Genomic DNA, 56,505 nt, shown 5'->3' with positions numbered 1-56,505 from the left:
TATTCAGATGCATCGGTCGTGTCCGGCCGCGGCGACTTCCGGCGGCGGATCGTCAGTGATCGCCGCAAACGACCAGAGATCGTCCGAGCCGGGGATCTCGGTGCGCGTCCACAAACAAGCGACCTGCATGTGCTGCCGGGGCGTCGGATCAAAGCGCAGCACGACGTTCCGCTCGTCGCGCTTCACGTTCTCGAAAAATGCGTCGACCAGTATCAGCCCGTGCGAGAACCCGTATACCTTGCGCCACGCCGTCGACAACGAATCGACGCGCGCATTGTAGGTGCCGGGCTTTTGCCTCTCATCGCGCTCCGTCCATCCAGGCAGCCGGCACCGATAGCGCATCGGAACGATCACGCGCTTCCCATCGAGCTCAATCAACACGGGCGCATACCAGCCAGGGAAAATTCGCGAATCGCGCTCCTGTAGGTCGGCCCGGCGAAGATCCTCAAGGCCGCGCATCGCCGCTTCGATCTTGTCGGTGGCGATTCGAACGTCCTCGCTGGCGGCCTTGGTGACCTTCGCGGCCAGCTTTTTCTCCGCGGCCGCGAGGCGCGCCCGCTGCTTAAAGAGCTCGGATTCAAGCTCGCTGGCACGGTGAGTGCGATACGCGAAGATCGCCGCCGAAATCTCGTCGTCTCCAGCTGCTGCAATCGCCGCGTCGACTGCTTTCGGGATCTTGATGTCGCCGGACGCTGCGCGCGCGAAATACAGGCGCCTGAAGGTTTCGATGTCCATGTCGGCGCCGTAGCGGCGCACGTATTCGCGGTAGTTGGCTTCGACCTTAGCGGAATAGCACATCGACGTCTCCAGTCAGCTGCGGCATCAAGGCAGGTTACAGCAAGTCCCAGATCGCGATAAACACCGGACGATGAGCATCCCGTCGCGCGAGAGAATCGATCTGGACTGTGTGACGTTTGACGTGGCGCCGCGTCTTACGACTCGCCGGGCCACCACGGCTTAGGGGCGCGATCTATCCGATAGTCGTCGAGGTTCTTCCCGACCAACCATTTTGGACGGGGGCCGAATCCGGACCATTCCTTACCCGTCGACGGGTCGTAGTATTTTGCCGCAGTGCGGCGTTTACGCGGCTTGCGAAATCCTGCAGCCAGCAAAAGCTCCTCCTCGGAGATGCCGTATAGCGCGACCTGCTCGCGAATGGCGTCCAGTGCGGCACGCTTCTCGTCGCGCTTCACCTCCGCGAGTCGGGCGTTCACTTCACGCAATTGGGCCTGAAGTGCCTCGATATCCGTCAACATGTCGTTCATCGTCTGGTGGAAAACCGCAGGATGGTAGCCGAGAACAGCGGGCACTGAAACGGCGGCGAATATCGCGTTGCTCGGCCGACAGTGCGATTAGAGTGCGGTATGATCGGTGGAACATCTACGTTCCATTTGACTGTGAACCATGCGAGAAATAGACGTGCTCTACGGCGAAGATGCGCAGGCGCTGCGCAAAAAGGCTGGATTGACCCAAATGCAGCTTGCCGCGCGATGGGGCTTGACGCGCCAACAAATCGGTCGGTACGAAAAGACAGGCCAGGCGGTGCCCATGAAAGAGGCCGACGCATATCGTGGGCTGGTGCTGACGCTAAAGTCAAATGCAACATAGATGTTTCATTTGCGGCTAATCGGTTGTACGATTGGCCTCATGATTCCGGCACACGAGCCGATAATCAAAACGACTACTGGGGAAATACGACCCAACGGAAAACACGATTCAGGATGAACAATTTCATACTCGGCATCGCTTTTGCGAACGCTCTGCCAGTTCCTTTCGCTTTGATGCTATTCGCGGCGCTCAGCGCTGCATTTAACGTGATTCTTGGACGGCACAAGGTGATTTCCGGTGTGGCTTTACTGCTCCTGCTAGTGACCGTGCATACGGCCAGCCTTGCGCTCGGTGCCGCTGGCTTGGTCCTGTCTTTGCTCGCTCAGTGCATGAACATGTCGGAGCCCGACAAAGCAGTGCCCGCAGCCGGGCATCCAACTGAATCGGAAAACGCCGGCACGCCGGCATCGAAAAAAAGAGGGGAATTTTGATGGTACTGCAAGCGCTTGGGGTAGCCGTAATGCTGATCGTCACTTTCCAGATGACGATGCTCATCTGGTCGTCGGAGACGTCGCTGAGTGCGGCCTATGTGGCCAGTTGGCGGAAAACCGGAACTGTCTTGACCCACCTTTTCCAGATTCAGGCCGGTCCCGGCCGGCGGTTCGGGATCGTTGCATTCGGCTTGGTCGGCTTCTACGTCGCGATCGCAGCTGCAATTGAAATCGTCGCGCCGCTCGGCCACTGACCTAGTGCAAAACATCAACGTGAACCGGAAACACCGAATCCTGAAGGCGTTTGCCATGACGTTCATCGCCGTGGAAATGTTGTCACTGTTTCTTGCGCCGATTCTCACGGCCGTTCGACCGGAGCTTTCGCTAGGCTCGCTAGTTTTAAACCTGATCGTCGGCGGCGCCTGCGGTGCGGTGCTTGGGCTGCTGTTTGGTATCCAGCAAGCGATTACAGCGTCCACACCAAACGGCAAAGTCTGGTACGACTACATCTAAGACCCAGGAAAACGGAGGCGCTTAAATGACGCAGACATACGATGAGAAACAGGTGCGCGAATGGACGGCGGAACTGACCCGCTTGGCGGGTCAGATCGCCGCGGCAAAGGGCGTTCCGAGCGCAATCGTGATGATCACCCCGCGTGACGAGGGCTATGAAGATGTTGTGCCCGAGCTGATCGCCGAGGACGCCTTGAACGTCCATACGTACGGATGGCCGGAAGGTTTCGAAATCGAAATTCTCAACCAAGCAGGCTAGGAAAAGGCGCGATGATGGACGTCAAGCGAAGTGATTTTGACGGTGCAGTTCGGAAGCTGCTCGGCGCCGAGGCCTACGAGAGCACGGTCGTGCTCCCCCAAGCGTCAATCCCGGCGCAATGCGATGCTGTTGCGCGGGCCATGCTTCTTGGCGAACTCGTGTCCGACGACGGAGAGGCGATCGGGATCGTCCGCCTTATTGCGCAACGGCTGATGCGCGGCGTGGGCGCTCACGGCCTCATCAGCGACTAGGAAAAAAAATACATGCCCTCGACACTTGGTTCCAATCACATCCTGCCATCCTCGGATCTCTTAGACCGCTTGGCGCCTGCATATGAGCCGTGTGCGGGACTGGCGGGTGGATGCCGAAACAAGGTCTCTTGGGCGCCGGAGCGGGGGCATGTGCCGCGTGGATATTGTGGAGCAATCGGCGAGTTGGCTGAGGTCCGTCTCGTGCTCGTGATGGCAGAACCGGGTGATCCTCACCGCTCCGAGTCGCATATGGATGACGGCTCTGCTCGTGGGCGCCAAGAATCGGCTGCTCGGTATGCCTGGCAGGCTTTTGAGACGGGTAAGGACCTGTTTCATCGGCGCGTGCGCGAGCTGCTCGACGCGTGTTGGCCAAGTGTGGATTTTAATACCCAGATGCGGTGGACTTGGATCACTGACTCGGTGTTATGTTCCGCAAGCAAGGAAGGCGGATCAGTGCCGATCAGTGTTGTACGCGAGTGTGGAGGGCGTTTTCTGCACGCGCAGTTGGCTATGTTTCCGAATGCCATAGTTGCCGCCTTGGGCAATAAGGCAAAGGAGCGGCTGCGATCGTGTGGAGTGCGTGAGTTTTTCGCTGCAGGGGCGATCGCCCCTCCTGGCTGCAATTTTCCGGCTAATAGGGCTTCGCATGAACGCCTCGCGGCTTATGTTCGAGCAAGATTCCCCGTATAGGAAAAGATGATGTCCTTCGATTGCCAGTCCTGCGGTGGCTGGTGCGCATACTCCCGCACTAGGCTCAAGTTTCTCGAAGAGGACACATGCGATGGCAATCCTGGGGGATGTGCGATTGTGAGACCGGCCGGATGAAGTGCGATGGCGATCGTTGTGTCGCTCTGGCTGGAAAAATCGGTCAGCGGGTCTCACGAAGCGATGTGCGGGAGGGTATTTTCTGCTCTGTATCAGGTCGCCGGCGACTATGGCAATGCCGTTTGTGCTAAGTTGCTCGATGTGAGAGAGATCGGCAACAGCACAAACAAGTCGTAGAACTTCGGAAAACAACGTGACCTTCGTCAATATCTTGATCGGTATTCTGGCTTTCCTGATCGGTCTGCTGAGCCGCCGAACCTGTCCGCATTTTTGTGGGCGAGGCGATTGAACAACGCGTTATCCACGTGCCTGCGTAAATCGCTCGCCGAACAGGATAGCAAACTGGTTCATTGCTGATTTCCAGTCGAACGCGGACCGTACGGTCTTGGCCAGTACGTTGCGTAGCGCCAGCCAGAGCAGCTTGATGGCCGCCTCGTCGTTCGGGAAGTGACCGCGCGTCTTGATGATCTTGCGCAACTGCATGTTCAAACTTTCTATGGCGTTCGTAACCGGCATGATATAGCCGGTGCCTCGCGTTCCCGCGCCGAGCGGTTTGAGCGTATGGTGTGACCATCCGGGACATGGGGCACTGGGGAGCACTTCGGGTGGGCAGGCCGTTCCTATACGATGAGCCGCGAGCTCGTGTTAGTAGTTGGCCGCCCCTGCGACCCGCCCGGTTGCGCTGCGAGCGCGAATCCGTAGTTGTCGTGCTGTCCCACCGGCTCCCAACAGTGATCTGAAACGGGAGACGGTTATGCGAATCGTAGGGTTAGATGTGTCGCGCTCCGTGGCCGAGATCGCGTACCTGGAGGATGGCACGCTGCATGCAGGCGGCCGCACCGGGTTGCGGCGCGATGAACTGGAGCGCTTTGCGGCCAAGCTGCGTGCCACCGATCATGTGGTACTCGAAGCGACCGGCAATACCACTGCCATCGTCAACGTCTTGCGCGCGCATGTCGCACGTGTGGCGATTGCCAATCCATTGCAGGTTCGGCTAATTGCCGAAGCGCGTGTCAAGACGGACAAGATCGATGCGGCCGTGCTGGCGCAGCTGTATGCGAGTGGCTTTCTGCCGGAAGTATGGATGCCGGACGAGCGCACGCTGGCATTGCGTCGGCAGATCGCGCGCCGTTCACAGCTGGTGCGGCAACGTACACGGCTGAAGAACGAAATTCACGCAGTCCTGATTGCACACCTGATCGAGCGATGTCCCGCGACCGATCTGTTTGGCAAGAAGGGGCGTGCGTGGCTCGGTGTTCAACCGCTGCCACTGGATGAACGACTGGGTGTTGAGCAGCGACTGCGCGAACTGGACCGCCTCGGCGACGATCTGCGCGAGGTGGAGCAAGCGCTCGCGCAAGTGACCATCGACGATGCGCGATTGCGCGTGATGCTAACGATCACTGGCGTGAACACCACAGTGGCGATCGGACTGCTATCGGCCATCGGCGACATCGCACGGTTTCCGAGTCCGGAGAAGTTGGTGAGCTACTTCGGTCTCAATCCATCAGTCTATCAATCCGGTCCGGCACCGGCCAGGCATGGCCACATCACCAAGCGCGGGCGCTCTTATGCACGGGCGATGCTGGTCGAAGCCGCTTGGGGTGCCACGCAAGCGCCCGGCCCGCTGCGCGCCTTCTTCCTGCGCGTGCGCGATCGCCGCGGCCAGCAAATTGCCGCCGTCGCGACTGCTCGCAAACTCGCAGTAATCGTATGGTATGTGCTGACACGCGGTGAACCGTTCGCGTGGGATCGCCCGGCGTTGACTGCGCACAAACTGCGCGCGCTGGAACTGCAGGCCGGAATGCCGGCGCAGCATGGCTCGCGCAAAGGTTCGGCTGCGGCCTACAGTCTGAAGAGTGTCCGTCAGCAAGAGCGAGCCGTGGCTGAGCAGTCCGAGCGAACCTATCAAAGACTGTTTAACCGGTGGAAGCAGTCGCGCCCCAAATCAGACAGCGCGCCGATACGGTGGCCGGAGGCGCGAACATAGCGAATGAGCGAAGCGCGGTGCGGGACTTGTGCATTTCATCCGTCGTATATACAATTTTCCGGATGTCAGGCGCGAAGGCGTAGAACGGAATCACCTGATCCCAGGCTCGGCGCCAGAGGGCGGCAATCGGGGGGTATTTCGTACCCCACGGGCTCGTATCGAACGCATCCAGCGCCACGGCAGCGGCTTCGGCCGACGGCGCCCGGTAGACCTCCTTGAGCGCCGCTGCAACCGATTTCCTGTCTTTCCAGCTGGCAAAGTCCAGCGAGTTCCGGATCAGATGCACGATGCAGGTCTGGACCGTCGTTTCCGGGAACACCGTGTTGATCCCTTCCGGGAAGCCCTTCAAGCCGTCGACCACGGCGATCAGAATGTCCTGCACGCCGCGCAGCTTCAGGTCGTTCACCACCCGCAGCCAGAACTTGGCCCCCTCGGTCTGCTCGATCCAAAGGCCCAGCACGTCACGTGTGCCGTCGCGCCGCACGCCCAGCGCCAGGTAGATCGCCTTGTTGCGCACGACGCCTTCGTCGCGGATCTTGACGCGCAATGCGTCGAAGAACACGACCGGGTACATCGGCTCGAGCGGCCGCTGCTGCCATTCGCGCACCTCATCGATCACGGCATCGGTCACAGTGCTGATGAAGTCCGGCGATACTTCGATGCCGTACATCTCCAGCAGGAAACCCTGAATCTCCCGCACGCTCATGCCGCGTGCGTACATCGCGATGATCTTGTCGTCGAAGCCGGTGAAGCGTCGCTCGCCCTTGGCGATCAGCACCGGATCGAAGGTGCCTTCGCGGTCGCGCGGAATCTCGACGTCGAGCAGGTCATCGTCGGTCGCAATGCGCTTACGGCTGGTGCCGTTGCGATGGTTCGTGCGGCCAACCGGCTTGGCTTCGCCCTTCTCGTAGCCCAAGTGGTGGGTCAGTTCGCCGCCCAGCGCGCGCTCGAAGATTGCCTTCTTGAGCGCCGCGAGCCGCTCGTTGATCGTCGCCCGATCCAGCGTGCCGGGTACCAGTTGCTTGATGAGTTCCGGGTCTAGGTTCAAGCCCTTGCCCGGCTCAATCGTCACTTCTTCCTTGCGTTTGCGTGGCATAAAGTGGCTCCTTGGCCGTCAGTTTATGCCTCACACACAAAGATTCGGATAGGCTCCACCAATCGCCACAATCAGGTAGGGGCTGCTGTCCGCCGGTGCATCGGTCGCCTCTCTGCATTATGGGTGTGCCGAGCCCGACACATTCATTTCCCATCCTAAAAAGGCGAGCCCTTTTTGGCAAGAGCCCGCGCGAGCGTGCCCGTGGCGCAGCTCGCCTTATCCCATCGAGAGCGCCACGGCCAGTAGGGCGCGTACCAAACATGACCTTAGCCCGCAAAACTGTCCAATTTGCAAGTGGAAAAATTCCGACCGGGACGAATACTGGTCCAGTGGTCAGTCGGGAACCACGAGCATGCGCTACATCTTCTCCTTTACCCCCGTTCGGACAAGCCACCAATTGATTGGATAGCTAGTCGCAAATCCGGCCAGCATCGCGAGCTGCATCGCGAACCAGAATTCGGGGCTATCCACCGGTGCGATCCCGCCGTACATGCGACCTAGCCAAAGAAACTGGATTACCGCCATAAGTCCATACATGCCGATCTGCCACGCCATTATCGACATAATGTCGGCTTTGAGCGCTGCCCGGAGTCCTTGGCGCATCGAAAGATGTCGCATCGGCTTGATGGTGAAATACTGGAAAAGGATGCCGAGCAGGAAGGCTAGGATGAAGTCGGGGATCCAGACCGCGAACGTTTTCTCTGCAAAGAGAGAATGCCATCCGAACCACACCGCCAGACTGGGAAATAGAAACGCCAGCCATTCAGCGAGAATGTCGCCGAGGGCGCAGCCGGCGCCGCAATGACTCGTTCCCTTCATCACGATCACCGGGAAAGAACCGGCGGAGTTGCCATTCCCGTCTCTCGGGATATTCCTTCCCCAGGCGTAGTAGCTGGTGAGCCAAAGGATGGTTCCAAAGAGCGTGGTCAATGGCCATACGAGATTCATAATCCATGCTTTTTGTGGATGCTTCACTTCATCTGCCGCCACCACGCCCGCACATGCCATGCCAAGACCAATCCAAGCAATGGATACAGCATGTAACCAGAATGGAAATTTGCCTGCATTCATCACTTACCCCGAAAAGTAGACGAGTACGCTCCGCCGGAGGACCTTGGCGAGTTGGATGCTAGGGGCAGCAACGCGTATTCCTTGTCGAGCGGTATTGCGGCGGAGGTCGATCGTCGCTGTAGGCGTGGTTTCGGCCGAGCACGTTCCGACGAATATTTTTCACGCGGCAAGACATTGAATGAGCGGATCGACGCATTCCATGGGCGCGTCGTGCCTGCGGAATGGCGCGAATTCGGTCCACCACGCACCCGTGCCGGTTGATAGCCGGGGTACTAGCGAGTTACGCGGAACGATGCACGAGGAAGCCGCGCGCCGCAGTTGCATGACAGTGCGTACTGAACGATCACCACCTGAAGCGATCACCGACCAACCTAGATCCTACGTCCCAACCGTTCGGGTGATAGGTGATGCTGGGGATGTAGACCGGGACGGACGTCAAATCGCTTGCCGCCGGATGCTGGACGTCCGGGATGATCGCCGGCGATGCCCGCGGGTTGCCCACATGCAGTATATTTCGCGCCGGAGCCGTGATGCGGCCGGGGCTTCCCGCATGCAAGCCGGTTGAACGAGCGGGCTGTACGACGACCATGGCGATCAGCAGCGTTATTGAAATACCGTCCACTTCTCCTCACCAATTCACGTTGATAGGGTCGGTCCACGCAGCAACAGGAGTAGAGATTGATGAAAGCACTTTGCACTACCCGCTATGCGCGCCTATATTTTAGGTCACGTGATGACATGATTCCAGAAAACTACCCGTGTTTCTGGAGTTCGTAATGGCAGCAGGTACTCGAAAAGCGACCACAAGCGTCACGAAACATGACCTTGAGCAGCTGTCCGAATTCCGCTACCGGCTGCGGCGTTTCCTGCGTTTTTCGGAGGAGATTCTCCATGCCGAGGGGCTCACGCCGTTGCAGTACATGCTGATGTTGCACACCTGCGCGTTTCCGGACAGATCATGGGCGACCGTGGGCGAGATTGCCGAGCGGCTGCAGGCGTCGTCGCATGGTACGGTGGCGCTCATCACGCGCTGCGAGGCAGCGGGGCTCGTCCGGCGCCAGACGAGCGAGCAGGATAGACGGCAAGTGGAGATCCATCTGACGGAAAAAGGGGCGGAATGCTTGCGCAAGGTGGCAGCTTTGCACAAGTCGGAAATTCAGTCGTTCGGCTGGGCATTCCAAGACGTCACCGATACCAACTGAGCGCGCGGCAGGGAAACGCGCGGATTCGCCGGGACGGCCGAGATGCATCGGTCGTCGCGACAACAAGCAGGGACGAACGAACACACACGAACACACACGCAGCAGGGGGAGGTCGTTTGCAAGGAGTCGCTTATGAGCACGACCTCGAGCCTCAATCTGGAAGGCAAGCTCCGGCGTGACGCCGGAATCATCGGGCTGTTGTTCGCCAGCACGACCAGCATGGTCGGTTCCGGCTGGTTGTTCGGCGCCTATCACGCATCGCGCATCGCCGGCCCGCTGAGCATCGGCAGTTGGGTGCTGGGCGCGATCATCATCATGCTGATTGCGTTGTGCTTCGCCGAGCTGGCCGCGATGTTTCCGCGCAGCGGCGCGCTGGTGCACATGAGCCATGCGAGCCACGGCGTTGGTTTGGGCCGCATCTGGTGCGGTCTCCTGTTTCTTGCCTACGTGCCGGTCCCGGCAGTCGAGGCGGAGGCGATCGTCACCTACGCGAACAACTATCTCCCCTGGTTCATCCAGCCCGGAAGCGCGGGCTTGCTGACGGCGATCGGTTTCATGGCCTGTGCGGGCCTGCTCGGGATCATGGCCCTGCTGAATCTGATGGTGATCCGCTGGCTGTTGAGCGTGAACTCGACCATCACGTGGTGGAAGATCCTCGTACCGCTTCTGACCATCGCCGGCTTGCTGACCACCAGCACGCACTGGGGCGTGCTGCAGGCGGCGCCCGACAGCTATCACCTCTCCGGGATGTTCACCGCGTTGCCGGCTGCAGGCATCGTCTTCAGCTATCTCGGCTTTCGCACGGCCATCGACCTGGGTGGCGAAAGCGCCAATCCGCATAGAAACATTCCGCTCGCGGTGATCGGTGCGGTGCTTCTCGCAGCCGTCATCTACATCCTGCTTCAGATCGCGTTCATCCATGCGCTCGCGCCGGCCGACCTGACCGCGGGATGGAACCATCTCAGCTTCAAGGGCGAGATGGGGCCGTTCGCAGGGCTCGCCGCGACGCTCGGCATGGGGTGGATGGCAACGCTGCTTTACATCGACGCATATGTGTCTCCTGGCGGAACCGGCCTGATGTATGTCACGGGCGGCTCGCGCATCCTGTTCGCAGCAGGTGAACTGGATGCGGGCCCGCGCATGCTGACGCGACTCAATGCCAACAAGATCCCGTGGGTCGCCGTACTGATTATGTGGGCAGTTGGCGTGCTGTTCCTGCTGCCGTTTCCGGCTTGGCAGCAGATGGTGAGCTACATCACGTCGATTACCGTTCTCACGTACGGACTGGGACCCGTCGCGCTGCTGGTCCTGCGACGCAACATGCCGGATCTGCAGCGACCGTTCCGCATGAGCGGAGCCGGGTTGATTGCGCCGATCGCCTTCGTCTGCAGCAACCTCGTCATCTACTGGACCGGCTTCAAGACCAACAACTTCCTGTTCTCGCTGGTCGCAATCGGCTTCGTCCTTTACGCGCTACACCATCACGTCGTCTTGCGTCGCAGCGCGCGAGATTTTGGCTGGAATCATATCGCGTGGTTGCTCCCATGGTTCGGCGGGCTTTGGTTGTTGTCCTGGATGGGCGGGATCGGTGGCGGCCTTGGCGTCATCGGATTCGGCTGGGACATTCTGCTGGTCGCCGTGTGGAGCCTGGTGGTACTTGCGCTGGCCATGCGCAGTGCGCTCGATGCCGGCGAAACGTCGGAGATGATGGGGCGGATGAACGAGACCAGTTGAAGGATCCACCTACTCGACAGGAACGGAAGCCATGACATCGGGATCGACAGGAGGAGAAGAAAAACCGGTCGGTGAACTCGCAGCAATGCGAGTGGAAACCGGGCGAGTCCAGCGGTTGCCGCAAATCGAGGACGACACGTCACCGATCGACATGTATCGCCTGAGCTGCCTGGGTATCCTGGTCGGTGTCGTCACTGGAATCGGGGCCGTGGCATTCCGCGGCTTGATCGGCTTCGTCCACAACGCGTTTTTCCTCGGCCGGTGGTCGGTCTCATATAACGCGAGCGCCTTTACGCCGCCTTCCGCATGGGGAGCGTTCGTCATACTGGTGCCGGTCGTCGGCGGCCTGATCGTCACCTGGCTGGTCGGAACCTTCGCGCCGGAAGCGAAAGGGCACGGCGTGCCCGAGGTGATGGACGCGATCTATTTCAAGCGCGGCGTGATACGCCCGGTCGTCGCGATCGTGAAATCGCTCGCGTCCGCGTTCGCGATCGGCACCGGTGCAGCGGTTGGCAGGGAAGGGCCCATTATCCAGATCGGTTCGGCACTCGGCTCGACGCTGGGGCAGGCAGTCAGGATGACCGCGGGCCAGCGAATCACGCTGGTGGCAGCCGGCGCGGGCGCCGGGATCGCCGCGACATTCAATACACCGATCGGGGGCGTCCTGTTCGCGACCGAACTGATGATGCCGGAGATCAGCGTGAATACCTTCCTTCCCGTCGCGCTGGCAACCGGCACGGCGACCTTCGTCGGACGCCTGTTCTTCGGCAGTGCGCCGGCGTTTTTGGTGCCGGCCCAGTTGGGCGCGATTCCCGATCGTCCGGGCAGCGTGCTGACGCTTCTGCTGTACGCTGCACTTGGTATTCTCACGGGTGCCGGCGCCGCGCTTCTGACTCACGGGCTTCATTTTTCCGAGGGCTTGTTCGAGCGCATCCACGGACGCTACGCACGCCACGCGCTTGGCATGTTGATCGTCGGGTTGATGATCTATTTTCTGATGCGGGTCGCAGGGCATTACTACGTCGAAGGCGTGGGCTATGCAACGATTCAGGCACTGCTTTATGGTCAGCTTGGCGGTAGTCTGTTTCTGATCGCGCTTGCGCTCTGCAAGACCCTTGCTACGTCAGTTAGTCTTGGCTCCGGCTCCTCCGGCGGCGTCTTTTCTCCGTCGCTGTTCATCGGGGCGGCATTGGGTGCGGCGTTCGCCGCATTCGTGCAGGCCGTGCTGCCCGCCGCGCCCGTGAGTGCACCCGCGTTCGCAATGGTCGGAATGGGGGCGATGGTCGGCGGTGGAACCGGCGCGGCGATGACCGCGGTCGCGATGATCTTCGAGATGACCCGCGACTACGACATCGTGCTGCCGATGATCATCGCGGTTGCGGTCAGTCTTGCGACGCGGCGCCTGCTTTGCCGCGAAAGCATCTATACGCTCAAGCTGGTGCGTCGCGGTCACGTCATTCCGAACGCTTTGCACGCCAACATGTTCCTCGTCCAGAACGCGGCGCAAGTGATGGAGACGGATGTACTCGTGCAGGACGCGGACGTGCTCTTCCGCGATATTCTCGGCAATCTCGACGGGCCGCCGTTCCGCCACGTAGTCGTGACGCGATCGGGCCGGATCGAAGGCGTGCTGCGCATCAATACCGGCTTGCGCCGGGCCATCTCGCACGATCATCCATCGGTGACGCTCGGTACGCTCGCTCAGCACAATTTCATCGTGGTCGCGCCGACTGACGCGGCGTCCGACGTGATCAGCCAGTTGCGCCAGAAGCACGCAACCATGGCGGTCGTGGTGAAGGGCCCCGAACTGGAAGGCTCAGTGGAAGTGGTCGGGGTGATCGCCAAGGAACACATCGCGGACGCAGTGGCGAGCAGCATCAGGATCTTTCCCGAGAACCGGCACGGAACCGGGCGCGGCCTGCGGCCTAGACCGCGGCATCGCGACAGCCACACACCAACACGGGGCGAAGCGCACGCCGGCAAGGAGGTTCGCCATGAAACTGGGTGTTGAACTGGCTGTGCTGCGTCGGCGGCTTGCGGTCGCCCTGCATCTCGATGAATGGAGAGAGGTGTTGGCAGGCAATCTGGAAGACGGGACGAATGACGATCGCGAGTGGGTCATCGTCTACAGAACGGCCAACGGATACTGTTGTTTTTATCGCGGGAGGCCGGTCGAGTTCGGCGAGTTCTCCGATGTCCAGTCGTGGTCCGCCGAGATGGATGTTCGACCGTACTTCATGGGCTTGTGATCACGATATCGATGACGAACAGGCCCTGTCTGGAAATGCGTGGCGGGGCGGATCCCCACCACGGAGGCGCTCATCGATAGACGATATCCGCGCGCCGATTCTGCGACCATGACGCTTCGTCGTGACCCAAAGCGACCGGCTTCTCCTTGCCAAAGCTGACCGCCTCAACCTGTGAGTCAGGTACGCCGAGCGCTTCCAGCGTGCGAAGCACGGCCTGCGACCGGCGTTCGCCCAGCGCGAGGTTGTACTCGCTGGTGCCACGCTCGTCGGTATTGCCCTGGATCAAAACGTGTCGGCTTGGATGAAGGCGCAGATAGTCGGCATGCGCCTGCAGCAGCGACTGGTATTCGGGCTTTACTTCATAGCTGTCGAAATCGAAATAGATGCTGCGTTTCGCCAGCGGACTGTTGGGGTTGTTCAATTCGTCGGCCATGGTCGACGGTGTTCCGATCGCCTGACCGTCTGCCGTGTTTTGATTCATCATGCCGGCGGTGCCGGGTGTCTTCGTTGCGGAGTGACATCCGCCGAACAGCACGAGCACCAACACTACTGCATATCGCATCAAGCCTTTCATCACTGGTCTCTCGAAAGGGGCGTCCGATCGAACGGAATGGGTCGCAGATCAACGAAACGGGCGCGAGCTCAACCTCCCGGGGTGCAGTGCATCGCGCGCGTATCTGTTGGTGAGTGACGGTCTTTTGTAAATGAATTGAACGGTGATTTGAAAGATTTCGGCATCGTATTGCCACTGCGGCAGCCCATATCAACTAGAGTAGGAGAAATGTCACATCATGACTAGTCGGCATGTTACGATGCGGAAATTCTGCGGAAACGTGAGTTCCGATGTGCTCCCTCAGCTCGCTGAACTCGACGTCCGGTCGTCCTGATACGAGAGGCCGGGTCGAACTTCTTGAACCCGGCTGCCTAGCTGGGTTTTTTTCTCCGTTGTTCGGTCTGTTCGGTAAATTGCGTCAACGATGTCCCAGTCGTCCACCGTATCTTCCCGCATGACTGCGCCCGAATTGCGCGCGACCACGTCGCTCGCGGCGATCTTCGCGCTGCGCATGCTCGGCCTGTTCATGATCATGCCGGTGTTCTCGGTCTACGCGAAAACCATCCCGGGCGGCGACAACGTGCTGCTCGTCGGTATCGCGCTCGGGGCCTACGGCGTCACGCAGTCGCTGTTCTATATCTTCTACGGCTGGGCGTCCGACAAGTTCGGCCGCAAGCCGGTGATCGCCACGGGCCTGGTGATCTTCGCGATCGGCAGCTTCGTCGCCGCATTCGCGCACGACATCACGTGGATCATCGTCGGCCGCGTGATCCAGGGGATGGGCGCCGTGTCGTCCGCGGTGCTCGCGTTCATTGCCGACCTGACCTCCGAGCAGAACCGCACGAAGGCGATGGCGATGGTCGGCGGGTCGATCGGCGTGTCGTTCGCGGTCGCGATCGTCGGCGCGCCGATCGTGTTCCACTGGGTCGGGATGAGCGGGCTGTTCGCGATCGTCGGCGTGCTGTCGCTCCTCGCGATCGGTGTCGTGCTGTGGATCGTGCCCGACGCCGCGAAGCCCGTGCACGTGCCCGCGCCGTTCGCCGAGGTGCTGCACAACGTCGAGCTGCTGCGCCTGAACTTCGGCGTGCTGGTGCTGCATGCGACGCAGACAGCGCTGTTCCTGGTCGTGCCGCGCCTTTTGGTCGACGGCGGGCTGCCGGTCGCCGCGCACTGGAAGGTCTACCTGCCGGTGATGGGGCTCGCGTTCGTGATGATGGTACCGGCGATCATCGTCGCGGAAAAACGGGGCAAGATGAAGCCGGTGCTGCTCGGCGGCATTCTGGCTATCCTGCTCGGCCAATTGTTGCTCGGCAGCGCACCGCATACCATTCTGATTGTGGCGGCGATCCTCTTCGTCTACTTCCTCGGGTTCAACATCCTGGAAGCGTCGCAGCCGTCGCTCGTGTCGAAGCTCGCGCCGGGTTCGCGCAAGGGCGCGGCCACGGGCGTCTACAACACCACGCAGTCGATCGGGCTCGCGCTCGGCGGCATCGTGGGCGGCTGGCTGCTGAAGCACGGCGGCGCAAACGAGGTGTTTCTGACATGTGCAGGTGGAGCGGCGGTGTGGCTTGCGATCGCGATCGGCATGAAGCCGCCGCCGGCGCGAAGCTGAGCGATCGGGATATCGTCCAATATTGAAGAAGCTGACAAGTGGGTAGGGGGAGACCGATGATTCGCATTTCCGCGCTCGCGGACCGCCGCGCATTGCTGCACGCACGGCGTCTGTGGCTTCACTATGGAGTGTTCTGGCTGGGTGCGGTCGCCGTAGGCCTCGTCGCGGTGCTTTATGCGAAGCTAATCGATTTTGGTTATGCGGTGTTCCTGGGCTACGCGGTTCGGCACGCGTGGCTGCCGCTGATTGTCACGCCGATCATCGGCGCGTTGACGGTCTGGTTGACGCGGCGCTTCTTCGATGGTGCGGAGGGAAGCGGGATTCCGCAGGTTATTGCAATGCTGCACGCGCCGGGCAACACGGGTGCCCGGTTGCTCAAACTCAGGATCCTAGTCGGCAAGATCCTCGTTTCCTTCGGGGCCATTCTTGGCGGCTTCACGATCGGTCGGGAAGGGCCGACGATCCACGTGGGCGCCGCGCTCATGTTCAACCTGCGGAAATTCTATCCGCAGCGGTTTCGCGCGATCCGACCGGGCGTGCTTGAGCACCGGCTGGCTCTTGCCGGTGCGGCAGCGGGGCTTTCCGCCGCATTCAATGCGCCTCTCGCAGGGGTCGTGTTCGCGATCGAGGAACTCATGCGAAGCTTCGAGCAACGCACGAGCGGCGTCCTAATCACGGCGATCATCTTTGCCGGTATTGTGTCGCTCGGCATTCAGGGCAACTACGTTTATTTCGGCACGATCGACGTAGGGGCGCACCTTCCCCAGTCGTTGGCGCTCGCGGTCGTCCTCATTGGGATAATTGCGGGCGTTATGGGCGGAATCTTCTGCTGGTTGTTGCTCAATACACGACGCTGGATGCCGCGAAGGCTTCAGGATTTCCGTGTTGGCCAACCGGTACTGTTTGGTGCAGCGTGCGGGCTGGTCATCGCGGTCGTCGGCGTTGCGACCCACGGCCATACGTTCGGCAGCGGATATGCGGAGGCCCGCGGCATGCTCGAGAGCCACACTGACGTCAGCGTCCTGTACCCGGTGTTCAAGATGGTTTCGATGATCGGCTCCTATCTGCCTGGTGCGCCGGGTGGCCTGTTCGCACCGTCTCTTGCAATCGGCGCGGGGATCGGCAATACGTTGCACATCCTGTTCTCAGGAATGCAGCTACAGATGCTGATTGCGCTCGGGATGGTCGGCTATCTCGCCGCGGTCACGCAGAGCCCGATCACGGCATTCGTCATCGTCATCGAGATGATCAACGGCCATGCGCTGGTCATTTCGCTGATGGCCACCGCGCTGATTGCCAGCCGCGTGTCGCGATTCTTCGCTCCGCCGCTGTATGAAGCACTTTCGACCCGCTACTTCCCAGGGTCCCCCCAATGACTTGGAGACGCCATCGGTCCACGGAAAGAATTATGATCCACCTCGTTTACCTCCACTTATGAAAGGCCTGCTTATCCTCGTCTCAGCGTCCGTGTTTCTGTTTGCGTATGCGGCAGGATCCAGGGCTGATCAAACGATTCCCGAGTACTATCGCTACCTTGCGCGCATCAACGTTCGCCCGGCCGTCATCAAGTGTGTCGCGGAAATCAACCGATGGATCAGGACATCGGTGCAGTACGACATGTTTATCGCGCCCGATGGGCGGTTGCTGAAGGCTAAGGTTCGCGCCTTTCGCGCGATCGAGGGAAGAACGGCTCGCGGACCGTTCGTGGACTCGATGGTGACCATTCGTGCCTCAGCGCGCCTTCGACCCAGCGGTGCATGGATTCCCGTGTCGGCCAAGTGCAGTGCCTGGCGTTCGCACATCGTAGGTATGACAATAAAGCCATTGGAAACGCAATGACCGGCTTACTCGTACTGCGTGCTTCATCAGCTTTGCGCGGCGCGGAATGCGACGACTTATGATCCTGCATCGGGCAATCGGGATGATTGCGCACGCACCGGTGAGAAACTTTGTGTGCCGGGCATTGCCAAACTCGATAAAGGCCGAGTGTTAGGGTGAGGAGCTGTTCGCTGAAACAGCCCGCTTTCAACTACAAGCGAGGGTACAACAGCATCGGGGACGCGAGGATGATCGACAAAGCAGAGCCAGCATCAGAGGGACCGTCTGGTATCAAAAGTGGTGTGACTAGCCCAGAACCGAACCTTGCGGAATTTCAGTTCCTATCGGTGGTCGAGTCCGTCCCGGACTACGCAATTTGTCTCCTCGATCTCAGCGGGACGATCAGGACATCGAATCTGGGTGTCGAATTGATTTGCGGCTACACGGCGCAGGAAGTAATCGGACGAAACTTCGCGTGCCTATTTCCAGCCGATGAAATTGAGGCGGGACTGCCCGAGCGTTGTCTAAGAGTCGCGGCGAGCGACCATCGATTCGAGACGGAAGGCTGGCGCATGCGCAAGGACTGTTCCCGATTTTGGGCGCATGTCACCATTACTCCACTCCACGGCGACAATGCTCAGTTGTGTGGATTCGTCCAAATAATACGAGACATTTCTCTTCGCACGCATCTTGAGAAAGGGGATGCATTTGCGGATGGCTTCAATCGGTTCATCGCAAAGCTGGGCCATGAATTGCGGAACCATCTTGCTCCGCTGCGCTATTCAGCCGCTGTTTTCCAGAGTATTTCTGGACTCGGTCATGAGTTGTCGCTATGCCGAGATTCGATTGACCGTCAGGTCAGGTTGTTGACCCGCATGGTAGACGATCTTGTGGATGCCGCCAATGTTGCCGCCGGTGAGATCCTGCTGAACGTTGAGGTCGTGACGGCACGCGAAATCGTGACACTTGCAGTGGAACGCACCCGAGGGAAGGCAGGCGACCGGGGACTGCAGTTCAACCTCGACATACCAGCCGACGAAATCGTATTGAATGGCGATAGACTTCGGCTGACCCAGGCGCTTTGCAACCTGCTTGACAACGCTGTCAGATTCTCCCCTGTAGGCGAAAGAATCGATGTCGTCGTGCGAGCCGATGGCGGCAAAGTCGCTATTCGTGTGGTGGACTTCCGCCTCGGGATCTTGCCCGGTGCGGGCGATTCTATCTTTGATATGTTTGAGCAACAGGGCATGTCGGTGCCGGCCCAACCGGGTGAGCCAGGGTTCGGTTTGGGCCTCAGCGTTTCCCGCTCGCTGGTTAGGTTACACGACGGCTCTGTTCACGCTGAAACCGCCGGTCCTGGACGAGGCACCACGGTTACTGTTCTATTACCGACTACGCGTGCTGCGTGCGACCAAGTATCCGCTGCCGAGCATTCCATACCTCCATCCTCAGCGCCGCTTCGCATCGTTGTGGTCGACGACAATCGCGATTCGGCGGATTCACTTGGTGTCCTGCTGCAGATGAAGGGACACGCCGCACGCGTCGCCTACTGTGCAGTCGAAGCGCTAGCGTTGGCACGTGGATTTCGACCACATCTGATGTTGATGGATCTCTCGATGCCAGATGTCGATCGCTTTGGGCTCCTATGCCAAGTCCGTTCTTCGGACGAGCTTGCGGAGACTGTTTGCGTCGCTGTGTCGGGACAAACGGGCGCGTCAGACCGGGAGCGTACCCGACGCGCAGGCTTTGACGACCACCTCGGGAAACCGGTCGAAATGCAAGCGCTTGACGCTGTTCTTCTGCGCGTCGCCTCCGGCAGGACGCGTTCCGATGGAGAGCGTCAGTAGGCCGGAACCCGCTACGGCGAGCCAGCTACGGGAGGGACTCTCGGCTGCACACGTCGGACCGAATCCGCACTTACGCACAAAGGTGATGAACAAAGCCTCTCCGCGCCTCGAAGCTGGAGAGCGGTGTTCGATAAGCGCGCGTTATGCCATGTGCAACCAATGCCGTTTCTGCGCCTGCGCATTGTCTAGTCAAACGCCCTCAGCAATAGCGTATTTCAACGCATTCCAAGCGGAACAGGGCTCTGCGCCGTCGCCGCCGCGACATTTCCCTGAACGAGCGTCGTGTTTGGGGAACTATTCGACGGATGAGACGACACAAAATGCATCGACTTCCGGAAACTCTCGATCTATATCCACGGATTGCACTCAAGCGGGGAAGAGCAATGAGAAGCTGGTTGGACCTTAATGCATTTATGGGGATTGCGGCGATTGACTGGGTGTACGCGCTTGCAGCGGCTGCGGGAAGCTACGTCGCTCTGGCCTATATGCTGAAGTTCATTACGGATCGCCTTGCGGCTCTTTCGATACGTACCAGTACACAGTACGACGACATGCTTGTGGAGGTGCTGCGCCGCACACACAAAATCTTCCTACTGGCCGCCGCCATACTGATCGGCGCGAAATTCCTGCCGTTACCAGAGCGCTGGGGAAACCGACTCGATCACCTTTGGTTCCTCGTGGTCGGACTGCAGCTCGCGCTCTGGGCAAGTCGCGGGGTTGGCATCTGGACCACAAGACGACTGGATGCAACGGGTACCCTTGCTCACAATCCGGTGATGACCACGATGATCGCCTGGGTCCTAAGGGGGGTCTTATGGTCTGTGCTATTGCTCGCGATCCTGGCCAACATGGGCGTGAACATTACCGCGTTCGTTGCGAGTCTCGGTGTGGGCGGCGTCGCGGTTGCATTGGCAGTTCAAAGCATCTTGAGCGATTTGTTTGCATCGCTGGCGATCGGTCTGGACAAACCTTTCGAAATCGGCGATTTCATCGTATTCGGCGACGTGGCCGGCAGCATCGAGCACATCGGGTTAAAGACGACCCGCATTCGAAGTCTGAGCGGTGAGCAGGTTGTCTGTAGCAACACCGAACTGCTCAAGCACACGATTCACAACTACAAGAGGATGGCTGAACGCCGCATCCAATTTTCTTTTGGTGTGACCTATGACGCGACCCCGGACACATTGCGGAGGGTACCGGGAATCGTGAAAACTGCGGTCGAATCCGCTGGCAACACCCGCTTCGATCGCGCGCATTTCAAGGGGTTCGGGGACAGCGACCTAATCTTCGAAGTCGTGTATTACGTTACGGACCCAAGTTACAACGTCTATATGGATGTTCAGCAAGAGATCAATCTGGACCTGATGGACGGACTCACACGCGCTGGACTCGAATTTGCGTTCCCCACTCGAACAGTCCACGTCGTTGGCCTCGAACGCGACGAGAATCGGGCGACTGCATTGTAAAGGGCGCCGATGTGCCGCCACGTGCGCGGTCTGCGTTCATGGATGGTATGGCCGCAGCCTTCCCTCGCGGGTTCAAGATGTTCCACATTGGTCACAGGCAAATTGCGTACTTGGGTCGTCCGGCACGACGTTCAAAATCCTCATCACGTCGTACCCGATCCTCGAGAAAACGGGTCCGGACACTGCCCCGCCGAAATGTGACCCTTTGCGCGGCCGATCGATCGATACCGCAATAATGACGCGTGGCGCTTGTGCGGGAATCATGCCGACAAAAGAAGCACGGTATTCGTCGCGATTGTACCCGCGGGATGTCCAGCGGTAAGCGGTGCCCGTCTTGCCAGCTGCCGTATAGCCCGGGATTGCAGCAAGGGGGGCTGTGCCGTCGGCCGATATGACGGCCCGCAACATCTGTCTGACCTGCCGGGCGACCTTTGTCGAATAAACGCGGTGACCGCGTACAGCCGATCGGCTCCGAATATAAATCGTCGCGGGAACGAATACGCCGTCGTTCGCGAACACCGAATACGCCTGCGCGAGTTGGAGCAAAGAAGCTGACAGTCCGTACCCATAAGACATCGTGGCCTGCTCAATGCGTCGCCAGGTCCGGTATGGACGCAAGCTTCCCGATGTCGTGCCTGGAAGACCGGTGTGTGGCGGTTTCCCGAGTCCAACCGCTCGAAAGTTCTTCCACATTACCTGAGGCGACATCATGAGCGCGATCTTTGTCGTGCCAACGTTGCTCGACTTCTGTATGACTTGCGAGACAGTCAATGTACCGAAGTTCTTGTCGTCGTGAATGACAGCATGATCGAGGCGCAGGCGCCCGCCATCCGTCGGGACAATCGTACTAGGCGTGACGACGCCTCGTTGCAATGCCAACGCTATAGTCAATGGCTTGAGGACTGAGCCTGGCTCGAAGACGTCGGTGGCCGCACGATTGCGGACGTGCATGCCTTCGCGGGCAGAGCGCGAGTTGGGGTCATATCCCGGCCAGTTCGCCATGGCGAGAATTTCGCCGGTATGCGCGTCGATCACAATCGCGGAGCCTGCTTGTGCACCGGTCCGCTGCACTGCATTCTGAATGGCCTTGAAGGCCGCATATTGGATCGAGCGGTCGATCGACAGCCGAATATCACGCCCGGGCCTCGGAGGGGTGAAAGCCAGCGAGTCGATGACTTCGCCGCGTGCGTTGCGCAATACGCGACGTAGACCGTCCGTCCCCGTAAGAATTGCGTTCTCAGCGCGCTCGACGCCTTCTTGACCCTTGCCGTCGACATTCGCGAAGCCGGTCACGTGTGCCGCTATCGCGCCTTCCGGGTAAAAGCGGCGATAGTCGCTTTCGGCATGAAGCCCCGGAATATCGAGGCGGATGGCGGCTTGCGCGATTGCAAGTGGGACTTGCCGCTGAAGATAGGCGAATGAGCGATGGTGCCGATACGCCTGCTCGATGCGACTGCGCTTGATGCCGAGCAGAGCGGCCACTGCGGCAAGCTTGCGGTCGGAGAGTGGGGGCACGTCGCGCGCATCCACCCACAATGCACGGGTCGGAAGGCTCATTGCAAGAATCTTGCCATTGCGATCAAGAATGCGCCCACGCGCGGCATGCACCGTGAAATCACGGATTTGGCGAATGTTGCCCTGAACCTGGTAGAAGCCGTCATTGATGCATTGCACCCAGAAGGCCCGCGCGATTAATGCGAAGAAGGCAACGCCAAATGCGAGTCCCAGCACTGCCGATCTGGCCCGAAATCGGGAGTCGAGACTATGGTTCAATACTTCGGATCTCGTGCTGTGTGAACTGTGTCGCGCAATCATGACCGAGGGACGGGCCGCGTGCTGCCTTCGCTCGGAGGCGCTTGGAGATGAAGACACTCCCGCACCATCTGCGAGTAAAGTGGATCCGCGCGGCGTTGCCTGAAGTACTCGACGAGCGAATGACCTCCGTCCGGCATGATCCGCACCCCCACCGGCACGCCATTAAAGAACGACTTGGCGCGCAATGTAATTTCCCCAGCGGACTCGCTGCGACCCAACTGGCGCGTGCTCTGCTTCCAACGGCGCACAATGCAGTTCGCGACCTCGGGCGCCGACATGTTCGCCCTTGCCGCGAACACGGGGGATAGAGCCTGAACGCCGTCACGGCGTGAGCACGCGATGAGCAGCATGCAAATTCCTCCAGCAATTGCCAAATGCCAATTGCTCATTGGTGTTCTCCCCATGCAACTAGACAGAGGTTGCACCGTCGGTCAAAATTGGTCACAGTGTGACATAAAAATGGTGGGGAGCGTTGCATTTCTGACCGGAGACTAGGATTTCGAGAGGGGCTTGATGCTCAGTGCGCGATGGGCAACCGATATGGCCGCCGCTTCAATCGTCGCTGACGTGCGGCGCGATGTAGCAGCTTTTGGCTGACCGTGATCCTTCAGGGCTCAGGTGGCACCTGCGAGACCAGAGGCGTTCGGACTTGCTGTTCCGGCTGCCTAAATGCGGAGGATGAGAGGCAAGGAGACGAGTTTTCTCCTTACCAACAACAAACATCGGGGTAGCGGACGTCGTACCTGAATGCGCTTCTCTCTCGTAATCGAGGACGCTGCCGGCAACGACATCCGTTGACTGACTTTGACTGGTTTGCGCTTGAATTCGGCGCCAACGAGTCTGCGTCGGCTGGGTGGAGCACGTCGCTCCCCGGGGATTGGAGACCAGAATGTTCGAGAGAATTCTTGTCGCGCTCGACAGAGGGCGTGCTTCTCGATGTGCATTGCACAAAGCTGTAGATATAGCGCGCAGCGCGAACGCGAAAGTCACGGCTGTATTTGTACTTGATCACCATCTCACTGCGGTAGATGTACTTCGTGATATCAGTGAAGAGAGGATCTTTCGCCTCTTCTTGCACGAAGAAGCGGAGAACGAACTGCGATATGCGCGCAAAATGTTCTCCAGCAATGGTGTCAAAGGCCGGACCTCGATGATTGACACCTCGGGTGAGTCTGTAGCGGATGCGATCTGTCGCGCTGCAATCACGGAAAATGCCGACCTCGTAGTGATAGGTCATCGTGAGCCAACGGCGTTCCAGAAGATCTTCGGCAATGTCACCTCGAAGGTCGTCAAAAAATCCGACGCTTTCGTCCTTTTAGTCAGCGAAGGGGAGGAGGATCATATTCGAGCAGGGGCATCACGGTAGTGGTCGGACTTGAGGTTATCTCGATCCATCAGAGTTGGCTGATCTGGTAACTGGCCTGTTCGCCTTTGGCTGCGTTCTCGAAGGCGTACAGATGGCGTTGCCACCGTGCTGAAGGTGGTTGGTCCGCGTATTCATTTTCCGCCGGGCTCCGCTGGGCTGTCGATTTGGGAGGGCTTCGCGGTGCCATTTCACTTGTGCTCGCGCTTCTTCAGGCTCATGGGCCGGTGCGGGCTCGTGATGAACATTACCTACGTCGTGGTCGCATTTTCCGTATTCACCCAAGGGGCCACGGTGGGATTGCTCCTGCGCAAACCGACCTCTCCGCCGCGACGGTCAAACACGTAAAGCCGACGAGGTTAGCGTTTGATGGCCGCGCGCAACCGCCTCACGTCCTGCTCCGACACCGGAGCCGCACGGTTGCCCCATGCGCCGCGGACATAGCTGACCACCGCCGCAATTTCGCTGCTAGTCAGCGAATCGCGCATTGCTGGCATCCGTTGTACCGGCCCCGACTTGCCGGGTGCGGGCCGTGTGCCTTCAATCACGATTCGAATTGTGCTGGTAGGATCGGCCGCGAGCACGATCGAATTGCCATCGAGTGGTGGCCCGTGGTCGCGGACGCCCGTTCCTTCGGCACCGTGGCACCGCGCGCAGAAGCTCGCAAACACGCCGGCCCCCGGCGCTTGCTGACCGCCTTCGGGGCGCGGCCCGGCCGGCGTCAGCCGCGGCACGCCAACACCCAGCGGATTCGTCGCGGCAGTCCGTTGTGCGGGCAACGATTTTAGGTACACGGCGATTGCACGACGGTCGGCGTCGGTCAGCAACGTGGTACTTTCGCCAACCACCGGCGCCATGGCACCGAACACTGCGCCGCGTTGCGCGTGACCGCTGCGCAGGAACACGGCGATATCGTCGGCGGACCAGCGTCCGAGGCCGTCCGTGTCCGCGCCGGTCAGGTTCGGCGCGAACCAGTGGTCGTTGACGCCGCCGGTCAGGAACGCGGGGCTGCGCTCGTCGTAGCCGCGTTCGTTGTAGGCGGGCCCGCGCGGCGTATGGCATGCGCCGCAATGGCCGAGCCCCTGCACGAGATACGCGCCGCGATTCCATTCCGCTGACTGCGATGGCTGCGGCGCGAACCGGTCGCGGTTCGCGAACAGGAGGCTCCAGAGCCCGAGCGCCCAGCGCTGGTTGAACGGAAACGGCAGCTGCGTGAGCCTGGCCGCGTTCGGGGACGGCGCGACACCACGCATGAAATACGCATACAGCGCGCGGACGTCGTCGTCGCTCAGGCGGGCGAACGACGGGTACGGCATCGCCGGATACAGCCGGCTGCCGTCCGCGCGCACGCCGCGCCGCACGGCGTCGTCGAATTCGCGCAGCGTGTAGTGACCGATCCCGTGCGTCGGGTCCGGAGTGATGTTCGGTGCATAGATGGGCCCGAACGGCGAATTCACCGGCTGGCCGCCGGCGTACGGCGTATGATCGGCTGCGTCGTGACATGCCGAACAGTCACCGGCAAGCGCGAGGTAGCGGCCTCGCGCGATGGTTGCTGCGTTAGCGCTCGCTGCAGCGTCCGCGCCTCCACCGTCGGACGCCGGCCGGTCTTGCTGCCGGCCGTCGCATCCGGCGAGTGTGGCGCACAAAGCAAGTGCGAGCGCAATGGCCGCGCCGCGACGCGTGCTCGGGTGCGTACCGGATCCGGTTATCGCCATTGACTGCAAGGCCCCACGAAAGCGGTAACGATCCCCGTGAATACGAGCCCGATGACGAAGCGGCGCGACGAGCATCCCGCAGCGGGCGAGGAATCGCGTGCTGTCGTCGCGCGTCGAGGCCTGCGTGTTCGCATCATGCGCGCTTTGCCACGTGCGCGCGAGCCATGCGGCGAACGCGGCCGCCAGCGCGAATGTGCCCGCGGCGATCAGCGCCAGCCACACGCCGACGTGCGACCAGCGAGGCACGGCCTGCGCGACGCCGAGCGGATAGCACGCGGTCGACGCGAGCGTCTCCGACGCGAGCATCTGCGCGAACCACAGCGCCGGTGCGCCGATCAGGCCGGCCGCGATCGCGAGCAACGGAGTCCACGCGTGTCGTGTGCCGTTCATCGCGCGCTCCTGAGCCAGTACGGCGACACGTACAGCGCGGTGAAGATGAACAGCCACACGAGGTCGACGAAGTGCCAGTAGAGCCCGCCGACGGTGAGCGCGACGCGCCGTTCGCGACCGAAGAAGCCGGCGGCGGTCCAGCCCGCGAGCAGCGCGAGGATCACGAGGCCGGCCGCCACGTGCGCAAGGTGAAAGCCGGTGATCGTGAAGTACAGGCTGCCGTAAAGGTGCGTGGTCGGCCCGTACGGATGGTCGCGCCATTCGTGCAACTGCACGAGCGTGAACGCGATGCCGAGCACCAACGCGACGGCGAGCGCGCCCACCGCATGCGGCCGCTTGCCGGCGCGCACCGCGCGCTCGGCGAGCCATACGAACACGCTGCTCGACAGCAGCACGGCCGTGTTGCCCGCCGCGAGGCCGATCTTCGGCATTCCTTCGGGCGGCCACGGCGCGGCCGATTGCGACTGCAGGTAGAAGTAGCAGAACAGCAGATAGCCGAACAGCCCGGCCTCCGTGACGATCAGCGTCAGCACACCCCACCAGCCGCCCGCGCGCTCGCCGTGGCTGCCGACCGGCAGCGGCTCCACGCACGCGGCCGGTGCGGCCTCCGGCACCGTGGCCGACGGCGGTTCGTCCGGATGCAGGCCAGCAGCGGCCGACGGCGCCTGCGTGGCGTCGCGACCGGGCAGGCGCGCACGCTGCCCGAGGGTGCGCCGCGGCCACAGCCACACGACGATCGCGATCGCGCAGCCGGCGGTGGCCGCGCAGACGAGCGTGGGCGAGCGCGCGAGCATCGCCGCGAACACGGCGGTGGCGACGAGCGCGAGCACGAACGGCACGCAGCTGTCTTCGGGCATCTTCAGGATCGCGCTCGGCTTCGCGGCGAGCGGCGTGACCGCGAGCGCTTCGCGGCCGTCCGCGAGCCGGTAGCCGATCCGCAGGCTGGTGCGCGCCGGATCGTCGTGGGTTTCCCACAGCGGATGCCGCGATGCGACGAGCGGCAGCACCGCGAAGTTGTATGCGGGCGCGGGCGACGCGACCGACCATTCGAGGCCGGGCGCGCCCCATGGATTCGCGCCGACGCGCGCGCCGCGCCACGCGCTGACGAGCGCGTTGACGACGAACATCACGATGCCGATGCCGAAAACGAACGAGCCGACGGTGGTTAGCAGGTTCGACGTGTCCCAGCCCATCCCGGCAGGATACGTATAGATGCGGCGCGGCATGCCGAGCAGCCCGGAGATATGCATCGGAAAGAAGCCGACGTTGAAGCCCGCGAGCACGACCCAGAACGTCAACTTGCCTAACCGCTCGTTCATCATGCGCCCGGTGAACTTCGGGAACCAGTACGTGATGCCGCCGAGCACCGGAAACACGTTGATGCCGAGCAGCACGTAATGCAGGTGTGCGACGACGAAGTACGTATCGGTCAGCTGCCAGTCGAGCGGCACCGCGGCGGTCATCACGCCGGACACGCCGCCGATCACGAACATCAGCACGAAGCCCGCGAAATACAGGAACGGCGTGCGGAATACCGGGCGTCCGGTCCAGATCGTCGCAATCCATGCGAACACAGCGACCGCGCTCGGGATCGAGATCAGCATGCTCGCCGCGCCGAAGAACGCGAGCGCGAGCGGCGCGATGCCGGTTGCGAACATGTGGTGAACCCACACCTCGAAGCCGATCAGCATCGTCGCGACCGTCGACACCGCGACCGCCTCGTACGCGACGAGCGGCCGCCGGCAGAAGGTCGGCAGCGCGTCGGACACGATCCCCATCGCCGGCAGCACGACGACGTAGACCCACGGATGCGCGAACATCCAGAACAGGTGCTGCCACAACAGCGGCCGCCCGCCGTTCGCGACGTCGAAGAAGTGCGTGCCGGCATTGCGGTCGAGCCACAGCAGGAAAAAGGCGAGACTGACCGCCGGGACGGCGAGGAGGTTCGCCACGGACGCAGTCAGCGTGCCCCACACGATGATCGGCAGCCGGTCGATCGACATTCCGTGCGCGCGCATCCGCAGCAGCGTGACGACGAAGTTCGCGGCGCCGCCGGTCGTCGAGATGCCGAGCAGGATCATCCCGAGCGCGTAGATGTCGATGTTCGCGCCGGCACTGTAGTCGAGTGACGTGAGCGGCACGTAATTGAACCACCCGCCGTCGGGCACCGCGCCGAGCGGAAAGCTCGCGTACAGGAACAGCCCGGCGAACAGGAACGCCCAGTACGAAAATGCGTTCAGGCGCGGGAACGCCATGTCGCGCGAACCCAGCATCAGCGGCCACAGGTAGTTCGCGAAACCCGACAGCACCGGCAGCGCGTACAGGAAAATCATCGTGACGCCGTGCATCGTAAACAGCGAGTCGTATTGCGCGGGCGTGAGCACAGTCGCATTGGGCCGCGCGAGCTGGACGCGCATCACCAGCGCCTCGACGCCGCCGAGCAGCAGGAATGCGAATGCGGTGACGATGTAGCGCAGCCCGATGCGCTTGTGGTCGACCGTGCCGAGCCAGCCGAGCCAGCCGCGCTCCGATTCCCACAGCTCGGCGAGTTCGCGCTCGTGCGCGGAGCCCGGCGGCGCTTCGCCGAGCTCCGGCACGCGGCTGAGCGGCGTGGGCGTGTGGTGAGCAACGGCCATCGTCATTCTCCGTTTAGTGCAGCGTGGCGAGATAGGCGGCGAGATCGTCGGCGTCGCGCGGCGCGAGCGCGAACGACGGCATCAGCGTCCGCGGCTTGATCTGCTGCGCCTGTGCGATCCAGCGCCGCAGGTTGTCGGGCGTGTTGTCGAGCGTGCCGGCGGCGAGCAGCCGGCGCGAGCCGAGATGCGACAGGTCCGGGCCGGCGTCGCCCGCCGCGTCGGTGCCGCGCACCGTGTGGCAGCCCGCGCAGCGCGCGGCGAATACGCGCTGGCCGCGCTGTTCGGCGCCGGCTGCCGGAGCCGGCGGCGATTGCCGCTGGGCGGCGAGCCACGCGCGAAACGCATCGGGCGACTCGGTCACCACTTCGAACGCCATGTGCGCATGCTGCGCGCCGCAGTATTGCGAGCATTGCCCGCGATAGACGCCGGCGCGATCGGCCTGCAGCCACTGATGGTTAATCTGGCCGGGGATCGTCTCCGTCTTGCCGGCTAGTTGCGGCACCCAGAATGCGTGGATCACGTCGGCGCTTTTCAGTTCGACCGCCACGGGTTCGCCGACCGGAATATGGATCTCGTTCGCGGTGACGAATGCAGTGCCGCCCGCGTCGTCGGGATAGCGGACGGCCCACCACCAGTCGTGCGCGGTCACGACGATCGTGAGCGCGGGCGGCCGCGGCGGCAAGGCCACGGTGCCGAGCACGCGCAGCATGTAGACGAGCGCGCCGAACAGCAGCACGACCGAGATCGCGGAGCCGACCGTCACGATCGCGAGGCCGCTGTCGTGGCCACCGCCGGCGCGCGTGCGGCGGCGAAAGGTCGCGATCAGCAGCAGCACCGCGATCGCGATGCACACGAACGTGCACAGCGCCAGCAGCGCCCAGCCGAGCACGAACACCGGCCGCGCAGCGGGGCCCGCCGCATGCGCGACGTATGCGAGCGGCAACGGGCCGGCCGGCGCGCTCGACGGATCGGACACGGACGCGGCGTGTGCGAGCACCGGCGCGACGGTGCACGCGGCGACGGCGCTGCGAACCGTACGATGTGCTTTCAGGAGCGGCGGGGCGCGCAATACGACTCCTTGCCAGATTCGGCAGCAGGACGACAAACCATGTAGAGGAGCAATTCTCGTGCGCGTTGGGCTGCGGTGCGTACAACGTGGCGCTACGGGCGCAACTTTCTGTTCGCTACAACTGCCTTGTAAATTTGGCGGTTGTTCATGCGCCAAGCGGATTGCCCCGGCTGCGCGACGGGCGGCACGTCACTTGCTGCGACGATCAAGATTCTGCGCGCCGCGTGCGACGGCGCGACGGTGTGTAGGCAACCTTGTAAAGAACGGGAGGAACTCATCGTGAAGACCGTCGCGATTACCGGCGCGAGCGCCGGCGTCGGCCGCGCGACCGCCCATGCGTTCGCGCGCTGCGGGGCCAAAGTCGCGCTGCTTGCCCGCGATCCGGGGGCGCTGGAGGACGCGGCGAGCGAAGTGCGCGCCTATGGCGTCGACGCGCTGCCCGTCGCCGTGGACGTCAGCGACGCGGCGGCGCTCGATGCGGCAGCCGAACGTATCGAGCGCGAACTCGGCCCGCTCGACGTGTGGGTCAACAATGCGATGGTGACGGTGTTCGCCCCGTTCGGCGAGATATCCCCGGAAGACTATGCGCGCGTGACCGACGTCACCTATCTGGGCTGCGTCAACGGCACGCGTGCCGCGCTCGCGCGGATGGCCGCGCGCAATCGCGGCACTATCGTGCAGGTCGGCTCCGCACTCGCATACCGGTCGATCCCGCTGCAGGCGCCGTACTGCGGCGCAAAGCACGCGATCCGCGGCTTCACCGACGCGCTCCGTTGCGAGCTCCTGCATGCGCGCTGCCGCGTGCGCGTGACGATGGTGCAGTTGCCCGCGATCGATACGCCGCAGTTCGACTGGGCCGAATCGAAGTTGCCGCACGAACCGCGCCCGGTCGCACCTGTCTACGCGCCGGAAGTCGCGGCCGACGCAATCCTCGACGCCGCACGGCATCCGGGCCGCGAGCGCTGGGTGGGCTGGTCGTCGCTGGCCGCGATCGTCGCGAATGCGCTCGCGCCCGCCTGTTTCGACCGCTATCTCGCATATACGGCCGTGCGCGGCCAACAACGCAAGACGCTCGCCGGCCCGCGCGAGTCGAACCTGTGGCATACGGTGCCGGGCCGTCATGCGACGCGGGGCGCGTTCGGGGCCGAAGCACGCCGCACCGGCGCGGAGGCCGGGCTCGGCACAACCCGCGCGCTCGCGTATGGGGCGATTGCCGCGATGCTCGCCGCCGCGTGGGTCGCCGCGCGCAAGATCGACCGGTGAGCGCGATGCGCATCGAGGACCACGCGCTGATCGGCGACGGCCGCAGCGCCGCGCTTGTCGCGCTCGACGGCAGCATCGACTGGCTGTGCTGGCCAGACTTCGATTCGCCGCCATGCTTCGCCGCGCTTGTCGGCACGCCGGACAACGGTTGCTTTCGCATCGCGCCGCACGAGCCGGCCGCGCGGGCGACGCGCCGCTATCTGCCTGGCACCGCGGTGCTCGAAACGCGCTTCGAAACCGCGTCCGGGTGCATCGTGGTCACTGACTGGATGAGCTGGAAGGCGCCCGATCCGTGCCTGATCCGCAGGGTGAGCGGCGAGCGCGGGACTGTCGACATTGACGTCGATCTCGGCGTGCGCTTCTACTACGGCAGCGCGTTGCCGTGGTGCCGCCGCTTGGGCCGTCGTTGGCGGATGATGACGGGCGGCGATGCGATGTGGCTCGACACCGACGCGAAGCTCGACGTGCGGAGCGACCGGCTCGTCGGCACGCACCAGGTCGCGGCGGGCGCACGCGTCGATTTCTGCATCAGCTACGCGCGCTCGTTCGATCAGCCGCCGGCCGTGCCCGATCCGCATGCGTCGCTGCGCGACACGCACGCGTTCTGGCGCGTCTGGTCCGATTGCAACGCCGCCCGAGGCCCGTATCGCGATGCGATCGAGCGCGCGCTGATCACGCTCAGGCTGTTGTCGAGCGTGCGCACCGGCGGGATCGTCGCGGCGCCCACCAGTTCGCTGCCCGAGCGCTTCGGCGGCAAGCGCAACTGGGATTACCGGTTCTGCTGGTTGCGCGACGCGAGCTTCACGCTGCGCGCGCTGGTGCGGTGCGGCTACCGCGACGAGGCCGCGAAGTGGCGCGACTGGCTGGTGCGCGCGATCGCCGATCATCCGTCGCAGCTACAGGTGCTGTACGCGGCCGACGGCGGCCGCCGCGCGGCCGAGTGGGAGGCCGAGCACTTGGCCGGATACGAAGGCTCGCGGCCGGTACGCTTCGGCAATGCGGCGGCCGACCAGGTGCAACTCGACGTGTACGGCGAGGTGCTGGGCGCGTTGTACCAGGCGCGCCGGCAAGGGCTGCCACCCGACGACGACGCCTGGATGCTCGAACGGCGGTTGCTCGAACACCTCGAGGCGATCTGGCGCGAGCCGGATGAAGGCATTTGGGAAGTGCGCAGCGGCCAACATCAGTTCACGTCGTCGAAGGTGATGGTGTGGACGGCCGTCGAAAGCGCATACCGCTCTGCCAAGATGTTCGGCCATCACGCGCCGCTCGATGCCTTGCAGCGCTGGGCCGATGCGGTGCGCACCGACGTGCTGGCGCGCGGCTACCACGCGAAGCTCGGCCGCTTCGTCGACCGCTACGACGGCGAGGGGCTCGACGTGAGCCTGTTGCTGATTCCGCTGACGGGGATGCTCGATGCGTCCGACCCGCGCGTGGTTGCGACGGTTGCCGCGATCGAGCGGGAGCTGATGGAGGACGGGCTGCCGTTCCGCTATCGGCCGCAGCATTTCGCGGACGGCTGCGAGGGCGACGAGGGTGCGTTCGTCGCGGCCGGTTTCTGGCTCACGCAGGTTTACCGGATGCAGGGCCGCGACGACGATGCGCATGCGCTGTTCGAGCGGCTGCTGCGGCCGCGCAACGACGTCGGGCTGCTGGCGGAGGAGTACGACGTGCATGCGCGGCGCATGTGCGGGAATTTTCCGTTCACGCTCGCACACGTCGGGCTCGTGAACGCGGCGCTTGCGTTGCAGGGCGACGGGCGCGACGACGTCGATATCGGCTGACGCGCCGGCCCGCGCCGCACGACCGGAAAGTCGCATCGTGCGGTTCCGGCGAGCTGTTCGCTAGGACTCCTTCTTGCCGCCGTTGCCCGGCAGCACGGCCGACAGCACCTGTCGCGCCGTCTCGACGATCACGTTCGCTTCGCGCGGGTCGCCCTTCATCAGCGATTCGGCAAAATGCTTGGCCTGCTGCAGCGTCACGTGCGGCGGCAGCGGCGGCACTTCCGGATCGCTCTTGACCTCGAGCACGACGGGGCGGTCGGATGCGAGTGCCTCGTCCCACGCGGCACCGAGCTGTTCCGGATCGTCGACGTAGATGCCCTTCAGCCCGAGCAGCGTCGCGAAGCGGTAGTACGGCACGTTCGGTATCTGCTGGGACGCGTCGAGTTTCGGGTCGCCTTCCGTCACGCGCTGTTCCCACGTCACCTGGTTCAGATCCTCGTTGTTCAGCACCATGCAGATCCAGCGCGGGTCCGGCCATTGCCGCCAGTACTTCGCGACCGTGATCAGCTCCGCCATGTTGTTCATCAGCATCGCGCCGTCGCCGACCATCGCGATCACCGGGCGTACCGGATACGCGAACTTCGCGGCGATCGCATACGGTACCGCCGCGCCCATCGATGCGAGGCCGCCCGACAGCGAGCCCATCATTCCGCGCCGTATCATCAGGTCACGCGCATACCAATTTGCGCAGGATACCGAATCGCTCGTCAGGATCACGTCGTCGGGCAGCCGCGGCGACAGCTCGGTGAATGCGCGTTGCGGATTCACGCCGCGCCCCGGGCTCGCCTTCGCGGCCGCGCGCGCGGCGAGCGTCTCGTGCCAGTCCGCGTTTCATTTCGCGATCTGGTCGCGCCAGCCCGTGTCCTGCCGCTCCTTCAGCAGCGGCAACAACGCACGCAGCGTTTCGGCACTGTCGCCGACGAGGTTGACCACCATCGGATAACGCAGGCTCAGCATGTCGGCCTTCAGGTCGATCTGCACGCCGCGCGCCTGGCCTTCCTTCGGCAGGAATTCCGAATACGGGAAGCCCGAACCGACGACGAGCAGCGTGTCGCATCCGGTCATCAGCTCGTAGCTCGGCTTGGTGCCGAGCAGCCCGATCGAGCCGGTTACCCACGGCAGGTCGTCGGGCAGCGCGGCCTTGCCGAGCAGCGCCTTCGCGGCGCCCGCGCAGAGCCGGTCGGCCACCGCGATCACCTCGTCGGTCGCGCGCAGCGCGCCCGCGCCGACCAGCATCGCGACCTTCTTGCCGGCATTGAGCACATCGGCCGCGCGCTGCAGATCGTCGGCGTACGGCACGACCTTCGGCGCCGTATAGCCGACGCCCGAGTGCACGGTGCCATGCGCGCGCTTCGGCGGCGCGTAGTCGAGTTCCTGCAGGTCGTTCGGCAGCACCAGCGCGGTGACGGTGCGCGCGCCGACGGCGATGCGTACCGCGCGATCGACGAGATGGCGCACCTGGCCCGGCACGACCGCAAGCTGGACGAATGCGCCCGCAACGTCCTTGTAAAGGGCCGGGAGATCGACCTCCTGCTGATAGTGGCCACCGAGCGCCGCGCGCGCCTGCTGGCCGACGATCGCGAGCACCGGCATGTGATCGAGCCGCGCATCGTACAGGCCGGTCACGAGATGCGCGGCGCCGGGGCCGGAGGTCGCGACGCACACGCCCAGCTCGCCTGTAAATTTTGCATGCGCGGACGCCATGAAGGCCGCCATTTCCTCGTGGCGTGCCTGGATGAATTCGATCTTGCCCCCGGCCCGGCCGAGCGCGCCGAAGAAGCCGTTGATGCCGTCGCCCGGGTAGCCGTAGATGCGGCGCACGCCCCAGTCGTACAACCGTTCGACGATGAAATCCGCCACTGTTGCCATGCCGTTTCTCCTTGGTTCCGGATGAGCCGTGGCGAGGCGGCCGCGCAAAGCACGTGCCGCGCCGCGTGCGCCGGGCACAGCGATTGCACGCGACGTCCGCAAGGAAAAAGCAAGCTGACCGGAGCGCAACGATGGCACTTTCCGCCGCGCCGGCGATCGACGACGTGCGCGCCCGCGCGTACCGCGTGCCGACCGACCGGCCCGAAGCCGATGGCACTTACGCGTGGCACGCGACGACGATCGTCGTCGTCGGCATCGACGCGGGGCCGGTGACCGGCCTCGGCTATACGTACACCGACGCGAGCGCCGCGTCGCTCGTCACGTCCATGCTGGCGGACGTGCTGCGCAACCGGCCGCTCGCGGACATCCCGGCCGCCGTCGATGCGATGTGGCGCGCGGTGCGCAATATCGGGCGCGGCGGCATCGCGGCGACCGCGATCTCCGCACTCGACAACGCGCTGTGGGACGCGAAGGCCAAGCTCGCCGGCGTGCCGCTCGCGCTGCTGCTCGGCCGGATGCGCGAGCGCGTGCCGGTGTACGGCAGCGGCGGCTTCACGACCTACGACGATGCAACGCTCGCCGCGCAGTTCGACGGCTGGCGCGGCGAAGGCGTCCGTGCATGCAAGATGAAGATCGGCGTACACGATGCGTGCGATCCGTCGCGCGTGCGCGTCGCGCGCGACGCGCTCGGCCCCGACGTCGAGCTGTTCGTCGATGCAAACGGTGCGTATGCGCCGCGCACCGCGCTCGCGTTCGCGGAGTCGGTCGCCGATTGCGCGATCCGCTGGTTCGAAGAGCCGGTCAGCAGCGACGACGTCGAAGGGTTGCGGTTCGTGCGCGAACACGTTGGCGCGCGGGTGGACGTCGCGGCCGGCGAATACGCGTACACGCCCGACGATTTTCGGCGCCTGCTCGAACGCGGCGCGGTTGACGTGCTGCAGGCCGACGCGACGCGCTGCGGCGGCATCAGCGGGTTTCTCGCGGCGGCCGCGCTCGCCGATGCGCATCACGTCGACGTGTCCGCGCATTGCGCGCCCGCGCTGCACCGGCACGTCGGTTGCGTCGCGCCGCGCATGCGCCACATCGAATGGTTCCACGATCACGTGCGGATCGAACGAATGCTGTTCGACGGCGCACCGGTGCTCGTCGACGGCGCGCTCGAGATCGACACGGCGCGCCCTGGCCTCGGCCTCGAACTGCGCACCGCCGACGTCGCCGAATTCGCAATGTGAATGCTCCCGGAAAATTCCGGCGTCACGGCGCGTCATCATCAACAAGGAGGACCGATGCGACCCCCCCGACACCGCGCGGACGAGCACGACAGGTTGATGACCGATGCCGCGCGGCTGCTGAACCGCAGCGCGCTGCTGCTCGCCGGATCGGTGCTTGCCGACAGCGGCATCGAGCACTATCGCGGCACGTTCCATAATCGCGCGATGATCGCGCCGCTGGCCGCGTCGACGCTGTCGGTGCTCGCAAGCGTGCACGGTCACGCCGACGACACGCCCGAACGGCATCGTCTGCGCGACGCGGTGCACGTCGCGTCGGCGGCGGTCGGTCTCGCCGGGTCCGCGTTCCATCTGTACAACGTGACGAAGCGGCCGGGCCGGTTCAGCTGGCACAACCTGTTCTACGGGGCGCCGCTCGGCGCGCCGTTCGCGCTGCTGTTGTCGGGCCTGCTCGGCGCGACGGGCGAGCGGCTGCGCGCGCGTCCGGCCGACGCGCCGCGTCTCGCGGGCCTGCCTGCGGGCCGCGCGCTGGCCGGGCTGGTCGCGGCCGGGCTCGTCGGCACGCTTGGTGAAGTCGGGTTGCTGCATTTTCGCGGTGCGTTCCAGCATCGCGCGATGTTCGTCCCGCTCATCGTGCCGCCGATAGCCGCACTGAGCGCCGCGCGGATCGCGACGTCCCACCCGTGCGGCGACCGGTGCTTCAGCCGCTGGTGGATGCGCGCGACGGCCTTGCTCGGCTTCGTCGGCGTCGCGTTCCATGCGCGCGGGGTCGCGCGGCAAATGGGCGGCTGGCGCAACTGGTCGCAGAACGTGTTGTCCGGGCCGCCGCTGCCGGCGCCGCCGAGCTTCACGGCACTCGCGATCGCCGGCCTCGCCGCGACCGCACTCGCCGAACGGGAGGGACGATGAAGCGAGCCAGCGACGACGCGGTCGCGCTGCCGCGCTTTTCCGGCTACGACGTGCTCGCGAAGCGCGACACGCCATCGTGGAACGACGCGACCCGTCGTGCGATCGACGCGCGGCTGCGGGTCGCCGCGACCGCGCCGCGCCATTTCGATGCCGAGCAGTACGCGACGCTCGGCGCGCTGTGCGACCGCATCGTCCCGCAGCGGGAGGGCGGCTCCGGGACGGTGCCCACCGCCGCACTGATCGACGCCCGGCTCGCGACCGACGAAGGCGACGGCTTTCGCGACGCGCGTCTGCCGCCGTTGCGTGTCGCGTGGCACACGGGCCTCGCCGCGCTCGACACGATGGCGCGCCACGCGTACGGCCGGCCGTTCGCGTCACTCGCCGAGAGCGACGCCGATGCATTGCTGCGCGCCGTCCAGCAGGGGCAAGTCGACCGCAAGGTCGAAGCCGCATGGGCCGGCATGGACCCGCGGATGTTCTTCTCGAAACGCGTGCTGATGGACATTTGCGGCGCGTACTACAGCCACCCGTTCGCATGGAACGAGATCGGCTTCGGCGGCCCGGCGAGCCCGCGCGGCTACGTGCGGATGGATTTCAACCGGCGCGATCCGTGGGAAGCGAGGATGGACGGGGAGGGCGATCGCGATGGACACTGATTCGCTGTACGCCGGCAAGCCGCGCGGTTGCGACGGCCGCGCGCCCGATCCGTTGCGCGTGGGCGGCTGGTCGCCGATGCGAATGTTCCGCGACGACGAGCCTGTCGACTTCGTGATCGTCGGCACCGGCGCGGGCGGCGGCACGCTCGCGTGCCGGCTTGCCGAGCATGGTTTTTCCGTCGTCGCGCTCGATGCGGGCGCATGGTGGCGGCCTCTGGAGGAATTCGCCTCCGACGAATCGCACCAGCGCAAGCTGTTCTGGACCGACGAGCGGATTTGCGACGGCGCGAACCCGCTGACGCTCGGCACCAACAACAGCGGCCGCGCGATCGGCGGCAGCACCGTGCACTTCGCGATGGTGTCGCTGCGCTTTCGGCCCGAATGGTTCCGCTCGCGCACGCTGCTCGGTTACGGCGTCGACTGGCCGCTCGACTGGCGCGAGATGTGGCGCTACTACCGCGAAGTCGAGCAGGCGCTGAAGATCAGCGGGCCGGTGAACTATCCCTGGGGACCGCCGCGCCCGCGCTACCCGTACCGCGCCCATGAACTGAACGCGGCCGCGCTCGTGCTCGCGCGCGGCGCCGAGGCGCTCGGCATCGACTGGACGCCGACGCCGCTCGCGACGCTGTCCGCGCCGCGCGGCCGCGCGCATCCGTGCGTGTATCGCGGCTTCTGCATCGCCGGCTGCGCGACCAACGCGAAGCAGAGCGCGCTGGTCACGTGGATTCCGCGCGCGGTCGCGGCCGGCGCCGAAGTGCGCGACCTCGCGATGGCGTTGCGGATCGACGCGCAAGGCGATCGCGTGACGGGCGTGCATTACCGGCGCGACGGCCGCACGCATTTCCAGCGCGCGCGCAACGTCGTGGTCGCCGGTTACGCGATCGAGACGCCGCGGTTGCTGCTGCTGTCCGCGACCGGACGCCATCCGCAAGGCCTCGCGAACAGCTCCGGCCTGGTCGGCCGCTACTTGATGGCGCAGCTGAACCAGGCATCGTGGGGGACGATGGACGACGAAGTGCGCTGGTACAAGGGACCGCCGTCGCTGTCGATCACCGAGCACTGGAATTACGCGGACGAAGGCAAGGATTTCTTCGGCGGCTACTGCTGGATGAGCCAGGGGCCGCTGCCGATCGAATGGGCGCGCAAGGTTGCCGCGCGCGGGCTGTGGGGCGACGCGCTAAAGCGCGAGATGGCGCGCTACAACTTCCAGGCGGGGCTGAAGATCGTCGGCGAGACGCTGCCGCGCGAGGACAACCGCGTAACGCTGGCGGACGAGCGCGACGTGTTCGGGCTGCCGGTTGCGCGCGTCACCTATTCGTACGACGACAACGATCGCCGGATGATCCGTCATGCGTTCGCGCAGATGGACCGGTCGCTCGAAGCCGCCGGTGCGCGCGACATCTGGCACGAGGAAGACGACACGTGCCACCTCGCGGGCACGGTGCGGATGGGCGACGATCCGGCGACGAGCGTCGTCGATGCCGACTGCCGCAGCTGGGACATTCCGAACCTGTGGGTCTGCGACGGCTCGGTGTTTCCGACGGTCGGCGGCGTCAACCCGTCGCTGACGATCCAGGCGATCGCGTGCCGCACGGCCGACCGCATCCGCGCGCTCGTCGCGCGCGGCGAGGCGCATGCGCGCGCACGACGCCGATAGGGTCAGCCGCAATGCAGCATGCAGTACCGCTTTCGGGGACTATCTGATTGAGCGAGAAGTACAGCTCTTCGCCGAATTTGACGTCTTCGCTTTGCTATGTGCGAGCGTCCATGCATCGTCTACGGCACGTCATGTGCATCACTCAGAGACCTGCTGCAATTGCCATCTCCCATTGTCTATCGGCAGACTCCGGATCGCTATGGCCCGCGCGGAGCCATTGATGAAATTGCGCAATAGGTGACGTAACAGACGTTCTCCCGGATCTTAGCGGCAGAGGAGATATGGCGTGGTCGGACACCCTGGCGGCGGACTATGCCGGCCCATGTTCGTCCTGACCGATCAGAAGTTCGATCGGCGACAGGAACATGTAACGTGGCACGTCGAGGTTCTGCGGTGCTGGCTTGTCGCGGAATACCCGTCCGGCGAGATCGTAGGTCGAGCCGTGGCAGGGACACAGAAAGCCGCCTAGCCAGTTATCCGGTAGGTTTGGCTGAGACCCTGGTTGAAACCGAGGTGTCGGCGTGCAACCGAGGTGCGTACAGACGCCAACCACGACCAGAATGTTCCGATGGTCGGCTCGCGAGCGAAAGGTGTTTTGGCAATAAAGCGGCAATGGCATTGAGAAGGCGTGGCGCGAGTCAGGATCAGCGACGAGCGGAGTCGCCGTGATGACGCTTTCAAGCATGGCCGGCGAACGGTCGACGATGAATACTGGCTTCCCGCGCCATGCAACGGTCAACATTGCGCCTTCGGTCAAGCGACTGATGTCGACCTTGACTGGTGCGCCGGCGGCCAGCGCATTGGCGGGGGGTGTCAGGGAATCAACGAAAGGAATGGCGGCCGCGATGCCGCCGATGCCGCTCGCGACGGATGTCGCGATCAGCCAACGGCGGCGCTTAATGTCGGGCCCCACCGGCTCGGTCGGATTCTCGTCCATGTCGACTCCTTCGACGCAGCTGTCTTTCATGCTTTCCGGGTCACTGCCATGCCCGACACCTTGGCCGAGCAGATGGGGCCGGCTCCCGGAGGTCGAGCTACATTGTCCAGACGAACACCGAGTGAGCATGCGACGACTTGCGTACGTCGACGCTTCGCTGCATGGCCTGCCCCTTATAGCTGGCCGACACGGTATAGCGCCCGTCGGGCATCGAGACGAGCAGGAATGGCCCGGTGGTTCGCGTCGAGAGCACGGTCTTGCCATGTGCATCGACGATCTTGACCGGGACATCGGCCAAATAGTCGTTCCCGCTGCTCGTATGCCCCGCAAACTCGAGCACGAGCGGATACTTGCCCATTTGCTGTTTGATTGCAGCCGATTGATCACTACCGATGCCGCCGGATAGATAGGTCACGTTGCCAGCGTGTTCGGGCTGCGGCAGTGATGCCTGCTCGGCGGAAAACGCGTCATGGGCGAACACGGCAATCGTCACGGCGACGACGCCGAGCGCTGTTCTGGACGAGTACTTCATGACTGACTCCTTGAATGTGCGCCATACCGAGCTGCCGGCAGCGAAACATGCTCAACCTGCGTCCGTGGCTGGATTGTTTGGCCGCATCGGCCGGAACGCCTTGGCAAGCGGGGGCGTCTCCTCCTTCGCCGAGACTCCGAGTTGTCCATGCACGGCCTTGCCATGCAACTTCAACTGGCGTTCGACCTTCATGGCCTTGTCGATGGGTATCGCAAAGGCGAGACCCTGATACACGTTGCCGTCGTCCGGAGGTGGCGCTTCGATACCGACGACTTCACCCTTGAGGTTCAGGAGCGGACTACCGCCGTCCCCGGAGTGTTCCGTAAGATCGGTCTGGATCAACGGAACGTACGATTGATCGGGAAGCAGACGGGAGAGGTTGCTGACGATACCTTTGACGATCGAGGTTCCCAGCCCGTAGGGCGAACCGATCGAGGCGACCCATTCGCCGGCCTTGAGCATCGCAGGTGATCCGATCCGGGCGACAGGCAGACCCGTCGCATGAATATGAAGCAGCGCGACACCGCTCGCCGGATCGCTGCCGATCAACCGTGCGTGGTACGTTTGCCCGTCGGCGAGGGTAACGGCGATCCTCGATGCGCCCGCAACGTCGCCGGCATCGGTGAGGATGTCGCCGTCCGACGAGATGATAAAGCCGCTGGCGTGCCGCTGTGCCAGGGCACCGTGATCGGTGCCGGGTGGGGCTGAAAATTCCTCGAAGAAGCCGAGGAACGGCGCGTTCGCGCTGCCGGGCGGGGGCCATAATTGCTGCACACTCGACATCGCGTCGATCTTGTACACCTTGACGGTCACGACGGCGGGACCGTCGATTCGCGCCATGTTCTCGAAGTCGGACACGATTCCCGGGTAGGCCGTGAAGCCCGGGCTTGTGGACAGAACGGCCTGCGGAGCTCGTGTCGCCGTTGCAGGCGACAGCGATCCTTTCGCCATGCAACTCGCAGACACTGCCGCTATGGCCAGACTGGTAAGCGCGATACGCTTGAACCCGATGATTGCCATGACTACGCTCCCATCGCAGCGTGCCGAATGCACCGCGTATAGCCGCCCACAGGGCTATTTCATGACACGACGATTCCACCGTAGGTCGCCAAAATTAAATTTTGCTTAAAAGGCTGGAATCAGCGTGCCGTTGAAAGGAACGTGCATTGCGGCTTCTCGAGCGGCGAGGTGGTCAAGGCCCCGCAGGCGAGAGCCCGCGCCCACGCAGATCAATGAACAGAGCAATGATCGGCAAAAAAGCGGTTTCGACCGCAGAAACGGCGAAGCGCTACTCAGCCATCCCCAATGAACGTCGCATGCGGAAAGGGCGAACATCCGGCCCGCTTCCTCCAGGGTCCTGATGGTGGCTGGAAGGCGCAACATTGGCTTCACCCTACCGGCAGTATGGCATTCCTGTCACACTGTGACCTTTCTATTTCGGCGCGCGGCAGCACACCGTTCGGCCGGCCATCGGATCGATTGACATGACGTTTTTCCACGCGCTGACTGCGTTGATCGTCCTGGCGGCATTGGGCTGCTACGTCAATCATCGCGTTTTCCATTTGCCGCCGACGATTGGGGTGATGACGATCGCACTGGTGGCAACCGTCTTGCTCGTCATATTGGGCGAATTCGGCGCAATCGACGTGACGCGCTTCACGCGGCTGATACCCGAGATCGACTTCAGCGAACTCCTGTTTCACGGCTTCCTGCCGTTTCTTCTGTTTGCCGGCGCGTTGCATGTCGATTTTCACGATCTCCGACAGGTGAAGTGGACAGTCGGCGTGCTCTCGACTGTCGGCACACTGATCTCTACCGTGTTCGTCGGTACTGCGTTCTGGTATGCATCATGGTGGCTGGGCGTACGGATCGGCTTCATCTATGCGTTGCTGTTCGGCGCGCTCATCTCGCCTACCGACCCAATTGCCGTGATGAGCATCATCAAGAAGGCGGGTGCTCCAAGGGAATTGGAAACCCGAATTACCGGGGAAAGCCTGTTTAACGACGGCGTGGGTGCGATCGTTTTCCTGACGCTTCTGAGTATCACAACTGCGGCTCGCGAACCCGGTGTCTTCGACGTAGCCTTGTTGTTTCTCCAACAGGCGGTCGGTGGCGCCTTGGCAGGATGGCTGGCTGGGTGGATCGTATCCCGTCTTGTCGCAGGTATCGACAATCATCACGTCGAGATCCTGCTATCGATCGCGCTCTGCATGGGATCCTATGCGTTGGCGGAACTTGGCCGCGCATCGGGCCCGATCGCGGTGGTCGTGGCCGGGCTGTTCGCCGGCAACCACCGGGCGATGAAGACGGTCTCCGGCCAGACGGGGGAGTATCTGAGCATATTCTGGGAGGTCGTCGACGAGATGATGAACAGCGTGCTCTTTCTGCTGATTGGACTTGAAGTCCTCTCAATCCATCAGAGCCGAACGTATTTGATGGCCGGAATGATCGCCGTCTGCTGTGTGCTGGTGGGGCGTACGGTCAGCGTGGCCATTCCGCTCGGGGTGATCGGTCTGCGGATCCGGTTTCCGAAAGGCACGACCAGACTGATGATCTGGGGGGGCTTGCGCGGTGCCATCTCGCTCGCACTCGCGCTTTTGCTTCCCCGTGGGCCCCAGCGGGAGCTGATCGTGACCATAACCTACGTCGTCGTCGTCTTTTCCGTACTGACTCAGGGCACCACGTTCGGATGGCTGTTGCGGAACTTAACATCGCCGCCCGAACCGACCATTACGGCACCGTAGCGATTCATGAAGCGGGCGTCCCCTCGACGGTCGACAATTCGACGATTTCGGCAGTGATCTGTTCCTGCCTCAAGCGGTGATAGTCCCGGTTCAGCCGCTGCGCTGTGTCGTCGATATTGCGTTTCGCCGCGATCATCGCGCGCATTCTCGCTTCGTTCTCCGCGGCGAACGACAGAATGATGGCCTCGCATACCTGGGTGTAGACGTATTCCTCGGCCAGTCTTTCCTGCAGTTGTTGTATCGGGAGCGTGACGACAGGCGGGAAGGGCCGTCTGGCCGGTTCGAACCGCCGGAAATCGAACGGCAGCAGCGAAGTCGACTGTACAGCCGATTCGCCAGCCGCTTGCGGCGCTCCGTGGACGAGCGTGACGTGCGAGGCGTTACCGTGACGCAGGCAGCCGTAAAGCGCATCGATGATCCTGGCTGCGAGATCGGACACCATATCGGCGTGACCGATCATTTCCGACGACCAGGTGACCGGCAGATTGAGCGCGTCGGCAGCGGCTCTTGCACGATCACCTACGACGAAGTACTCGACGGCAACATTCGCAGGCGCACAAATCGACTGGAACACGCGTTGGTTGTAAATGCCCACGAAGCCGTGCTCCGCGCCGATGACGATAAAGACGTGAGTGTCGGCCGGAACGGGCGGCTCTCGGTTTTCTGATGGGCATTGGGCGGCAATGCCCATTGCGTCCGCGATCGCAAGGCCGATCAGGTCGGCGCAAGCCCGGATGCCCGGCAGGCGGGAGAGCGCTTCTCGCGTCCGTGTCGCTGCGATACCGCGCATCGCACTTACCACGGATCCCAGTTCGCGGACCGTACCCAATCGATTCTGGACTTCGTCGAGCCGATTGCTCATCGACCGCTCCTGATTTCCGCGGACTGCGGAATGAGGTCGTGGACAATGCGAACAAGCGCCGTTCGGTCGTCGGATGACACTTTTCCGCCGGCAAGGAGGATTGGCCCCAATCTTGTCGCGATGCCGGTCGAATCTAGACGGGCGGGAAGCGCGACTCGCACGGCAGCGATCGTCGACAGTGCACACGCATCGAATACACCGTCGGCCAGCGCAAACAGCAACGCAATCTCGCCAACCGGGCGTAGCGGCGCAAATCGCGGCTGCGAAATCAATGTCCGAATACGCTCTCCACGAGCGATTTGCGCCTTGATCCTCGTGTCGCCGAGACCGCCGAAGCGCGTGAACATCTCGAGCTCGAGAAACTGTGCATAGTCGAGCCGCAACCTTCCCGAGGCGGCTCTCAATGCCGGCAGTTGTGCCTTGCCGCCAACCCGGCTGATGCTGAGTCCGACATCGATCGCGGGGCGCTGGTTGGCGGCGAACAAGTGTGCATCCAGCACGATCTGGCCGTCGGTAATCGAGATCAGATTGGTCGGAATGTATGCCGCCAGGTTTCCGGCGTCGGTTTCCGCAATGGGGAGCGCGGTCAACGAGCCGCCGCAGCGTTCCACGGATAGCTTGGCGGCACGCTCCAGCAGACGGGCGTGCAGATAGAAGATGTCGCCCGGATACGCTTCGCGCCCCGGCGGATCTCGTGCAAGCAATGCCAGTTCCCGATGGGTGGCGGCATGCTTGGTCAGGTCGTCGATGACGACGAGCGCATGCTCGCCCCGATCCCTGAAGTACTCCGCGATGCTGAACGCTGCAAATGGGGCAATCCATTGCAGGCCGGGCGGATCTGCCGCCGAAGCGACGACGAAGATGCAGCGTTCCGGTGCACCGTGCAGCCGAACCGCATCGATCACGCGCTCGACCGCGGTGGCCCGCTGACCGATCGCCACGTAGACGCAGATCATGTCGGAATGTTTCTGGTTGACGATCGCGTCGACCGCGATGGACGTCTTGCCCGTTGCGCGATCGCCGATGATCAGTTCGCGCTGCCCGCGGCCGATCGCGAAAAGCGCGTCGATCAGGAGAATGCCCGTTTCGACCGGTTGAGAGACCGGTGCGCGTTCGATGATCGACGGTGCGGCGCGTTCGATCGGGAGGGATAGCTTGCATTTCGGCGGCTGTCCGCGATCGAGCGGCCTCCCGAGTGGGTCGACGACGCGTCCGAGCAGGTCCGGACCTACCGGAACCTCAACCACGCAGCCGGTGCCGGATACGCGCGTGCCAGCGGCAATGCCGCTGCTGTCGTCGAGCAGCACGCAACTTAGCGTGTCGACGTCCAGCTTGAGCGCGAAGCCGTACTGTCCGTCCCCGAACTGCAACAGCTCGTTCAGGCGAACATGCGGGAGGCCGCTAACCTGTGCGATGCCGTCAGCGATATGCTCCACGCGCCCAACCGATTCCGCCTGCGGCGCAAGATTCAGCGACGCCAGCACGGCTCTGCCGTCCGTCAGCCATGCGTCGTCGGAGTCGTTATGCACGTCGTTCGTCGCCACGGGAGATGAGTCCGCTTCTCAGGGATTCCAGGCTATGTCGAAAACTGTTTCGCACGATCAGGTGAGGTGCGACGAGCTCGAGTCCCGCGATCAGGGTGGGATCGACTTCGGTTCGAATGCAGAGGGTGTGGCCCGATGCTGTCGCGAGCATCGAGCGGCAATGAGCCAGTTCGTCGTCGTTCAACGTGCGCGGGGCTATCAAGCGCAACGTTTCGCCTTCGCGGCCGAGGCAAGCGCGGTCCTCCGCGGGCAGGGCACGGACTGCGTCGGCGAGCGGAGCAATGAATCCCTCTACCAGCGTGCTCGACGGGAGCGTCGCAAGCAACCGCGCCGCGATGTCGACGGCAAACTGGCCGGCCCGCTCGGCATTGGCACGCAGCGCGTCGTCCTTCATTGCCGCAGCTTCAGCCTCAGCCGTCTTTCTGAGCATATCGGCCTCGGCGTGCGCATCGGCGAGCAGGGTCGCCTTGAGGCGCTCAGCCTCCGACGCCACCGCACTCAATCGATCAAGACGCTCTGCATCCTGCGCGGCGCTTTCCCTTGCGGCTTTGTCGCGATCCTGCCGCGCTGCATCGCGGGCAGCCGACGCCTCTTGCAGGAGGCGTGCGGCGGCCTGCTGACGATCCGCCATGATCTTGGCGACCGGCTTGAACAGCAAGCGCGACAGCAGCCAGATCAGGACGAGGACGTTGATCGTCTGGAAGCCGAGTGTCCACCAGTCGATTCGCATGGCTAACGCCTACTTGATAAACGGATTGGCGAACAGAACGAGCAGGGCGACCACGAGACAGTAGATCGCCATGGTTTCGATCATGGCCAGACCGACAAACAACGTCCGCGAAATCGTGCCTGCCGATTCCGGCTGACGCGCCAGCGCGTCCATCGCGGCCGCGACGGCGCGACCTTCGGCCAGCGCCGGCCCAATCGCGCCGAATGAAACGGCAAGGGCTGCCGCGACGATGCTCACCAGCTGAATCCAGTTGCTCATGATGCTCCTTGCCGTGGATGCGGCGTGGCTGCGCGCTCGTCGCCGAGCGCAGCGCCGATGAACACCGCCGCGAGTACCGTGAAGATGTACGCCTGAACCGCACCTGTCAGCAGATCGAGCGCCATGAGCGGGATCGGCACTAGAAGACCCGCGAGCGACAGCACGATACCGATCACGAACACGCCGCTCATGACGTTGCCGAACAGGCGCACGACCAGTGAAAAGGTACGGGTTATCTGTTCGACCAGATTGAGCGGAATCATGATCCAGGTCGGTTGAGCGAACGAGGCGAGATAGCGGGCGAGCCCGCGTTCGTGGACGCCGTAAAACACCGTCGACGCGAACACGACGGCTGCGAGGGCCGCATCAGTTTCGAGATGAGCGGTAGGCGGTTCGACGCCGGGAATCAAGCCGGACCAATTGGAAGTCAGGATGAACAGGAACAACGTTCCAAGCAAGGCGCGGCAACGTGCGGGGTCGATTTGCATCGTGTCCTGCAGCTGGCTGTCGAGCGCGGAGACGAACAGTTCCACCGCCGTCTCGAGTTTGCCCGGGGTCAACGACAGTCGCCTGCGCATCGCGGCCGCGGTGACGGCGACGAGCGCCATCAGGGCCCAGGTGGTTGCGACCGGCGTCGACACTGGAATCGCCCCGATGCGAAGCAGCGGTTCGGTCATGAGCGGTGAATGCATCATGACGAACCTCCCGGCAAGCGGATCATCGCGCGGCGAGCGAGCATGATGCCGGCGAGGCCGCTCAGCAACGCAACGTATCCGATATGCGCCAGACCGAACAGCACCAGGGCGAGCGTGCCGAAACGAACGAGATGCACGATTATGGCGATGCTGATTGCATCCCTGACGTACCAGCGCACATTAGCGAGTAGCGACGCAAAATAGGCGAACCCGACGACGCCACCGGTCACGCCACCGGCAGCCATCTGGAGGGGAATCGACAATGAATGGACCGGCACCACGTTTCAGCTCCCTGGGCCCTGGCGATGCATCCAGCGCCACGCGGACCACAAACCGAATGCAGCGCCCAGCATCAGTAACGGCGCGGAGAAAAACACGCCGGTATGAAAATGTCGGTCGAGCCAATGGCCCGCCCAGAGTGCCAGCAAGGCCGGAATCACGATCATCCAGCCAAGCATGCCGATCTGCCCCAGTCTGGAGCCCAGTGTCGGCTCCGGTACATCGCGCGCCTGCCGGTCTCTCCGGACGGCGCGTTGCGTGGTTTGCTCGAGTACCCCCGCGACGGGCTTGGGCGCTTTCACGTCCTGGTCGCGCGGGGCAGGAGCGGGTTTTCGTGAATTACCGGCCATGACCGTTGCCTTCATTCGTGCCATCCGCATGTCCGGCCGCAGCCGGAGTGCCGGGGCGCAAGTACTTCAGCACCTGCCGGATCGCCTGGGCATTGAGGCGCGTTTGCTCGACCCGCACTCGGCGGGCCGCATCGGTTCGAGATTCGCGGGCTCCCCGGACGCGGGTTTCGAGCGTCTCAAGCGCGTCCCCGAGTTCGCCGTCACGACACGCGATATTGATGTCTTTTCCGTTGACGACTCGCAACACGCCACCGCTTACGGTGCAAAACCTGCGCGTGCCATCCGCGGTGCGCCAACGCATGACGCAGGGCGACAGCACGGTGAGAAAATCCGCATGTCCGGGCAGAACACCGAAACTGCCGGTCGCATCCTCCGCACGGAAGGCAAGGACATCAGGTGCGTCGACCAGCATCCCGGCGGGCGTCGCGATGGTCATGTGAAGCGCCGTGCTCATGACGTTTCCCGCTCCCGCTCGCGTGCTTCGTCCAGCGTCCCGAGCATGTACAGCGATTGTTCCCGCCAAGCGTCGCATTCGCCGTCCAGAATCGCGCGGCATCCTGCAATCGTGTCGTCAACCGCGACGGAGCGGCCGGGCACACCCGTGAACGCTTCGGTGACGGCGAACGGCTGGGTCAGAAACCGCTGCAGACGGCGGGCCCGGCCGACGATCCTGCGGTCATCCGCTCCCAGTTCCTCGATGCCGAGCAGCGAGATGACATCCTGCAGTTCCCGGTAGTGCTCGATCGTGCGCCGTACATCCGTTGCGATCTGAACGTGTTCGGCGCCAACCACCAGCGGATCGAGCAGGATCGACGACGAGGTGATCGGATCGATCGCCGGATACATGCCTTCGGCGGCCATTGTGCGGGACAGAACGACCATGCTGTCGACGTGCGCGGCGATGGTCGTGACTGCAGGGTCCGTGAAATCGTCCGCCGGAACGTAGACGGCCTCGATCGCCGTGATCGAGACGCCGCCGACGGATACGATGCGCTCCTGCAACGCCGCCACTTCGGTGGCGAGCGTCGGCTGATAGCCGACGCGTGACGGGAGTCTGCCGAGCAATCCCGACACTTCGGCGCCGGCCTGGACGAAGCGGAATACGTTGTCCATCAGGAGCAGCACGTTCTGGTGCTGCTCGTCGCGAAAGTACTCGGCCACAGTCAGGGCGGTCAGCGGAACGCGCCAGCGCGCTCCCGGGGGCTCGTTCATCTGACCATACACGAGCACGGTCTTCGGCAGCACACCGGAATGCTGCATGTCCACCAGCAGTTCGTGGCCTTCTCGCGACCGCTCCCCGACGCCGGCGAACACCGAGATTCCCTTGTATCGCTCGACCATCGCATGAATCAACTCCATGACGAGGACCGTCTTGCCCACGCCGGCACCGCCGAACATCGCCGCCTTGCCGCCCCGCGCGAGAGGGGCAAGGAGATCGACGACCTTGATGCCGGTCGCGAAGATGCCCATTGCGCTGTCCTGTGAGGACAATGCAGGCGGCGTTTGATGGATGGGGCGGCGCTGCACATCGACCGGAAGCGGTTCGCCCCGATCGCCCGGCGTGCCCATCACGTCGATCAGTCGACCGAGTACGGCATTGCCGACCGGAACCGCGATCGGCTGACATGACGCTTGCGCCGACGCGCCTCTGGGCAATCCGCTGGTCGACTGCATAGCCAGTGCCCGCACGGTCCTCTCATCGAGGTGGGCTTGTACTTCCGCAACGATCGAACCGCCGCCATCGACTTCGATCGAGATCGCGGTGTCCACCGGGGGTAGTGTCCCTGCCGGGAACGCGAGATCGACGACGGCGCCGCGCACCGCGACGACGCTTCCGGGAAGCTGCGGGCTGGAGACATTGGCGATCGTGGCGGTATTCATCGGTTTTCGTCGCTGTTGGGGGGCACCCGTGCACCGGTCATCGCCGTACGAGTCCGCGTCACTGGCAAAAGCCACGAGCCAATATTTACCGCGATGCATCCTGTCGACGATTGATCGTGATCAAGGGGCCTGTCGCCGAGCTGGCTGAGAGGTGGGAGTGGGGATGGGGTTGTTCACGCCAAAACTCCACCGATACCCGGCAATGTGCGCCGTGCAAGCCAGATTGACGCACATCAACGAGCCGGTGCGCTCGTCACCTAATCTCGATATTGGAAACGCAGACAAGCGCCGGCTATTGGCACATGACTGAAACAGGTGCGAGGAGGCTGACAATGCACGCCATTGACGTCATGACACCCTCGGTCGTTTCCGTGAAACCGGATATGAGCGTTCAGCAAACGGCGGCGCTTCTCGTCGAGAATGGAATAAGTGGCGCGCCCGTGATCGACGCGAATGGACGGTTGGTCGGGATGATCAGCCAGTCGGACCTGGTGCGACGCGTGGAGATCGAAACGGACAGGCCACATCGCGCCTGGTGGATGGAACTGCTGACTGCCCGCAGCGACGATGCCGCCGCCTATGTGAAAACGCATGCGCATCTCGTCAAGGATGTCATGACGAAGCACGTCGTCACTGTTCAGGAGATGACGCCGATCGACGAGGTGGCCCGTATTCTCGAAAAGCTGCACATCAGACGCGTTCCTGTCGTGCGCGGCAATGAGGTGGTGGGGATCGTGAGCCGCGCCAATCTGGTTCAGGCACTCGCGATTTCGCCGTCAGCGCCGAACCTGCAACAGATCCTCAGTGACCGCGAGATTCGAGGGATGTTGTTGGCCGAGATCGCAGGCCGAAAGTGGAGCTTTCCCGGCCGAAACGTGATCGTCAAGAACGGAGTTGTCCATCTGTGGGGGTACTATGCCTGGGCACCGAACGAGGTGCAAGCGATGCGCGTCGCGGCAGAGGGAATCCCCGGCGTCAAGGGTGTAGAAGATCACACGGGCGTATTGCATTCGGATGCGTAGGACGAGAAGCAGCGACTGTGCGTAGAGCGCGAGCCGGATTGACGTCGCATGGGAGGGCCACGGTTGCTTTGAGCCTCTAGAGAATTGCTCGACGCAGGCTCTCCGTCGGTGAAGGCGTTGCACTTATCCTTGCAGCCACGAGACCGGAGTTGCCTGGTCGCCGTAAGCTACATTGCTGGCTTTAGCCGATATCCTCCGCTTGAGTTTCATGCTGGCCGGCGCACGTCGACCACGGCAAGATGCGGGGAAGAATGTTCTCCGTCCGGATCACCCGATGCGCCAGTGCCCCGAGTATATGGACGCCGACCAATGCGGCAAGTCCATATGCCGTCAGTGCGTGCAGTTCGCCTAGCCACTGCGACAGGGCACGACTTTTCGGCGCTAGCGTTGGCAACGAAAAGAATCCGAAGCAACTGGCCGTATGCCCGGCGGCGTTCGTCTTCATCCATCCGAGCAGCGGGATGACAAGCATCAGCACATAAAGCAGGCGGTGAACTGTGCGTTCGACGAGGCGGGCCGCCGTGCCGGCTGGATTGATCGACGGCGGCAACACGCGTCGCTTTCGGACCCGATTCCCGAGACGAACCAGTACAAGGCCGAGAATGACGATGCCGATCGACTTGTGCAGACCGACGAGATCCTCGTTGTCGTCCAGCAGCAGGCCAACGATCAAGTTGCCGATCAGCGCGATGGCCAGCAGCCAGTGCAGCATGCTTATCGACAGTGGATAGCGGGTGACAATTTTCATGACGGGAATATCGTTTCCGTGGCAAAAGCGTGGTCGGCCGCAGTCAGCCGAGCAGATCGTGATAGTGCTTCTTCGTGCCGTTGATTCGTCGTAGCGCCTGCTTGGCGGCTGACAGATCGTTGGCCTGGATCGCATGGTCGACTTCGGCCAGTTGACCCTGCAAGGTGCGCATCCCTTCGTCATAGGTCGGCTGGTCATCACGATACTTCTGGCGGCTAGCCCGTTGCGCATCGCTTTCGAGCTGGCCCATATAGGCTTTCATTTCGGGAATCGTCTGGCTGTTCGCCGCACCTTGCATCGCGTGCTTCATGTCCCGCATCAGCGTCTTGATCTCGCCGGCGCAGGCCGGCGCGGCGGCCACGGAAAGCAGCACGGCCAGCGCTGCGCAGAATCGGAGTCGGAGCAACGGACTGTTCATGGTCATAATTCGGTTGCGAATATCGGTGACGCGACCTTATGGTGCGGACGTTAACGAATTCTTAAGGACCGAAATTATCTGCGCCCGTCTTGATGACCGCCCGTTCCAGCGGTTATCGTGCGGCAAGGGACGGCATGTCCGGAACTGACAGGAACACGACGCCATGCGGGTGCTACTCGTGGAAGACGACAAGCTGATCGGAAGCGGGGTGGAAGACGGCCTGATCGATGCAGGCATGACGGTCGACTGGGCGCATGACGGCAGGCAGGCCCAGCTCGCGCTCGAAACCACGCCGTATGATCTCGTCGTGCTCGATCTCGGTCTGCCCCGCATGTCGGGGGTTGAATTGCTGGACTGGCTCCGCAAGCGCCGCGACCATACACCGGTGCTCGTCATGACCGCGCGCGATACGGTGGCCGACCGCGTGAGCGGTTTGAGCGCGGGTGCCGACGATTATCTCGGCAAGCCGTTCGACCTGATCGAGCTGATCGCCCGCTGCCGGGCGCTCGTGCGCCGTTCGCAAGGCCGCGGCACCGACACGATCGAATATGGCGACCTGACGGTCGACCCCGCGTTGATGACCGTGACGAGAGGTTCCGAGCGAATCGCCCTGACATCGCGCGAATGCGCGTTGCTGGTCGAATTGATGGCGAATCAGGGCCGCCCGCTCTCACGTGCGCAGCTCCAGGACAGCCTCTATGGCTGGAACGAAGAAATCGAAAGCAATGCGATCGATGTGCATGTGTCGAATCTGCGCAAGAAATTGGGCACCGATCTGATCCGGACAATCCGCGGTGTCGGATACGTGGTGGAGAAGGCATCGTGATGCGCTCGATCCGGCAACGACTCACCTTGCTCGTGTTGTCGGGAGTCGTGGTGGTCTGGGCGTACTCGCTGGTGTCGAGCTACCGCCAGGCGATTCACGAAGCGGAGGAATGGGACGAAACCCGCATCGAGCAAATTGCCAGGGGGCTGACCGCGCTCGATGCCTCCGATCTCCCGGTTTTTGCGGACATCGCGCTCGGTTCGTCGGAAGACGACGACGGCGACAATGATGCGGCGCCGCGGATGCTGTACCAGGTCAGCGACGCCGGCGGACGCATCCTGGCCGCCAGTCCGGGGCTTGACTCGCTCGATCTACCGGTGTTTCCCGCTGCCGCATCGAGCCCGGCCCGGTTCGGCAATCCGAAGTGGCACGCGTATGTGCTGACCGATGCCGCGCGCGGCCGCACCGTGCGTATCTTCGAGCAACGCACGCACCGATCCGACTTGTCCGCGGAAGTAGCGCGCCGCGTCGCACGGCCGCTCGCATTCGCGTTGCCCGTGTTGGCGGTGTTGATCTGGCTGGCGATCGGACGCAGCCTGACACCTCTGCGGACGCTGTCCGAGGCGATCGAGGCACGTTCGCCCGACAGCCTGGACGCAATCGGCACGAATGGCACCCCTGACGAAGTGCGGCCGTTGGTCGCCGCACTTAACACATTGCTGCAACGTCTGCGCGGCTCTCTCGATCGCGAGCGTGCGTTTACGAGCGACGCCGCACACGAGCTCAAGACCCCACTCGCCGCGCTCAAGGTTCAGGCACAGGTCGCGCTCACGGCGCGCGATCCTGACCGTCAGCGGCGCGCCATGCAACGAGTCGTCGAGGGCGTCGACCGAAGTACGCATCTTGCGGACCAGTTGCTTGCACTGGCACGACTCGACGAGACGGTACCGATGCCTGGCGAGGACATCGATATCGCGCGCATCGTGCAAGCCTGTATCGACGACCACCAGGCGCGCGCGGATCGCAAGAGGATTGCGCTGAATTCGCGTGTCGACGGACCAGTCATCGCACATGTGCCATCGACGTTGGTGCGTGTCTTGCTGGACAACCTCGTCGATAACGCGATCAAGTACGGGCGCGAGCAGGGGCGCGTCGAAATCGCGTCGTGGCGCGATGCCGGCGCCATCGGCCTCCAGGTACAGGACGACGGGCACGGCGTCTCGGACGAAGATTTGTCTCGATTACAGGATCGCTTCTTTCGCGGTGCGGACCATGAAGAAAGCGGCAGCGGACTGGGGCTATCCATCGTTTCGCGCATCGTGACCAAACTTGGGGGTAGGTTCATGTATATCGATGGGCTCGACGGAAAGGGGTTGGGCGTTCGTGTCGTGTTGCCCGCATCGGCTTGATTCGGCATCCATGGTATGAGGTTCGCCGTTGCTTCTCGGGCAGGGTAGGCAATGCGCAGCGCTTCCTGAACGCACGCGCCGTCATGATTTCAGTCGTTCCGTGTCGATCGGCTAACTTCGGACCTGGCGGCGTCATGTCTAATGCGCTCAAGGACGCGCAGTTAACATTGCCTTCATGTTGAGCGGGGCATGCTGGCATTACGGCAGAAGAGGCTTCCTTGGATGCCGACCCTGTTCATTGGAGGTTGAAATCATGAAATTCGCTATCGGTACCATCATATTGGCCATGGGCATCGCTCCCATGTTTGCCTCGGCAGGTCAGTCGAGTGGCGCCTTGACCAGGGCGGAAGTTCGTGCGCAGCTCGTACAGATCGAGCAAGCCGGCTATAACCCAGCCAGAAAGGACATCCATTATCCGCGGTCGATCCAGCAAGCCGAGGCACGCATCCGGTCTTCGGAATCGAGGCACGCGGATGCGTCCGGATATGGGCCCGCGCAGCCGTCGGGATCTGACTCGGGGGCAGCAGTCCAGAGCCACGCGTCGGCACGTTCGTTGTACTTGCATCATTGACGCGACGTACATACCATCGCTCTGTCATCCGGTGAGGTATTCACGATCGAACGATAATTTCGCCGCTCAATCGCTTCGTTCGCGGACGTGTTTACATGCAGCCGTGCCCCGCAGGGCCACACATGAAACATCGCGAGTAGTCAAAAAAATAACCCGATGTTGAACCGGGTCAAACGAGAGTCGTAGCCGGGAGGGCCAACAAGATTGGGGGGGACCGCAGTCAATGCCGCGGCTGCTGGCACTCGGCGTGGACGATGCAAATAATTTTTGGCGCGATGTGAGTAATCGTAGCCATCTCCGATAGACCAGATTGACACACAATACTTGAGGCATCCTTAAGTACAATCTGAAGCTCATTTCGGATACGGAATTAAGTTGACATAAATCTATTTTATCGGTGATTTCGATAGAACCGCGCTATTGTGTCCGACACCATGCACGGATACCGACCACCTTAGTTCCAAGCCACAAGAACCGCGGAACCGTGACCGTCTCGACCGACAGGACGTCAAGGCCGTCACGCGCGATCGCAGAATTTAGCGCCTCGATCGCTGCATTGGTCTGCGACTCTGGCCTGTCGGCATCGAGTTGGAAGAACGGAATTTCGATCACGCGGAAGGTCATTATTTCCCTCACTCAAACTTACTAAAAGTGCGAATAGCGCCGTACGATGCGATCGCGGCGCATACGCAGCGCTTCTAGGGGTCCTTTGATTTCTATGCGCTTTTCCGGTTAGACGCCTTTAAGCCTGGCAAGGCTTTGCCTTGTGGCCCCAAAAAATGATTCCAACAAAACAATGGGTTAGTGTCTACCCTTCGCTAACGAAGCAGAAGGCATCTCCAGACGTGACCGCGTTGAAGATGAGCGGTCCCTCGACCGGCGGCGCCAGTACACCCCGTCGTTAGGCGCTCCGACTGGTTGACGGAATGGGGTTGTCGGCCGCGATGCTCGGTAAGATCCGCTTTGCGTACAGTGACACGGGAAAATTGAAGGTGCCGCGCAAGTTGATGCCCTCGATATGAGTGGGGGCGATTCGCCGGAGTTGCTCGGTCGCGATCGGTTGCCCTCGGCGAGCTTCGATGTTCTCCAGGGCTCGTTGCATGTGGGTGGTGTTCCAAGCCATCAAGATGTTCGAGAGCAGGGTCAACGCCGATGACACTGCCGCGAGAGATTCTTGGCGCCGAGCTAGCTCCACCGGAATGCGACCGATGTGAATTGCGCGTTGCACGGTATGCACCGCTTCTCCCCGATTCAGGGCATGTTGCAACTCCGACCGGAAAGAGGCATTGGTGAAGTAGTCGATCAAAAAGATACTTCTGAATAAGCGGCCGATCTGAACGCCGCCATCGTACACAGCCTGCCCTCGAGCAGCTGATCCGAATCTGGCAATCGCTTCGACAGCCGTGCATTGACCAGAGCGAATCGATGCGGCGATCCTCACGAATTCGTCCCACACGTCAACGATGAGACCGAGTCGGACGTCCCGATCCGTGACCCCTGCGAGCCGCGCCGGTATCGCCTGACTGCGAGGCACGTGTAGACGTCTGTCACGAAGGTGTGACAGGCGAGGGCATAAATCAAAGCCAAGTGCCCGGGACACTCCCATCGCGAAATCGGTGTAGCCGTGGGTATCGACAGCGAGCTGAGCGATGTCCTTGGTAGCGTTTTGCCGGACGACGCCCTCGATTGCTGCACCTGCCTGCCGCTCATTCAGGACGATGGGTTGGTCGTAGAAAATGCCCCAACGATCCAGCACATGCGTGTACATCCCGATGGATGCAGTCCGGCGACGTGGATCCGCTCGCGCTCGCCAAATCGTCCGGGTTGTCTCCAGCGACATCATGTCGGACGATGCTAGATCGGCTCGCCCCCAGTGGGC

At 62.8% G+C, this 56,505-nt stretch carries 53 protein-coding genes and 4 pseudogenes; 29 read left to right on the top strand and 28 right to left on the bottom strand.

The genetic code is table 11. The annotated features are described in order from the left end of the window. Nucleotides 1–3: 3 nt before the first annotated feature. Both BST28156_RS24125 and BST28156_RS24120 read right to left on the bottom strand, forming a co-directional pair. Complete coding sequence (locus tag BST28156_RS24125) at nt 4–798, bottom strand: SOS response-associated peptidase family protein (RefSeq protein ID WP_038442161.1); 795 nt, start codon at nt 796–798, stop codon at nt 4–6. Between the two features lie 134 nt (nt 799–932). Then, entirely contained in the window at nt 933–1,265 is a 333-nt protein-coding gene (locus BST28156_RS24120; protein ID WP_080746453.1) for an H-NS histone family protein, read from the bottom strand. 154 nt (nt 1,266–1,419) lie between these two features. Here BST28156_RS24120 and BST28156_RS24115 point away from each other — a divergent pair, with 154 nt between their 5' ends. The 7 genes from BST28156_RS24115 (at nt 1,420) to BST28156_RS24085 (ending at nt 4,064) form a co-directional block, all read left to right on the top strand. Further along, complete coding sequence (locus BST28156_RS24115; RefSeq protein ID WP_230942997.1) at nt 1,420–1,608, top strand: helix-turn-helix domain-containing protein; 189 nt, start codon at nt 1,420–1,422, stop codon at nt 1,606–1,608. A 113-nt stretch (nt 1,609–1,721) separates the two neighbouring features. Then, nucleotides 1,722–2,039, top strand: a complete 318-nt coding sequence (locus BST28156_RS24110) for a hypothetical protein (RefSeq protein WP_038442163.1) — start codon at nt 1,722–1,724, stop codon at nt 2,037–2,039. Between the two features lie 29 nt (nt 2,040–2,068). Next, complete coding sequence (locus BST28156_RS24105; protein WP_105814730.1) at nt 2,069–2,293, top strand: hypothetical protein; 225 nt, start codon at nt 2,069–2,071, stop codon at nt 2,291–2,293. 55 nt (nt 2,294–2,348) lie between these two features. After that, nucleotides 2,349–2,552 (top strand): hypothetical protein, encoded by a 204-nt coding sequence (locus BST28156_RS24100; protein ID WP_105796513.1) that lies wholly within the window; start codon nt 2,349–2,351, stop codon nt 2,550–2,552. A gap of 25 nt (nt 2,553–2,577) precedes the next feature. After that, entirely contained in the window at nt 2,578–2,811 is a 234-nt protein-coding gene (locus BST28156_RS24095; protein ID WP_038442171.1) for a hypothetical protein, read from the top strand. Between the two features lie 11 nt (nt 2,812–2,822). Further along, nucleotides 2,823–3,062: a hypothetical protein gene (locus tag BST28156_RS24090; RefSeq protein WP_038442173.1), complete on the top strand. Its 240-nt coding sequence runs from the start codon at nt 2,823–2,825 to the stop codon at nt 3,060–3,062. An 831-nt stretch (nt 3,063–3,893) separates the two neighbouring features. Beyond that, entirely contained in the window at nt 3,894–4,064 is a 171-nt protein-coding gene (locus BST28156_RS24085) for a hypothetical protein (protein ID WP_155633388.1), read from the top strand. Nucleotides 4,065–4,184: 120 nt separating this feature from the next. On the opposite strand, the pseudogene BST28156_RS24080 reads toward BST28156_RS24085, so the two are convergent. Then, nucleotides 4,185–4,406 (bottom strand): annotated as a pseudogene (locus tag BST28156_RS24080) (transposase); the annotation flags it as partial. A 235-nt stretch (nt 4,407–4,641) separates the two neighbouring features. On the opposite strand from BST28156_RS24080, the gene BST28156_RS24075 reads away from it, so the two are divergent. Beyond that, complete coding sequence (locus BST28156_RS24075; protein WP_080746441.1) at nt 4,642–5,877, top strand: IS110 family RNA-guided transposase; 1,236 nt, start codon at nt 4,642–4,644, stop codon at nt 5,875–5,877. Here the strand turns inward: BST28156_RS24075 and BST28156_RS24070 are convergent. Further along, nucleotides 5,831–6,973, bottom strand: a pseudogene (locus BST28156_RS24070) (IS256 family transposase); the annotation flags it as partial. The gene BST28156_RS24075 and the pseudogene BST28156_RS24070 sit on opposite strands and share 47 nt — an antisense overlap. Before the next feature lie 357 nt (nt 6,974–7,330). Beyond that, the gene (locus BST28156_RS24065) at nt 7,331–8,044 is read right to left on the bottom strand and encodes a DUF4396 domain-containing protein (protein WP_038442179.1); all 714 of its coding nucleotides are present in this window, start codon (nt 8,042–8,044) and stop codon (nt 7,331–7,333) included. 776 nt (nt 8,045–8,820) lie between these two features. On the opposite strand from BST28156_RS24065, the gene BST28156_RS24060 reads away from it, so the two are divergent. The 4 genes from BST28156_RS24060 (at nt 8,821) to BST28156_RS24045 (ending at nt 13,229) form a co-directional block, all read left to right on the top strand. Then, a complete protein-coding gene (locus BST28156_RS24060) occupies nt 8,821–9,246 on the top strand; it encodes a MarR family winged helix-turn-helix transcriptional regulator (protein WP_038442181.1) in 426 nt (141 codons plus the stop codon). Between the two features lie 132 nt (nt 9,247–9,378). After that, nucleotides 9,379–10,980, top strand: coding sequence for an APC family permease (locus tag BST28156_RS24055; protein WP_048803577.1), 1,602 nt, complete (start codon nt 9,379–9,381; stop codon nt 10,978–10,980). 31 nt (nt 10,981–11,011) lie between these two features. Then, entirely contained in the window at nt 11,012–12,991 is a 1,980-nt protein-coding gene (locus BST28156_RS24050; RefSeq protein WP_230942998.1) for a chloride channel protein, read from the top strand. Next, the gene (locus BST28156_RS24045; RefSeq protein ID WP_038442182.1) at nt 12,975–13,229 is read left to right on the top strand and encodes a hypothetical protein; all 255 of its coding nucleotides are present in this window, start codon (nt 12,975–12,977) and stop codon (nt 13,227–13,229) included. Before BST28156_RS24050 ends, BST28156_RS24045 begins: the two co-directional genes overlap by 17 nt. A 70-nt stretch (nt 13,230–13,299) precedes the next feature. Here BST28156_RS24045 and pal read toward each other — a convergent pair whose 3' ends face one another. Continuing rightward, the gene (pal, locus tag BST28156_RS24040) at nt 13,300–13,803 is read right to left on the bottom strand and encodes a peptidoglycan-associated lipoprotein Pal (protein ID WP_038442183.1); all 504 of its coding nucleotides are present in this window, start codon (nt 13,801–13,803) and stop codon (nt 13,300–13,302) included. Nucleotides 13,804–14,206: 403 nt separating this feature from the next. Between pal and BST28156_RS24035 the strand changes: the two genes are divergently transcribed. From BST28156_RS24035 to BST28156_RS24015, 5 genes are all read left to right on the top strand, one after another. Further along, entirely contained in the window at nt 14,207–15,394 is a 1,188-nt protein-coding gene (locus BST28156_RS24035) for an MFS transporter (protein ID WP_038442185.1), read from the top strand. 56 nt (nt 15,395–15,450) lie between these two features. After that, complete coding sequence (locus BST28156_RS24030) at nt 15,451–16,770, top strand: chloride channel protein (RefSeq protein WP_038442187.1); 1,320 nt, start codon at nt 15,451–15,453, stop codon at nt 16,768–16,770. Nucleotides 16,771–16,828: 58 nt separating this feature from the next. Beyond that, nucleotides 16,829–17,233, top strand: a complete 405-nt coding sequence (locus BST28156_RS24025; protein WP_038442189.1) for a BspC domain-containing protein — start codon at nt 16,829–16,831, stop codon at nt 17,231–17,233. A 227-nt stretch (nt 17,234–17,460) separates the two neighbouring features. Then, nucleotides 17,461–19,059 carry a PAS domain-containing hybrid sensor histidine kinase/response regulator gene (locus BST28156_RS24020; RefSeq protein WP_052421588.1) on the top strand — a complete coding sequence of 533 codons (1,599 nt, stop codon included), beginning with the start codon at nt 17,461–17,463 and terminating at the stop codon, nt 19,057–19,059. A gap of 383 nt (nt 19,060–19,442) precedes the next feature. Further along, complete coding sequence (locus tag BST28156_RS24015; RefSeq protein ID WP_038442191.1) at nt 19,443–20,525, top strand: mechanosensitive ion channel family protein; 1,083 nt, start codon at nt 19,443–19,445, stop codon at nt 20,523–20,525. Nucleotides 20,526–20,597: 72 nt separating this feature from the next. Here BST28156_RS24015 and BST28156_RS24010 read toward each other — a convergent pair whose 3' ends face one another. After that, entirely contained in the window at nt 20,598–22,298 is a 1,701-nt protein-coding gene (locus BST28156_RS24010; RefSeq protein WP_048803578.1) for a peptidoglycan D,D-transpeptidase FtsI family protein, read from the bottom strand. Nucleotides 22,299–22,336: 38 nt separating this feature from the next. Beyond that, nucleotides 22,337–22,690, bottom strand: a complete 354-nt coding sequence (locus BST28156_RS24005) for a hypothetical protein (protein ID WP_038442193.1) — start codon at nt 22,688–22,690, stop codon at nt 22,337–22,339. Between the two features lie 539 nt (nt 22,691–23,229). Here BST28156_RS24005 and BST28156_RS24000 point away from each other — a divergent pair. Beyond that, entirely contained in the window at nt 23,230–23,706 is a 477-nt protein-coding gene (locus BST28156_RS24000; protein WP_080746444.1) for a universal stress protein, read from the top strand. 356 nt (nt 23,707–24,062) lie between these two features. Here the strand turns inward: BST28156_RS24000 and BST28156_RS23995 are convergent, their stop codons facing one another. The 4 genes and pseudogenes from BST28156_RS23995 to coxB all read right to left on the bottom strand — a co-directional run bounded on the left by BST28156_RS23995 (nt 24,063) and on the right by coxB (nt 29,495). Next, the gene (locus BST28156_RS23995; RefSeq protein WP_080746445.1) at nt 24,063–25,418 is read right to left on the bottom strand and encodes a cytochrome c; all 1,356 of its coding nucleotides are present in this window, start codon (nt 25,416–25,418) and stop codon (nt 24,063–24,065) included. Then, a pseudogene (locus tag BST28156_RS35110) lies at nt 25,409–25,808 on the bottom strand (cytochrome C oxidase subunit I). Before BST28156_RS35110 ends, BST28156_RS23995 begins: the two are co-directional and overlap by 10 nt. Next, nucleotides 25,805–28,444 carry a cytochrome c oxidase subunit I gene (gene ctaD / locus BST28156_RS23985; protein ID WP_038442397.1) on the bottom strand — a complete coding sequence of 880 codons (2,640 nt, stop codon included), beginning with the start codon at nt 28,442–28,444 and terminating at the stop codon, nt 25,805–25,807. Before ctaD ends, BST28156_RS35110 begins: the two are co-directional and overlap by 4 nt. Before the next feature lie 13 nt (nt 28,445–28,457). Then, nucleotides 28,458–29,495, bottom strand: a complete 1,038-nt coding sequence (coxB, locus tag BST28156_RS23980) for a cytochrome c oxidase subunit II (protein ID WP_038442399.1) — start codon at nt 29,493–29,495, stop codon at nt 28,458–28,460. A 297-nt stretch (nt 29,496–29,792) separates the two neighbouring features. Between coxB and BST28156_RS23975 the strand changes: the two genes are divergently transcribed. Continuing rightward, on the top strand, nt 29,793–30,776 hold the full coding sequence (locus BST28156_RS23975; protein WP_038442401.1) for an SDR family oxidoreductase: 984 nt from the start codon (nt 29,793–29,795) through the stop codon (nt 30,774–30,776). A gap of 5 nt (nt 30,777–30,781) precedes the next feature. Then, complete coding sequence (locus BST28156_RS23970) at nt 30,782–32,560, top strand: glycoside hydrolase family 15 protein (protein ID WP_038442403.1); 1,779 nt, start codon at nt 30,782–30,784, stop codon at nt 32,558–32,560. A gap of 60 nt (nt 32,561–32,620) precedes the next feature. Here the strand turns inward: BST28156_RS23970 and BST28156_RS23965 are convergent. Continuing rightward, nucleotides 32,621–34,429 (bottom strand): annotated as a pseudogene (locus tag BST28156_RS23965) (thiamine pyrophosphate-requiring protein). A 131-nt stretch (nt 34,430–34,560) separates the two neighbouring features. On the opposite strand from BST28156_RS23965, the gene BST28156_RS23960 reads away from it, so the two are divergent. From BST28156_RS23960 to BST28156_RS23945, 4 genes are read left to right on the top strand one after another with little or no spacing between them, the layout of a single operon-like run. Next, nucleotides 34,561–35,661, top strand: a complete 1,101-nt coding sequence (locus tag BST28156_RS23960; protein WP_038442195.1) for an enolase C-terminal domain-like protein — start codon at nt 34,561–34,563, stop codon at nt 35,659–35,661. Nucleotides 35,662–35,715: 54 nt separating this feature from the next. After that, nucleotides 35,716–36,567, top strand: coding sequence for a hypothetical protein (locus BST28156_RS23955; RefSeq protein ID WP_038442197.1), 852 nt, complete (start codon nt 35,716–35,718; stop codon nt 36,565–36,567). Beyond that, a complete protein-coding gene (locus tag BST28156_RS23950) occupies nt 36,564–37,223 on the top strand; it encodes a gluconate 2-dehydrogenase subunit 3 family protein (RefSeq protein WP_038442199.1) in 660 nt (219 codons plus the stop codon). The genes BST28156_RS23955 and BST28156_RS23950 overlap by 4 nt, the downstream gene beginning before the upstream one ends. Next, complete coding sequence (locus tag BST28156_RS23945) at nt 37,213–38,880, top strand: GMC family oxidoreductase (RefSeq protein ID WP_038442201.1); 1,668 nt, start codon at nt 37,213–37,215, stop codon at nt 38,878–38,880. The genes BST28156_RS23950 and BST28156_RS23945 overlap by 11 nt, the downstream gene beginning before the upstream one ends. Before the next feature lie 310 nt (nt 38,881–39,190). Here the strand turns inward: BST28156_RS23945 and petA are convergent, their stop codons facing one another. The 3 genes from petA to BST28156_RS23930 form a co-directional block, all read right to left on the bottom strand. Next, nucleotides 39,191–39,817 (bottom strand): ubiquinol-cytochrome c reductase iron-sulfur subunit, encoded by a 627-nt coding sequence (gene petA / locus BST28156_RS23940; protein WP_048803579.1) that lies wholly within the window; start codon nt 39,815–39,817, stop codon nt 39,191–39,193. A 97-nt stretch (nt 39,818–39,914) separates the two neighbouring features. Then, nucleotides 39,915–40,349 (bottom strand): carboxypeptidase-like regulatory domain-containing protein, encoded by a 435-nt coding sequence (locus tag BST28156_RS23935; RefSeq protein WP_038442203.1) that lies wholly within the window; start codon nt 40,347–40,349, stop codon nt 39,915–39,917. A 51-nt stretch (nt 40,350–40,400) separates the two neighbouring features. Further along, nucleotides 40,401–41,369, bottom strand: coding sequence for a S1C family serine protease (locus BST28156_RS23930; protein ID WP_052421584.1), 969 nt, complete (start codon nt 41,367–41,369; stop codon nt 40,401–40,403). Nucleotides 41,370–41,833: 464 nt separating this feature from the next. On the opposite strand from BST28156_RS23930, the gene BST28156_RS23925 reads away from it, so the two are divergent. Beyond that, a complete protein-coding gene (locus BST28156_RS23925; protein WP_048803580.1) occupies nt 41,834–43,093 on the top strand; it encodes a cation:proton antiporter in 1,260 nt (419 codons plus the stop codon). Between the two features lie 4 nt (nt 43,094–43,097). Here the strand turns inward: BST28156_RS23925 and BST28156_RS23920 are convergent, their stop codons facing one another. Genes BST28156_RS23920 through atpD form a run of 9 tightly spaced genes read right to left on the bottom strand, consistent with a single transcriptional unit; the run spans nt 43,098 to nt 49,692 of the window. Further along, nucleotides 43,098–43,955 carry a F0F1 ATP synthase subunit gamma gene (locus tag BST28156_RS23920; RefSeq protein ID WP_038442205.1) on the bottom strand — a complete coding sequence of 286 codons (858 nt, stop codon included), beginning with the start codon at nt 43,953–43,955 and terminating at the stop codon, nt 43,098–43,100. Further along, nucleotides 43,952–45,499 (bottom strand): F0F1 ATP synthase subunit alpha, encoded by a 1,548-nt coding sequence (locus tag BST28156_RS23915; protein ID WP_080746447.1) that lies wholly within the window; start codon nt 45,497–45,499, stop codon nt 43,952–43,954. Before BST28156_RS23915 ends, BST28156_RS23920 begins: the two co-directional genes overlap by 4 nt. After that, nucleotides 45,477–46,229 carry a F0F1 ATP synthase subunit B family protein gene (locus tag BST28156_RS23910; protein ID WP_038442207.1) on the bottom strand — a complete coding sequence of 251 codons (753 nt, stop codon included), beginning with the start codon at nt 46,227–46,229 and terminating at the stop codon, nt 45,477–45,479. The genes BST28156_RS23915 and BST28156_RS23910 overlap by 23 nt, the downstream gene beginning before the upstream one ends. 9 nt (nt 46,230–46,238) lie before the next feature. Continuing rightward, nucleotides 46,239–46,487, bottom strand: coding sequence for a F0F1 ATP synthase subunit C (locus BST28156_RS23905; RefSeq protein ID WP_038442209.1), 249 nt, complete (start codon nt 46,485–46,487; stop codon nt 46,239–46,241). Beyond that, nucleotides 46,484–47,182: a F0F1 ATP synthase subunit A gene (locus BST28156_RS23900; RefSeq protein ID WP_038442211.1), complete on the bottom strand. Its 699-nt coding sequence runs from the start codon at nt 47,180–47,182 to the stop codon at nt 46,484–46,486. Before BST28156_RS23900 ends, BST28156_RS23905 begins: the two co-directional genes overlap by 4 nt. Next, the gene (locus BST28156_RS23895; protein WP_038442213.1) at nt 47,179–47,463 is read right to left on the bottom strand and encodes an N-ATPase subunit AtpR; all 285 of its coding nucleotides are present in this window, start codon (nt 47,461–47,463) and stop codon (nt 47,179–47,181) included. The genes BST28156_RS23900 and BST28156_RS23895 overlap by 4 nt, the downstream gene beginning before the upstream one ends. 3 nt (nt 47,464–47,466) lie before the next feature. Continuing rightward, on the bottom strand, nt 47,467–47,826 hold the full coding sequence (locus tag BST28156_RS35205; RefSeq protein WP_230942999.1) for an AtpZ/AtpI family protein: 360 nt from the start codon (nt 47,824–47,826) through the stop codon (nt 47,467–47,469). Beyond that, the gene (locus BST28156_RS23885) at nt 47,801–48,265 is read right to left on the bottom strand and encodes a F0F1 ATP synthase subunit epsilon (RefSeq protein ID WP_048803583.1); all 465 of its coding nucleotides are present in this window, start codon (nt 48,263–48,265) and stop codon (nt 47,801–47,803) included. The genes BST28156_RS35205 and BST28156_RS23885 overlap by 26 nt, the downstream gene beginning before the upstream one ends. Then, the gene (atpD, locus tag BST28156_RS23880; RefSeq protein WP_038442215.1) at nt 48,262–49,692 is read right to left on the bottom strand and encodes a F0F1 ATP synthase subunit beta; all 1,431 of its coding nucleotides are present in this window, start codon (nt 49,690–49,692) and stop codon (nt 48,262–48,264) included. Before atpD ends, BST28156_RS23885 begins: the two co-directional genes overlap by 4 nt. 332 nt (nt 49,693–50,024) lie before the next feature. Between atpD and BST28156_RS23875 the strand changes: the two genes are divergently transcribed. Then, nucleotides 50,025–50,714 carry a CBS domain-containing protein gene (locus tag BST28156_RS23875; protein WP_038442414.1) on the top strand — a complete coding sequence of 230 codons (690 nt, stop codon included), beginning with the start codon at nt 50,025–50,027 and terminating at the stop codon, nt 50,712–50,714. A gap of 181 nt (nt 50,715–50,895) precedes the next feature. Here the strand turns inward: BST28156_RS23875 and BST28156_RS23870 are convergent, their stop codons facing one another. Together BST28156_RS23870 and BST28156_RS23865 are read right to left on the bottom strand one after the other, a co-directional pair. After that, nucleotides 50,896–51,462 carry a cytochrome b gene (locus tag BST28156_RS23870; protein WP_038442216.1) on the bottom strand — a complete coding sequence of 189 codons (567 nt, stop codon included), beginning with the start codon at nt 51,460–51,462 and terminating at the stop codon, nt 50,896–50,898. A gap of 43 nt (nt 51,463–51,505) precedes the next feature. After that, nucleotides 51,506–51,880: a cytochrome b562 gene (locus BST28156_RS23865; RefSeq protein WP_038442217.1), complete on the bottom strand. Its 375-nt coding sequence runs from the start codon at nt 51,878–51,880 to the stop codon at nt 51,506–51,508. Between the two features lie 163 nt (nt 51,881–52,043). On the opposite strand from BST28156_RS23865, the gene BST28156_RS23860 reads away from it, so the two are divergent. The 3 genes from BST28156_RS23860 to BST28156_RS23850 all read left to right on the top strand — a co-directional run bounded on the left by BST28156_RS23860 (nt 52,044) and on the right by BST28156_RS23850 (nt 54,626). Further along, nucleotides 52,044–52,706: a response regulator transcription factor gene (locus BST28156_RS23860; RefSeq protein ID WP_038442218.1), complete on the top strand. Its 663-nt coding sequence runs from the start codon at nt 52,044–52,046 to the stop codon at nt 52,704–52,706. Beyond that, nucleotides 52,706–54,055, top strand: a complete 1,350-nt coding sequence (locus BST28156_RS23855; RefSeq protein ID WP_038442219.1) for an ATP-binding protein — start codon at nt 52,706–52,708, stop codon at nt 54,053–54,055. The genes BST28156_RS23860 and BST28156_RS23855 overlap by 1 nt, the downstream gene beginning before the upstream one ends. Nucleotides 54,056–54,230: 175 nt before the next feature. Continuing rightward, nucleotides 54,231–54,626 carry a DUF4148 domain-containing protein gene (locus tag BST28156_RS23850; protein ID WP_308507342.1) on the top strand — a complete coding sequence of 132 codons (396 nt, stop codon included), beginning with the start codon at nt 54,231–54,233 and terminating at the stop codon, nt 54,624–54,626. A 901-nt stretch (nt 54,627–55,527) separates the two neighbouring features. Here BST28156_RS23850 and BST28156_RS23845 read toward each other — a convergent pair. Then, on the bottom strand, nt 55,528–56,505 hold a 978-nt coding region (locus BST28156_RS23845; protein WP_146122722.1), incomplete at its 5' end, for a Tn3 family transposase.

Source organism: Burkholderia pseudomultivorans, from assembly GCF_902499075.1.
Lineage (GTDB): Bacteria > Pseudomonadota > Gammaproteobacteria > Burkholderiales > Burkholderiaceae > Burkholderia > Burkholderia pseudomultivorans.
This window is presented reverse-complemented; position numbering and strand designations above follow the sequence as displayed.

Coding starts and splice junctions, on each gene's coding strand:
- BST28156_RS24125 (WP_038442161.1), bottom strand. CDS start 798: ATGTGCTATTCCGCTAAGGTCGAAGCCAACTACCGCGAATACGTGCGC.
- BST28156_RS24120 (WP_080746453.1), bottom strand. CDS start 1,265: ATGAACGACATGTTGACGGATATCGAGGCACTTCAGGCCCAATTGCGT.
- BST28156_RS24110 (WP_038442163.1), top strand. CDS start 1,722: ATGAACAATTTCATACTCGGCATCGCTTTTGCGAACGCTCTGCCAGTT.
- BST28156_RS24105 (WP_105814730.1), top strand. CDS start 2,069: ATGCTGATCGTCACTTTCCAGATGACGATGCTCATCTGGTCGTCGGAG.
- BST28156_RS24100 (WP_105796513.1), top strand. CDS start 2,349: ATGACGTTCATCGCCGTGGAAATGTTGTCACTGTTTCTTGCGCCGATT.
- BST28156_RS24095 (WP_038442171.1), top strand. CDS start 2,578: ATGACGCAGACATACGATGAGAAACAGGTGCGCGAATGGACGGCGGAA.
- BST28156_RS24090 (WP_038442173.1), top strand. CDS start 2,823: ATGATGGACGTCAAGCGAAGTGATTTTGACGGTGCAGTTCGGAAGCTG.
- BST28156_RS24085 (WP_155633388.1), top strand. CDS start 3,894: ATGGCGATCGTTGTGTCGCTCTGGCTGGAAAAATCGGTCAGCGGGTCT.
- BST28156_RS24075 (WP_080746441.1), top strand. CDS start 4,642: ATGCGAATCGTAGGGTTAGATGTGTCGCGCTCCGTGGCCGAGATCGCG.
- BST28156_RS24065 (WP_038442179.1), bottom strand. CDS start 8,044: ATGAATGCAGGCAAATTTCCATTCTGGTTACATGCTGTATCCATTGCT.
- BST28156_RS24060 (WP_038442181.1), top strand. CDS start 8,821: ATGGCAGCAGGTACTCGAAAAGCGACCACAAGCGTCACGAAACATGAC.
- BST28156_RS24055 (WP_048803577.1), top strand. CDS start 9,379: ATGAGCACGACCTCGAGCCTCAATCTGGAAGGCAAGCTCCGGCGTGAC.
- BST28156_RS24050 (WP_230942998.1), top strand. CDS start 11,012: ATGACATCGGGATCGACAGGAGGAGAAGAAAAACCGGTCGGTGAACTC.
- BST28156_RS24045 (WP_038442182.1), top strand. CDS start 12,975: ATGAAACTGGGTGTTGAACTGGCTGTGCTGCGTCGGCGGCTTGCGGTC.
- pal (WP_038442183.1), bottom strand. CDS start 13,803: ATGAAAGGCTTGATGCGATATGCAGTAGTGTTGGTGCTCGTGCTGTTC.
- BST28156_RS24035 (WP_038442185.1), top strand. CDS start 14,207: ATGTCCCAGTCGTCCACCGTATCTTCCCGCATGACTGCGCCCGAATTG.
- BST28156_RS24030 (WP_038442187.1), top strand. CDS start 15,451: ATGATTCGCATTTCCGCGCTCGCGGACCGCCGCGCATTGCTGCACGCA.
- BST28156_RS24025 (WP_038442189.1), top strand. CDS start 16,829: ATGAAAGGCCTGCTTATCCTCGTCTCAGCGTCCGTGTTTCTGTTTGCG.
- BST28156_RS24020 (WP_052421588.1), top strand. CDS start 17,461: ATGATCGACAAAGCAGAGCCAGCATCAGAGGGACCGTCTGGTATCAAA.
- BST28156_RS24015 (WP_038442191.1), top strand. CDS start 19,443: ATGAGAAGCTGGTTGGACCTTAATGCATTTATGGGGATTGCGGCGATT.
- BST28156_RS24005 (WP_038442193.1), bottom strand. CDS start 22,690: ATGCTGCTCATCGCGTGCTCACGCCGTGACGGCGTTCAGGCTCTATCC.
- BST28156_RS24000 (WP_080746444.1), top strand. CDS start 23,230: ATGTTCGAGAGAATTCTTGTCGCGCTCGACAGAGGGCGTGCTTCTCGA.
- BST28156_RS23995 (WP_080746445.1), bottom strand. CDS start 25,418: ATGGCGATAACCGGATCCGGTACGCACCCGAGCACGCGTCGCGGCGCG.
- ctaD (WP_038442397.1), bottom strand. CDS start 28,444: ATGGCCGTTGCTCACCACACGCCCACGCCGCTCAGCCGCGTGCCGGAG.
- BST28156_RS23970 (WP_038442403.1), top strand. CDS start 30,782: ATGCGCATCGAGGACCACGCGCTGATCGGCGACGGCCGCAGCGCCGCG.
- BST28156_RS23960 (WP_038442195.1), top strand. CDS start 34,561: ATGGCACTTTCCGCCGCGCCGGCGATCGACGACGTGCGCGCCCGCGCG.
- BST28156_RS23955 (WP_038442197.1), top strand. CDS start 35,716: ATGCGACCCCCCCGACACCGCGCGGACGAGCACGACAGGTTGATGACC.
- BST28156_RS23950 (WP_038442199.1), top strand. CDS start 36,564: ATGAAGCGAGCCAGCGACGACGCGGTCGCGCTGCCGCGCTTTTCCGGC.
- BST28156_RS23945 (WP_038442201.1), top strand. CDS start 37,213: ATGGACACTGATTCGCTGTACGCCGGCAAGCCGCGCGGTTGCGACGGC.
- petA (WP_048803579.1), bottom strand. CDS start 39,817: ATGGACGAGAATCCGACCGAGCCGGTGGGGCCCGACATTAAGCGCCGC.
- BST28156_RS23935 (WP_038442203.1), bottom strand. CDS start 40,349: ATGAAGTACTCGTCCAGAACAGCGCTCGGCGTCGTCGCCGTGACGATT.
- BST28156_RS23930 (WP_052421584.1), bottom strand. CDS start 41,369: ATGGCAATCATCGGGTTCAAGCGTATCGCGCTTACCAGTCTGGCCATA.
- BST28156_RS23925 (WP_048803580.1), top strand. CDS start 41,834: ATGACGTTTTTCCACGCGCTGACTGCGTTGATCGTCCTGGCGGCATTG.
- BST28156_RS23920 (WP_038442205.1), bottom strand. CDS start 43,955: ATGAGCAATCGGCTCGACGAAGTCCAGAATCGATTGGGTACGGTCCGC.
- BST28156_RS23910 (WP_038442207.1), bottom strand. CDS start 46,229: ATGCGAATCGACTGGTGGACACTCGGCTTCCAGACGATCAACGTCCTC.
- BST28156_RS23905 (WP_038442209.1), bottom strand. CDS start 46,487: ATGAGCAACTGGATTCAGCTGGTGAGCATCGTCGCGGCAGCCCTTGCC.
- BST28156_RS23900 (WP_038442211.1), bottom strand. CDS start 47,182: ATGATGCATTCACCGCTCATGACCGAACCGCTGCTTCGCATCGGGGCG.
- BST28156_RS35205 (WP_230942999.1), bottom strand. CDS start 47,826: ATGAAGGCAACGGTCATGGCCGGTAATTCACGAAAACCCGCTCCTGCC.
- BST28156_RS23885 (WP_048803583.1), bottom strand. CDS start 48,265: ATGAGCACGGCGCTTCACATGACCATCGCGACGCCCGCCGGGATGCTG.
- atpD (WP_038442215.1), bottom strand. CDS start 49,692: ATGAATACCGCCACGATCGCCAATGTCTCCAGCCCGCAGCTTCCCGGA.
- BST28156_RS23875 (WP_038442414.1), top strand. CDS start 50,025: ATGCACGCCATTGACGTCATGACACCCTCGGTCGTTTCCGTGAAACCG.
- BST28156_RS23870 (WP_038442216.1), bottom strand. CDS start 51,462: ATGAAAATTGTCACCCGCTATCCACTGTCGATAAGCATGCTGCACTGG.
- BST28156_RS23865 (WP_038442217.1), bottom strand. CDS start 51,880: ATGAACAGTCCGTTGCTCCGACTCCGATTCTGCGCAGCGCTGGCCGTG.
- BST28156_RS23860 (WP_038442218.1), top strand. CDS start 52,044: ATGCGGGTGCTACTCGTGGAAGACGACAAGCTGATCGGAAGCGGGGTG.
- BST28156_RS23855 (WP_038442219.1), top strand. CDS start 52,706: ATGCGCTCGATCCGGCAACGACTCACCTTGCTCGTGTTGTCGGGAGTC.
- BST28156_RS23850 (WP_308507342.1), top strand. CDS start 54,231: ATGTTGAGCGGGGCATGCTGGCATTACGGCAGAAGAGGCTTCCTTGGA.